Source organism: Enterobacter sp. SGAir0187 (assembly GCF_002952735.2).
In the GTDB taxonomy this organism is placed as follows: domain Bacteria; phylum Pseudomonadota; class Gammaproteobacteria; order Enterobacterales; family Enterobacteriaceae; genus Enterobacter; species Enterobacter quasiroggenkampii.
Genome location: NZ_CP025034.2, coordinates 512730 through 567366, shown reverse-complemented (window position 1 = coordinate 567366; position 54637 = coordinate 512730). Strand labels below are relative to the sequence as shown.

62 protein-coding genes and 2 tRNA genes (2 of these 64 only partly in view) are annotated in these 54637 nt (G+C 55.5%); 23 read left to right on the top strand and 41 right to left on the bottom strand.

Features of this window, described 5'->3' with window-relative positions:
• Window positions 1-257 carry the 3' portion of a L,D-transpeptidase LdtE gene (ldtE, locus tag CWR52_RS02705; RefSeq protein ID WP_104948771.1) on the top strand. The gene continues 757 nt to the left of window position 1, outside the view, so only the last 257 of its 1014 coding nucleotides appear in the window; its start codon lies off the left edge, out of view; the stop codon is at window positions 255-257.
• 60 nt (window positions 258-317) lie between these two features.
• On the opposite strand, the gene lpp is transcribed toward ldtE, so the two are convergent.
• The 5 genes from lpp to CWR52_RS02685 form a co-directional block, all read right to left on the bottom strand.
• The gene (lpp, locus tag CWR52_RS02700) at window positions 318-554 is read right to left on the bottom strand and encodes a murein lipoprotein Lpp (protein ID WP_001082307.1); all 237 of its coding nucleotides are present in this window, start codon (window positions 552-554) and stop codon (window positions 318-320) included.
• Window positions 555-863: 309 nt separating this feature from the next.
• Window positions 864-2276, bottom strand: coding sequence for a pyruvate kinase PykF (pykF, locus tag CWR52_RS02695; protein WP_045284943.1), 1413 nt, complete (start codon window positions 2274-2276; stop codon window positions 864-866).
• A gap of 7 nt (window positions 2277-2283) precedes the next feature.
• Window positions 2284-2478, bottom strand: coding sequence for a hypothetical protein (locus CWR52_RS23645; RefSeq protein WP_418721936.1), 195 nt, complete (start codon window positions 2476-2478; stop codon window positions 2284-2286).
• A 175-nt stretch (window positions 2479-2653) separates the two neighbouring features.
• On the bottom strand, window positions 2654-3799 hold the full coding sequence (locus tag CWR52_RS02690; RefSeq protein WP_104948770.1) for a trans-sulfuration enzyme family protein: 1146 nt from the start codon (window positions 3797-3799) through the stop codon (window positions 2654-2656).
• 11 nt (window positions 3800-3810) lie between these two features.
• Window positions 3811-5181 (bottom strand): pyridoxal-phosphate dependent enzyme, encoded by a 1371-nt coding sequence (locus CWR52_RS02685; protein WP_104948769.1) that lies wholly within the window; start codon window positions 5179-5181, stop codon window positions 3811-3813.
• Window positions 5182-5581: 400 nt separating this feature from the next.
• Between CWR52_RS02685 and CWR52_RS02680 the strand changes: the two genes are divergently transcribed.
• The 4 genes from CWR52_RS02680 (at window position 5582) to fumD (ending at window position 8425) form a co-directional block, all read left to right on the top strand.
• Window positions 5582-6604 (top strand): methionine ABC transporter ATP-binding protein, encoded by a 1023-nt coding sequence (locus tag CWR52_RS02680; protein WP_023618908.1) that lies wholly within the window; start codon window positions 5582-5584, stop codon window positions 6602-6604.
• The gene (locus CWR52_RS02675) at window positions 6597-7265 is read left to right on the top strand and encodes a methionine ABC transporter permease (protein WP_024909382.1); all 669 of its coding nucleotides are present in this window, start codon (window positions 6597-6599) and stop codon (window positions 7263-7265) included. The genes CWR52_RS02680 and CWR52_RS02675 overlap by 8 nt, the downstream gene beginning before the upstream one ends.
• A 27-nt stretch (window positions 7266-7292) precedes the next feature.
• The gene (locus tag CWR52_RS02670) at window positions 7293-8105 is read left to right on the top strand and encodes a MetQ/NlpA family ABC transporter substrate-binding protein (RefSeq protein ID WP_008500616.1); all 813 of its coding nucleotides are present in this window, start codon (window positions 7293-7295) and stop codon (window positions 8103-8105) included.
• Between the two features lie 110 nt (window positions 8106-8215).
• Window positions 8216-8425: a fumarate hydratase FumD gene (gene fumD, locus CWR52_RS02665; protein WP_023343959.1), complete on the top strand. Its 210-nt coding sequence runs from the start codon at window positions 8216-8218 to the stop codon at window positions 8423-8425.
• On the opposite strand, the gene CWR52_RS02660 is transcribed toward fumD, so the two are convergent.
• The 4 genes from CWR52_RS02660 to CWR52_RS02645 are packed head-to-tail and all read right to left on the bottom strand — an operon-like array spanning window position 8406 to window position 11500.
• Window positions 8406-9092, bottom strand: a complete 687-nt coding sequence (locus CWR52_RS02660; RefSeq protein WP_048030750.1) for an amino acid ABC transporter permease — start codon at window positions 9090-9092, stop codon at window positions 8406-8408. The two genes, fumD and CWR52_RS02660, sit on opposite strands and share 20 nt — an antisense overlap.
• Window positions 9076-9852: an amino acid ABC transporter permease gene (locus CWR52_RS02655; protein ID WP_104948768.1), complete on the bottom strand. Its 777-nt coding sequence runs from the start codon at window positions 9850-9852 to the stop codon at window positions 9076-9078. Before CWR52_RS02655 ends, CWR52_RS02660 begins: the two co-directional genes overlap by 17 nt.
• Window positions 9852-10667 (bottom strand): amino acid ABC transporter ATP-binding protein, encoded by an 816-nt coding sequence (locus CWR52_RS02650; RefSeq protein WP_104948767.1) that lies wholly within the window; start codon window positions 10665-10667, stop codon window positions 9852-9854. Before CWR52_RS02650 ends, CWR52_RS02655 begins: the two co-directional genes overlap by 1 nt.
• A gap of 2 nt (window positions 10668-10669) precedes the next feature.
• Entirely contained in the window at window positions 10670-11500 is an 831-nt protein-coding gene (locus tag CWR52_RS02645; RefSeq protein WP_080347292.1) for an ABC transporter substrate-binding protein, read from the bottom strand.
• Between the two features lie 246 nt (window positions 11501-11746).
• On the opposite strand from CWR52_RS02645, the gene CWR52_RS23230 reads away from it, so the two are divergent.
• Complete coding sequence (locus CWR52_RS23230; RefSeq protein WP_032666818.1) at window positions 11747-11914, top strand: hypothetical protein; 168 nt, start codon at window positions 11747-11749, stop codon at window positions 11912-11914.
• Between the two features lie 92 nt (window positions 11915-12006).
• Here CWR52_RS23230 and CWR52_RS02640 read toward each other — a convergent pair whose 3' ends face one another.
• Entirely contained in the window at window positions 12007-12147 is a 141-nt protein-coding gene (locus CWR52_RS02640; RefSeq protein WP_003857665.1) for a hypothetical protein, read from the bottom strand.
• A 125-nt stretch (window positions 12148-12272) separates the two neighbouring features.
• Between CWR52_RS02640 and CWR52_RS02635 the strand changes: the two genes are divergently transcribed.
• Together CWR52_RS02635 and CWR52_RS02630 are read left to right on the top strand one after the other, a co-directional pair.
• Window positions 12273-13055, top strand: coding sequence for an MBL fold metallo-hydrolase (locus CWR52_RS02635; protein WP_104948766.1), 783 nt, complete (start codon window positions 12273-12275; stop codon window positions 13053-13055).
• Between the two features lie 72 nt (window positions 13056-13127).
• A complete protein-coding gene (locus CWR52_RS02630) occupies window positions 13128-13763 on the top strand; it encodes a carbonic anhydrase (RefSeq protein WP_047075163.1) in 636 nt (211 codons plus the stop codon).
• 28 nt (window positions 13764-13791) lie between these two features.
• Here CWR52_RS02630 and CWR52_RS02625 read toward each other — a convergent pair whose 3' ends face one another.
• The 4 genes from CWR52_RS02625 to mdtK form a co-directional block, all read right to left on the bottom strand.
• Complete coding sequence (locus CWR52_RS02625) at window positions 13792-15387, bottom strand: FAD-NAD(P)-binding protein (RefSeq protein ID WP_104948765.1); 1596 nt, start codon at window positions 15385-15387, stop codon at window positions 13792-13794.
• A 119-nt stretch (window positions 15388-15506) separates the two neighbouring features.
• A tRNA-Val gene (locus CWR52_RS02620) sits at window positions 15507-15583 on the bottom strand.
• Window positions 15584-15587: 4 nt separating this feature from the next.
• A tRNA-Val gene (locus CWR52_RS02615) sits at window positions 15588-15664 on the bottom strand.
• 153 nt (window positions 15665-15817) lie between these two features.
• Window positions 15818-17191 carry an MdtK family multidrug efflux MATE transporter gene (gene mdtK / locus CWR52_RS02610; protein WP_104948764.1) on the bottom strand — a complete coding sequence of 458 codons (1374 nt, stop codon included), beginning with the start codon at window positions 17189-17191 and terminating at the stop codon, window positions 15818-15820.
• A gap of 225 nt (window positions 17192-17416) precedes the next feature.
• On the opposite strand from mdtK, the gene CWR52_RS02605 reads away from it, so the two are divergent.
• The gene (locus CWR52_RS02605) at window positions 17417-18058 is read left to right on the top strand and encodes a riboflavin synthase subunit alpha (protein ID WP_104948763.1); all 642 of its coding nucleotides are present in this window, start codon (window positions 17417-17419) and stop codon (window positions 18056-18058) included.
• Between the two features lie 31 nt (window positions 18059-18089).
• Here the strand turns inward: CWR52_RS02605 and cfa are convergent, their stop codons facing one another.
• Together cfa and punC are read right to left on the bottom strand one after the other, a co-directional pair.
• Complete coding sequence (gene cfa, locus CWR52_RS02600) at window positions 18090-19238, bottom strand: cyclopropane fatty acyl phospholipid synthase (protein WP_104948762.1); 1149 nt, start codon at window positions 19236-19238, stop codon at window positions 18090-18092.
• Window positions 19239-19536: 298 nt separating this feature from the next.
• Window positions 19537-20736 (bottom strand): purine nucleoside transporter PunC, encoded by a 1200-nt coding sequence (gene punC, locus CWR52_RS02595; RefSeq protein ID WP_104948761.1) that lies wholly within the window; start codon window positions 20734-20736, stop codon window positions 19537-19539.
• A 114-nt stretch (window positions 20737-20850) separates the two neighbouring features.
• On the opposite strand from punC, the gene punR reads away from it, so the two are divergent.
• Window positions 20851-21762, top strand: a complete 912-nt coding sequence (gene punR, locus CWR52_RS02590) for a DNA-binding transcriptional activator PunR (protein ID WP_023311350.1) — start codon at window positions 20851-20853, stop codon at window positions 21760-21762.
• A 17-nt stretch (window positions 21763-21779) separates the two neighbouring features.
• Here the strand turns inward: punR and purR are convergent, their stop codons facing one another.
• Window positions 21780-22805: an HTH-type transcriptional repressor PurR gene (purR, locus tag CWR52_RS02585; RefSeq protein WP_008500597.1), complete on the bottom strand. Its 1026-nt coding sequence runs from the start codon at window positions 22803-22805 to the stop codon at window positions 21780-21782.
• A gap of 297 nt (window positions 22806-23102) precedes the next feature.
• Here purR and CWR52_RS02580 point away from each other — a divergent pair, with 297 nt between their 5' ends.
• A complete protein-coding gene (locus tag CWR52_RS02580) occupies window positions 23103-23192 on the top strand; it encodes a YnhF family membrane protein (protein ID WP_008500596.1) in 90 nt (29 codons plus the stop codon).
• A 163-nt stretch (window positions 23193-23355) separates the two neighbouring features.
• Window positions 23356-24522, top strand: a complete 1167-nt coding sequence (locus tag CWR52_RS02575; protein WP_104948760.1) for an MFS transporter — start codon at window positions 23356-23358, stop codon at window positions 24520-24522.
• 38 nt (window positions 24523-24560) lie between these two features.
• Here the strand turns inward: CWR52_RS02575 and sodB are convergent, their stop codons facing one another.
• Both sodB and CWR52_RS02565 read right to left on the bottom strand, forming a co-directional pair.
• Window positions 24561-25142 (bottom strand): superoxide dismutase [Fe], encoded by a 582-nt coding sequence (gene sodB / locus CWR52_RS02570; protein ID WP_023618189.1) that lies wholly within the window; start codon window positions 25140-25142, stop codon window positions 24561-24563.
• A 122-nt stretch (window positions 25143-25264) separates the two neighbouring features.
• On the bottom strand, window positions 25265-26038 hold the full coding sequence (locus tag CWR52_RS02565; protein WP_023327204.1) for a C40 family peptidase: 774 nt from the start codon (window positions 26036-26038) through the stop codon (window positions 25265-25267).
• Window positions 26039-26376: 338 nt separating this feature from the next.
• On the opposite strand from CWR52_RS02565, the gene grxD reads away from it, so the two are divergent.
• Window positions 26377-26724, top strand: coding sequence for a monothiol glutaredoxin 4 (gene grxD, locus CWR52_RS02560; protein ID WP_003832760.1), 348 nt, complete (start codon window positions 26377-26379; stop codon window positions 26722-26724).
• A 75-nt stretch (window positions 26725-26799) separates the two neighbouring features.
• Here the strand turns inward: grxD and rnt are convergent, their stop codons facing one another.
• The 5 genes from rnt to eptA all read right to left on the bottom strand — a co-directional run bounded on the left by rnt (window position 26800) and on the right by eptA (window position 31481).
• The gene (gene rnt / locus CWR52_RS02555) at window positions 26800-27459 is read right to left on the bottom strand and encodes a ribonuclease T (RefSeq protein ID WP_023618191.1); all 660 of its coding nucleotides are present in this window, start codon (window positions 27457-27459) and stop codon (window positions 26800-26802) included.
• Window positions 27460-27554: 95 nt separating this feature from the next.
• Window positions 27555-27962, bottom strand: a complete 408-nt coding sequence (gloA, locus tag CWR52_RS02550) for a lactoylglutathione lyase (protein WP_104948759.1) — start codon at window positions 27960-27962, stop codon at window positions 27555-27557.
• A 100-nt stretch (window positions 27963-28062) separates the two neighbouring features.
• Complete coding sequence (locus CWR52_RS02545; RefSeq protein ID WP_039023853.1) at window positions 28063-29160, bottom strand: alkene reductase; 1098 nt, start codon at window positions 29158-29160, stop codon at window positions 28063-28065.
• A 54-nt stretch (window positions 29161-29214) separates the two neighbouring features.
• Window positions 29215-29814: a TetR/AcrR family transcriptional regulator gene (locus CWR52_RS02540; RefSeq protein ID WP_045910326.1), complete on the bottom strand. Its 600-nt coding sequence runs from the start codon at window positions 29812-29814 to the stop codon at window positions 29215-29217.
• 41 nt (window positions 29815-29855) lie between these two features.
• A complete protein-coding gene (eptA, locus tag CWR52_RS02535; protein WP_104948758.1) occupies window positions 29856-31481 on the bottom strand; it encodes a phosphoethanolamine transferase EptA in 1626 nt (541 codons plus the stop codon).
• Between the two features lie 149 nt (window positions 31482-31630).
• Between eptA and CWR52_RS02530 the strand changes: the two genes are divergently transcribed.
• The 3 genes from CWR52_RS02530 (at window position 31631) to sodC (ending at window position 33414) form a co-directional block, all read left to right on the top strand.
• Entirely contained in the window at window positions 31631-31870 is a 240-nt protein-coding gene (locus CWR52_RS02530) for a DUF1289 domain-containing protein (protein ID WP_104948757.1), read from the top strand.
• Window positions 31871-31918: 48 nt separating this feature from the next.
• Window positions 31919-32815, top strand: a complete 897-nt coding sequence (locus CWR52_RS02525; protein WP_104948756.1) for an aldo/keto reductase — start codon at window positions 31919-31921, stop codon at window positions 32813-32815.
• A gap of 80 nt (window positions 32816-32895) precedes the next feature.
• Window positions 32896-33414 (top strand): superoxide dismutase [Cu-Zn] SodC, encoded by a 519-nt coding sequence (gene sodC, locus CWR52_RS02520; RefSeq protein WP_032651026.1) that lies wholly within the window; start codon window positions 32896-32898, stop codon window positions 33412-33414.
• Here the strand turns inward: sodC and CWR52_RS02515 are convergent.
• From CWR52_RS02515 to CWR52_RS02505, 3 genes are read right to left on the bottom strand one after another with little or no spacing between them, the layout of a single operon-like run.
• The gene (locus CWR52_RS02515) at window positions 33393-35426 is read right to left on the bottom strand and encodes an FUSC family protein (protein WP_104948755.1); all 2034 of its coding nucleotides are present in this window, start codon (window positions 35424-35426) and stop codon (window positions 33393-33395) included. The genes sodC and CWR52_RS02515 overlap by 22 nt on opposite strands.
• On the bottom strand, window positions 35426-36286 hold the full coding sequence (locus tag CWR52_RS02510; RefSeq protein ID WP_104948754.1) for an HlyD family secretion protein: 861 nt from the start codon (window positions 36284-36286) through the stop codon (window positions 35426-35428). Before CWR52_RS02510 ends, CWR52_RS02515 begins: the two co-directional genes overlap by 1 nt.
• Window positions 36287-36288: 2 nt before the next feature.
• Window positions 36289-36525: a DUF1656 domain-containing protein gene (locus CWR52_RS02505; RefSeq protein ID WP_104948753.1), complete on the bottom strand. Its 237-nt coding sequence runs from the start codon at window positions 36523-36525 to the stop codon at window positions 36289-36291.
• Window positions 36526-36711: 186 nt separating this feature from the next.
• Here CWR52_RS02505 and slyA point away from each other — a divergent pair, with 186 nt between their 5' ends.
• Entirely contained in the window at window positions 36712-37152 is a 441-nt protein-coding gene (gene slyA / locus CWR52_RS02500; protein ID WP_021241135.1) for a transcriptional regulator SlyA, read from the top strand.
• A gap of 35 nt (window positions 37153-37187) precedes the next feature.
• On the opposite strand, the gene CWR52_RS02495 is transcribed toward slyA, so the two are convergent.
• The gene (locus CWR52_RS02495) at window positions 37188-38549 is read right to left on the bottom strand and encodes a sensor domain-containing diguanylate cyclase (RefSeq protein ID WP_104948752.1); all 1362 of its coding nucleotides are present in this window, start codon (window positions 38547-38549) and stop codon (window positions 37188-37190) included.
• A gap of 196 nt (window positions 38550-38745) precedes the next feature.
• Window positions 38746-39213 carry an outer membrane lipoprotein SlyB gene (gene slyB, locus CWR52_RS02490; protein ID WP_008500578.1) on the bottom strand — a complete coding sequence of 156 codons (468 nt, stop codon included), beginning with the start codon at window positions 39211-39213 and terminating at the stop codon, window positions 38746-38748.
• A gap of 255 nt (window positions 39214-39468) precedes the next feature.
• On the opposite strand from slyB, the gene anmK reads away from it, so the two are divergent.
• From anmK to pdxY, 5 genes are all read left to right on the top strand, one after another.
• Window positions 39469-40593 carry an anhydro-N-acetylmuramic acid kinase gene (gene anmK, locus CWR52_RS02485; RefSeq protein WP_104948751.1) on the top strand — a complete coding sequence of 375 codons (1125 nt, stop codon included), beginning with the start codon at window positions 39469-39471 and terminating at the stop codon, window positions 40591-40593.
• Between the two features lie 93 nt (window positions 40594-40686).
• Complete coding sequence (gene mliC / locus CWR52_RS02480; protein ID WP_025758348.1) at window positions 40687-41010, top strand: C-type lysozyme inhibitor; 324 nt, start codon at window positions 40687-40689, stop codon at window positions 41008-41010.
• Between the two features lie 57 nt (window positions 41011-41067).
• Entirely contained in the window at window positions 41068-41724 is a 657-nt protein-coding gene (pdxH, locus tag CWR52_RS02475) for a pyridoxamine 5'-phosphate oxidase (protein WP_008500575.1), read from the top strand.
• Between the two features lie 125 nt (window positions 41725-41849).
• The gene (tyrS, locus tag CWR52_RS02470) at window positions 41850-43124 is read left to right on the top strand and encodes a tyrosine--tRNA ligase (RefSeq protein ID WP_023335449.1); all 1275 of its coding nucleotides are present in this window, start codon (window positions 41850-41852) and stop codon (window positions 43122-43124) included.
• 66 nt (window positions 43125-43190) lie between these two features.
• The gene (gene pdxY / locus CWR52_RS02465; RefSeq protein ID WP_104948750.1) at window positions 43191-44051 is read left to right on the top strand and encodes a pyridoxal kinase PdxY; all 861 of its coding nucleotides are present in this window, start codon (window positions 43191-43193) and stop codon (window positions 44049-44051) included.
• Window positions 44052-44116: 65 nt separating this feature from the next.
• Here the strand turns inward: pdxY and gstA are convergent, their stop codons facing one another.
• The 12 genes from gstA to blr form a co-directional block, all read right to left on the bottom strand.
• Window positions 44117-44722, bottom strand: coding sequence for a glutathione transferase GstA (gstA, locus tag CWR52_RS02460; protein WP_025758353.1), 606 nt, complete (start codon window positions 44720-44722; stop codon window positions 44117-44119).
• 105 nt (window positions 44723-44827) lie between these two features.
• A complete protein-coding gene (gene dtpA / locus CWR52_RS02455; protein ID WP_104948749.1) occupies window positions 44828-46336 on the bottom strand; it encodes a dipeptide/tripeptide permease DtpA in 1509 nt (502 codons plus the stop codon).
• 590 nt (window positions 46337-46926) lie between these two features.
• A complete protein-coding gene (nth, locus tag CWR52_RS02450; RefSeq protein WP_104948748.1) occupies window positions 46927-47562 on the bottom strand; it encodes an endonuclease III in 636 nt (211 codons plus the stop codon).
• Window positions 47559-48245, bottom strand: coding sequence for an electron transport complex subunit E (locus tag CWR52_RS02445; protein ID WP_008500569.1), 687 nt, complete (start codon window positions 48243-48245; stop codon window positions 47559-47561). The genes nth and CWR52_RS02445 overlap by 4 nt, the downstream gene beginning before the upstream one ends.
• A gap of 2 nt (window positions 48246-48247) precedes the next feature.
• Complete coding sequence (gene rsxG / locus CWR52_RS02440; RefSeq protein WP_104948747.1) at window positions 48248-48868, bottom strand: electron transport complex subunit RsxG; 621 nt, start codon at window positions 48866-48868, stop codon at window positions 48248-48250.
• Window positions 48869-48878: 10 nt separating this feature from the next.
• Window positions 48879-49931, bottom strand: coding sequence for an electron transport complex subunit RsxD (rsxD, locus tag CWR52_RS02435; protein ID WP_104948746.1), 1053 nt, complete (start codon window positions 49929-49931; stop codon window positions 48879-48881).
• Window positions 49932-51953 carry an electron transport complex subunit RsxC gene (gene rsxC, locus CWR52_RS02430; protein ID WP_104948745.1) on the bottom strand — a complete coding sequence of 674 codons (2022 nt, stop codon included), beginning with the start codon at window positions 51951-51953 and terminating at the stop codon, window positions 49932-49934.
• Complete coding sequence (gene rsxB, locus CWR52_RS02425) at window positions 51946-52524, bottom strand: electron transport complex subunit RsxB (RefSeq protein ID WP_008500565.1); 579 nt, start codon at window positions 52522-52524, stop codon at window positions 51946-51948. Before rsxB ends, rsxC begins: the two co-directional genes overlap by 8 nt.
• Window positions 52524-53105, bottom strand: coding sequence for an electron transport complex subunit RsxA (gene rsxA, locus CWR52_RS02420; RefSeq protein WP_008500564.1), 582 nt, complete (start codon window positions 53103-53105; stop codon window positions 52524-52526). The genes rsxB and rsxA overlap by 1 nt, the downstream gene beginning before the upstream one ends.
• A gap of 76 nt (window positions 53106-53181) precedes the next feature.
• Window positions 53182-53622, bottom strand: coding sequence for a DUF2569 domain-containing protein (locus CWR52_RS02415; protein ID WP_045910336.1), 441 nt, complete (start codon window positions 53620-53622; stop codon window positions 53182-53184).
• A gap of 86 nt (window positions 53623-53708) precedes the next feature.
• Complete coding sequence (ydgT, locus tag CWR52_RS02410) at window positions 53709-53924, bottom strand: transcription modulator YdgT (protein ID WP_013096896.1); 216 nt, start codon at window positions 53922-53924, stop codon at window positions 53709-53711.
• 231 nt (window positions 53925-54155) lie between these two features.
• Window positions 54156-54281, bottom strand: a complete 126-nt coding sequence (gene blr, locus CWR52_RS02405; RefSeq protein WP_168112406.1) for a division septum protein Blr — start codon at window positions 54279-54281, stop codon at window positions 54156-54158.
• A gap of 243 nt (window positions 54282-54524) precedes the next feature.
• On the opposite strand from blr, the gene CWR52_RS02400 reads away from it, so the two are divergent.
• Window positions 54525-54637, top strand: partial view of an oxidoreductase gene (locus CWR52_RS02400; protein ID WP_104948744.1) — the 5' portion only. It continues 928 nt past the right edge of the window; 113 of the gene's 1041 nt are visible here — the first part of the coding sequence; its start codon is at window positions 54525-54527; its stop codon lies beyond the right edge, outside the window.

Below are 54637 nucleotides of genomic sequence, written 5' to 3'. Positions count from 1 at the left end.
ACCGTCCGCTGGCGCAGGTAGAAGGGGAAAATCCACAGGTCTCGCCCATTACCCATTCCGCCGAGTTTGCGACCTTTGTTTCCCAGGCGGGAAGCGATAAGGTGCTAATTGATAAAGCGCTGTCACGTCGCGCCGGGATCCCGGTTATCGTGTCGGCCGGTAGCGGCCCGTCAGCCAGCAATAGCGTGTTGTCGGTGCAGAACAGTCGGGTATCTGCTGCGGTAGCGGAAGATGAAGGGGAGACGGTGACGCAGTAGTGTTTTGACGCAGGCAAAAAAAATGGCGCACAATGTGCGCCATTTTATTAACAGGTACTATTACTTACGGTATTTAGTAGCCTGGTTGTCCAGACGCTGGTTAGCGCGAGCTGCGTCGTCTTTAGCAGCCTGAACGTCGGAACGCATTGCGTTCACGTCGTTGCTCAGCTGGTCAACTTTAGCGTTCAGAGTCTGAACGTCAGAAGACAGCTGATCGATTTTAGCGTTGCTGGAGCAACCAGCCAGCAGAGTAGAACCCAGGATTACCGCGCCCAGTACCAGTTTAGTACGATTCATTATTAATACCCTCTAGATTGAGTTAATCTCCATGTAGCGTTACAAGTATTACACAAAGTTTTTTGGGTTGAGAATATTTTTTTGATGGGAATACACCTATTTTTGATCGTTCGCTCAAAGAAGCATCGAATCAGCCGGTTTCGGGTAAAAATCTAAGGAAAAAAAGGCATTTATCATCGGATTCATCTTAGATAATTCGCAATTAAATAGAAAAACCCGATTTGCATTTTGAATGACTTTGGCTAATGCCAGGAATAAAAAAAGCGCCCGACGGGCGCTTTTTATCCAAATTAATTCGTTCGGGAATTATTACAGCACGTGAACAGATGCGGTATTGGTGGTGCCGCTTGGTACCAGCGCGCCAGAAACCATGACCACAACGTCACCTTTCTGTGCCAGACCGCTTTCCAGAGCCAGTGCTTTACCCTGAATGTAGAAATCGTCAGTAGAGGCGATCTCTTTAACCAGATGCGCAACGACGCCTTTGCTCAGCACCAACTGACGAGCGGTGGTTTCGTTGGTGGTCAGGGCCAGGATGGTCGCATCCGGGAAGTATTTACGCACGGCGCGCGCAGATTTACCGCCCTGAGTGGCAACCACGATCAGTGGGGCTTCCAGTTTCTCAGCGGTTTCTACTGCACCGCGGCATACTGCTTCGGTGATACGCAGCTTGCGGCTGTCGTTATTGAAGTCCAGACGGCTGGTCATCACGCGGTCAGTACGTTCACAGATGGTCGCCATGATGCCGACCGCTTCCAGCGGATATTTACCTTTCGCGGATTCGCCGGACAGCATAACCGCATCAGTACCGTCGAGGATGGCGTTTGCCACGTCGCCTGCTTCAGCGCGGGTTGGGCGTGGGTTTTTGATCATGGAGTCCAGCATCTGCGTTGCGGTGATAACCACTTTACGCGCGCGCACACACTTCTCGATCATCATCTTCTGCGCGAAGATCACTTCTTCGACCGGGATTTCTACGCCCAGGTCGCCACGTGCAACCATGATGCCGTCAGACGCTTCGAGGATTTCGTCGAAGTTGTTCAGGCCTTCCTGGTTTTCGATTTTGGAGATGATCTGGATCTTCTCGCCGCCGTGCGCTTTCAGGTGCTCACGGATTTCAACCACGTCGGAACGCTTACGGATGAAGGACGCTGCAACGAAGTCAACGCCTTGCTCGCAACCGAAAATCAGGTCTTGTTTGTCTTTCTCAGCCAGTGCTGGCAGCGCGATGGAAACGCCTGGCAGGTTAACGCCTTTGTTTTCGCCCAGGTCGCCGTTGTTCAGCACTTTACAGATAACTTTGTTGCCTTCGATAGCGGTGACTTCCATACCGATCAGACCATCGTCTACCAGCACGGTGTTACCGACGGACAGATCGCTGGTGAAGCCTTCGTAGGTCACTGCAACGATTTCGCTGTTGCCGACGACGGATTTGTCGGTGGTGAAGGTGAAGGTCTGGCCCGCTTTCAGAGAGACGTCGTTACCGCCTTCCAGCTTAATGGTACGGATTTCTGGACCTTTGGTATCCAGCAGGATGGCCGCTTTTTTACCGGTCTTGCTCATCACGTTGCGCAAGTTCTGAATACGCTGGCCGTGCTCTGCGTAGTCGCCGTGGGAGAAGTTCAGACGCATCACGTTCATGCCGGCGTCCAGCATTTTGCTCAGCATCTCTTCAGATTCGGTTTTCGGGCCGATAGTACAAACAATTTTCGTCTTTTTCATGACAGTCTTAGTCTTTAAGTTGGGAAGGATATGGAAATCTCGCTCCGGGGGCGCACCGCCGCGGAGTCAAACCTGTGTTGCAAAAGAGTATATGACACGCACTAAGGATAGGAGACATCAAATGAGCGTGCAGAAGAAAGTGTGCCTGAGTGACAGCCCAACGAAGGAGAGGAGAAGTTGTACGTTGTTTTTTGTATTCCAAGCGCTGAAACCATTCACCAGGGATTTGGCGCGCATTATACGCTGATTTTAAGATAAAAGGAAAATGGAAACGGTGTTTCAGAAATAATCAATGCTGTTTCACATAATATTGTTATCAAGGCGTTAAGCCATGATGACAACTTGTGGCGGCAGGTGAGTAACCTGCCGCCGTTTGCTTATTTTTGCAGCGCCTGGCTGAGGTCTGCAATCAGGTCTTTAGGATCTTCAATTCCCACCGACAGGCGGATCAGCTGCGGCACAATGCCGTTCGCCAGCCGTTGTTCCAGCGGAATCGAGGCGTGCGTCATGCTGTAAGGCTGGCTTACCAGACTCTCCACGCCGCCCAGACTTTCCGCAAGAGTGAACAACTTCAGGTTGCGAATCACCTCGGTGGCGCGTTGCGCATCGCCTTTTACCACGACGGAAATCATGCCACCGGGTAGCGCCATCTGCGTACGGGCAAGCGGGTACTGTGGATGTGATTCCAGGCCAGGATAGAATACCTTTTCGACCAGAGGATGCTGATCGAGCCATTGCGCAATCGCCAGCGCGTTGGTGCTGTGCTTTTCGACCCTCAGCGCGAGCGTGCGAATACCGCGCAGCGTCAGGAAGCTGCTGAACGGATCCAGGACGCCGCCCACCGCGTTTTGCAGATAGCCCAGCTTGTCCGCCAGTTCCTTGTTGTCCCCGACAATCGCCAGCCCGGCCACCACGTCAGAGTGGCCGTTAAGGTATTTGGTGGCAGAGTGCACCACGATATCGAAACCGGACTCCAGCGGACGGTGGATCACCGGCGACGCGAAGGTGTTATCCGCCACGCTGATGACGTTATGACGACGGGCGATTGCCGCGATGGCCGCCAGATCCGCCAGCTTCAGCAGCGGGTTGGTTGGCGTCTCGACCCATACCATGCGGGTGTCCGGGCGAATGGCGGCCTCGAGCCCGGCCAGGTCGTCCGGTTTAACCCAGCTGACCTGCAGGCCGGTGCTGCGCTTGCGCACATTTTCGATCAGACGGTATGTGCCGCCGTAAACATCATCAATGGCGACGATGTGGCTGTCTTTATCCAGCAGTTCGAGCACCGTGGAGATGGCCGCCAGACCGGAGGCAAAGGCGTAGCCGCGCGTGCCGCCTTCCAGTTCGGCAATCGCCGTTTCCAGCGCATGGCGGGTAGGGTTGCCGCTGCGGGAGTACTCATAGCCGGTATGCTCCCCGGGCGCGGGTTGCGCAAACGTCGAGGTGGCGTAAATCGGCGGCATGACGGCGCCGTGCTGGTCGTTAAATTCGCCGCTGTGTACGCTGAGGGTGGCCAGATTTTTCATCATTGATTCCTTTATTGCTGTAGACGGTTGCGCCAGGCGGTCAGAACGTCGCTGCGCGTAATCAGACCGAGAAAACGGTCGTTGTCATTAATGACGGCCACCAGGCCTCGGTCGAAGATGGCGTGCAGGGCGCTTTCCGGCGCGTGTTTATCAAGGAACTCGACCTGACGCGTCATGGCTGCCGTCACCGGCAGCGCGAAGCGATCGCCGTCGCCGCCGATATGCCGCAGGAGATCCCACTCGTCGATAATGCCCACCACCATGCCGTTCTCCAGCACCGGCAGCTGGGAGATGTCATACAGACGCATGCGCGCCAGAACGGTGGAGAGCGTGTCGTCCGGGGCAGCGGTGACGGTGGCGCCTTCGTCGTGGCGCAGGGCGATGTAGTCAGAGAGATCGCCGGCCTGCGGACGCGTGATGAGCCCCTGCTGTCGCATCCAGTCGTCGTTGAACATCTTCGAGAGATATTTATTGCCGCTGTCGCAGGCGAAGGTCACCACCCGCTTCGGCGTGGTTTGCGCCTGGCAATACTTCAGCGCGGCCGCCAGCAGCGTGCCGCTGGAGGAGCCCGCCAGAATGCCCTCCGTTTTCAGCAGCTCGCGCGCGGTGGTGAACGCTTCCTGGTCGGTGATGCGCCAGGCGCGATTCACCCCTTCAATGTGGGCCAGCGGAGGAATAAAGTCTTCGCCAATTCCCTCAACCAGCCAGGAGCCCGCGTCGTGGTAGCGTCCGGTTTCCACCTGGTCGGCGAGAACGGATCCAGCCGGGTCAGCCAGGACAAATTCCGTGTGCGGAGAGTGCTCGGCGAACCACGCCTGCAGGCCGCCCAGCGTGCCGCCTGAGCCGACGCCCACCACGATGGCGTCGATTTTGCCGTCAAGCTGCTCATACAGTTCCGGCGCCGTGGTGGTGCGGTGCGCCAGCGGGTTGGCTTCGTTGTTGAACTGGTCGATGTAAAACGCGCCAGGCAGTTCGTTCGCCAGACGCTGGGCGTAATCCTGGTAATAGGCAGGATGGCCCTTGTTGACGTCGGAGCGGGTCAGCACCACCTGGGCACCCAGCGCGCGCAGGTGGAAAATCTTCTCGCGGCTCATTTTGTCCGGCACCACCAGGATCAGCGAGTAGCCTTTCTGGGCGGCGATCAGGGCCAGGCCGAGACCGGTATTGCCCGCCGTGGCCTCGATAATCGTGCCGCCAGGCTGCAGCTTACCGGTACGTTCCGCTTCGTTAATCATCGACAGCGCAACGCGATCCTTAATTGACCCGCCCGGATTTTGGTTTTCCAGCTTCAGGAACAGCGAGCAGGGACCGGTATCAAGCTTATGCAGCTGGATCAGCGGGGTACGACCAATCAGTTCAGTGACGGAGTGATAAATCGTCATGATGTTTTCCTTTCTGGATGTCATGACGGGATGATAGGGCGGTGAAATTTTCTCAATAAAGAACCATTCACTGCCGTTTAGATCAGAAAGGAATATAAATGCCGTTTCTGGATGGCAGGACAGCAAGACGTAAAGTTGTCTGGATGTGAGGATGGCTATATCGGGATAAAATGCTGCAAAAATGACCGTTTTTTGCGGGCATCCGCCAGTAGATATGCATACGGTAGATAATCATTGCTGAAATTGGTCTAAATGCTTCCCATCCGGTAAATCCGCTGTTTATTGCCGAAAGTTATAACACATTCTTTTTTGTTCATTTAAAAGCTGATAACGCCTGTTTACACTCATTTGGACATCCATACTGCTAAACCGCCACGGGCGGCACGGATAACGAATAAGAATGATTGTACTGAGCAATATTTCGAAGGTTTTTGACAACGGAAAGGTGGCACTGACAGCCGTTGATAATGTCAATTTGACGATAGCACAGGGACAGATATACGGGATCATTGGTTACAGCGGCGCAGGTAAAAGTACGCTTATCCGCCTGCTGAATGGTCTGGAAAAACCGAGCAGCGGCAGCGTAACCATCAACGGGCAGAACATTTCTGCCGCAAAAGGTGAAGCACTGCGCCAGGCGCGTCTGAAGATCAGCATGGTGTTTCAGCACTTCAACCTGCTGTGGTCGCGCACGGTCAGCGAGAATATTGCGTTCTCGATGCAAATTGCTGGCGTACCGAAAGCCGAAATTAAGGCCCGCGTGGCCGAGCTTATTGAACTCGTTGGCCTGAAAGGTCGCGAGCATGCCTATCCGTCGCAGCTGAGCGGTGGGCAAAAGCAGCGCGTGGGCATTGCGCGTGCGCTGGCTAATCGCCCGGATGTGCTGCTCTGCGATGAAGCCACCTCCGCGCTTGACCCGCAGACCACCGATCAGATCCTCGATCTGCTGCTGGATATTAACCGTCGGTTCAGGCTGACCATCGTGCTGATCACGCACGAGATGCACGTGGTGCGCAAAATCTGCGACCGCGTGGCGGTGATGGAGAACGGTAAAGTGGTGGAAGAGGGCGACGTGTTGAGCGTCTTTACCCATCCGCAGCAGCCGATTACGCAGCAGTTTGTCCGTCAGGTGAGCCAGTACGCTGAAGAAGAAACCTTCAATACCGAACTGGCAAACGATCTGGAAGGTACGGTTATCAGGCTGACCTTTACCGGGCACAGCACGCACAAACCGATTGTGGGCGAACTGACGTTGCGCTACGGCCTGCCGTTTAACATCCTGCACGGAAAAATGACCCAAACCGCTCACGGCGTGTTTGGTCAACTCTGGGTGCACGTCGTGGCATCTGATGAACAACTGAACAATATCCTCGCCGACCTGCAGCACAGCGATATTGAAGGCGAGGTGATTAAACATGGCTGAGGATCTCTTTCCGCATCTCAAGTGGGATCAGCTCTGGGCGGCGACGCTGGAGACGTTGTACATGACCGCGCTTTCCGGCGTGGCGACCTTTGTATTAGGCATCGTGCTGGGTCTGGCGCTGTTTTTAACCGCGCGCGGCGGATTGTTCCACAACCGCACGGTGTATAGCGTCATTTCGATTGTGGTGAACGTGTTCCGCTCGATTCCGTTCATCATTTTGATTGTGCTGCTGATCCCGTTCACCAAGACCGTTGTCGGCACCATTCTTGGCGCCAACGCGGCGCTGCCAGCCCTGATTGTGGGTGCCGCACCGTTCTATGCACGCCTGGTGGAGATCGCCCTGCGTGAAGTGGATAAAGGCGTCATCGAAGCCACACGCTCGATGGGCGCACGACTGAGCACGTTAGTGTTTCGGGTTTTACTGCCGGAATCATCACCCGCACTGGTATCGGGTATTACGGTGACGCTGATTGCGCTGGTGAGCTACAGCGCCATGGCGGGGGTGATTGGCGCCGGTGGTTTGGGAAATCTGGCTTATCTGGAAGGATTCCAGCGCAACCATGGTGACGTCACGCTGGTGGCAACGGTGACCATTTTAATCATCGTTTTCATTATCCAGTTCTGCGGCGATGTCATTACTTCACTGTTAGACAAAAGATAATCTCTAATAACACACAGGAACCACATCATGAAAAAAACACTGACACTGATCGCCGCTGCAACCCTGAGTGCCCTGAGCTTCGCTTCCTGGGCCGACACCCTGACCGTGGGGGCATCCAACACGCCGCACGCCGAAATTCTGGAGCAGGCAAAGCCGATTCTGGCGAAGCAGGGTATCGACCTGGAGATTAAACCGTTCCAGGACTACATTCTGCCGAATACCGCGCTGGCGGGTCATGACATCGATGCGAACTATTTCCAGCACATCCCTTACCTGAACAGCGTGCTGAAAGATCATGCGGGCGATAAAGACTACGATTTTGTCAGTGCGGGCGCGATCCACATTGAGCCAATCGGCATCTACTCCAAAAAATACAAGTCGCTGAAAGACCTGCCGGAAGGGGGTAAGATCATCATGCGTGACGCGGTTTCTGAAGAGGGGCGTATTCTTTCCATCTTCGAGAAAGAGGGCGTGATCAAGCTGAAGCCGGGCATCGATAAAGTGACCGCGCGCATCAGCGACATCGTCGAGAACCCGAAAAAGCTGAAGTTCACGCCTAACGTGGAAGCGTCGCTGCTGCCGCAGATGTACAACAACAACGAAGGCGACGCGGTGGTGATTAACGCCAACTACGCGATTGACGCCGGTCTGGATCCGGTTCACGACCCGATTGCGGTTGAGAGCGGTGAAAACAACCCGTACGCCAACATCATTACCGTGCACCGCGGTGACGAGAAGAAGAAAGACATCGTCGCGCTGGTGAACGTGCTGCACTCGAAAGAGATTCAGGACTGGATCCGCACCAAGTACAAAGGCGCGGTCATTCCAGTAAACAACTAATTTACTGATTTTACAGATGAAGCCCGGCGAGTTCCTCGCCGGGCTTCTTTTTTGTATCCGGCTGGAGAATCATTTAAGCTCAACGTTTAACAGGCAATGGAGTGATGACGATGGGTAACGTGACCAAAGATGAAGCGCTGTATCAGGAGATGTGCCGGGTGGTCGGGAAGGTGGTGCTTGAGATGCGTGATTTAGGGCAGGAGCCAAAGCATATTGTCATTGCCGGGGTGCTGCGTACCGCGCTGGCGAACCAGCGCGTAAAACGCAGTGCATTGACAACCGAAGCAATGGAAACGGTGGTTAAAGCGCTGGCCGGGTAAGGCGCCAGCGTTTCGCAAGCTGCTCGAGCGAGCAGCAGAGCAGGTAGTAGACCACGCCCGTAAAGATAAAAATGGCCGCCGGGTAGATTTGCACCCGGTTGTTGACCTGTCCCGCCACCGTGGTCAGTTCCGGGACGTTCACGATAAACGCCAGCGACGTATCCTTCAGCAGGCTGATAAAAATCCCCACCAGCGACGGCAGAATATTCCTCAGTGCCTGCGGCAGCAGCACGCGCCACAGGGTTTGCTGCGTGCTAAATCCCTGTGACAGCGCGGCTTCGAACTGCCCGGTCGGCAGCGCGCTCAGCCCGGCCAGCACCGAGTGCATCACGGTGGCCGCTGTAAACCAGGCCAGCGCCAGCGTGACGGTCAGCGCCCCGGGCAGATCGCCCCCGGTCATGAGCGGCAGGAGATACCACATCCAGAAAATCACGAAGATGAGCGGGATCCCGCGAATCAGCTCTGCCCATAAAAAGAGGACTTTTCGCACGAGCCCGGTAAAGCGCCAGGCCAGGCACGCGAGCAGTATCCCTCCGGGCAGAGCGATAACCGCAGCGCCTGCTGCCATCATTAACGAAAGCAGTACGCCTCCCGGTTCACCGGCTGCCGCGCGTCCCCACAGCAGATAATCGAGGTTATCGGTGATGACATTAAGTCCGGCAATCATGTTTTTCACTCCCTGTGGTGGCGACGATCGGGCGTTTACGTTTCGCCTGCGGCCCAAGGCGGACCAGCACCATTCCCATGACCAGACCAGTGAGCAGATAGAGTGCAGTACCGAGGGTAAATGCCTCCAGCGCGTGTGCGTTAAAGCTTTCGATCTGCCTGACCTGGTAGGTGAGCTCGGCGAAGCCAATCCCGCTGGCGAGCGAGGAGAGCTTCATCAGGTTGAGATACTGGCCCACAACGGGCTGCCAGGCGTTAGCCAGCCCCTGCGGCAGCAGGATGTAGCGAAATACGCGCCATGCCGAGAATCCCTGGGCCAGCGCCGCCTCCCGTTGCCCGACTGGCACAGAACGCAACCCGGCTTCCACTTCTTCGATTAAAAACGCCGAGGTAAAAACGCCCAGCCCCCAAGCAGAGCATAAAAATTCGGGCGTAAACCACCAGACGTCGCCGGGCAGAATGGACCAGCTGTGATCGGCGTTGACCACGTCGCGAAACGCCTGCGGCAGGCCGTTCCAGGCGGCAAAATACCAGAACAGCAGCTGCACCAGCAGCGGGGTATTGCGAAACAGTGATACCCAGCCGCTGACGATCGCTTTCCCGACGCGTCCACCGGACAGGCGCAGGAGCATAAAGAGCAGTGCGAGCAGGCTGGCCAGCGCTATCCCTGCCAGCGTCACCCACAGGGTGGCGAGAAATCCGGAAAGTATCCACTGCAGAGGCTGTCCGGTCAGTACCCCCTGCCAGTCGAGCGCGGGCATTACAGATGCTCCTGATGCAGCGGATCCAGCACCTTTTGCAGGAAACGCTGCGCGCGCGGATGCGCTGGCTGGCTGAAAAACTGCGCTGGCGGCGCGGTTTCCAGAATTTGCCCGCCGTCGATAAAGACAATCCGGTCGGCGATTTCCCGGGCAAATTGCATCTCATGGGTCACTACGATCATCGTGATCCCGCTGTGGGCGAGGGCTTTCATCACGAACAGCACTTCACCAATCATCTCCGGATCCAGCGCGGAGGTGGGTTCATCGAACAGAATGATTTGCGGTGAAGAGGCGAGGGCGCGGGCTATCGCCACGCGCTGCTGCTGTCCGCCGGATAGCTCTGCCGGGAAATGGTTGGCTTTTTCCAGCATCCCGACTTTCTCCAGCAGGGCCAGCGCGCGCGCCTGGGCTGGCTCTGGCTTCCAGCCGTGAACGTGCTCCAGTGCCAGGGTAATGTTCTGGCTGGCGGTGAGATGGGCATAAAGATTGAACTGCTGGAATACAAACCCCACGCGGCTTCGCAGCTGGCGCAGCCCGCTACCGGAGAGCTTTCCGGTAGGCTTGTTGTCGACCAGGATCTCTCCGCCGCTCAGGGGTTCAAGCTGGTTGATAAGACGAATCAGGGTGGATTTACCGGAACCCGACGGGCCGAGGATAGCAACCACTTCACCGGACGTGATGGTGAGGTTAATGTCGTTCAAAACCTGATGGTCACCGTAGCGTTTGTCCACGTGGCGAAACTCGACGCTGGCCTGTTCCAGATGTGAAAAATCCGCGGCACCGGCCGCGGAGTGTGAAAATAAACCTGAGAGCATAATTACCTGGCTTCTATTTTAAAGCCGCGAGGCTGTGGAGCAGGGGTGCCAGGACCAAACCAGACATCATAGATTTTTGCCGCCTGACCGGTCTTCTCGAGATTAACCAGCTCGTCGTTGACGGCCTTCAGCAGTGCCGTTTCACCTTTCTTCACTCCCACGCCAATCTCTTCTTTACTGAGCAGGTCGGGCAGGATTTTGAAGTTGGCTTTGTCCGGCGCCTGCGCCAGCAGACCGGCCAGAATGGTGCTGTCCTGAGTGATGGCCTGTACGTTGCCGTTGCGCAGTGCGGTCAGCGCCAGGGGAATGTCGTCATAAGAGAGGACGCGGGACTGCGGGAAACGCTGGTGCAGCGCCTGCTCGCCTGTTGTGCCTTTGACTGCGCCAATGCGCGCCCGGCTATAGTCATCGAGCTTGTCCGGTGATTTCGCCGGAACCAGGAACTGCTGGCCAGTGACGAAGTAAGGCGTCGAGAAATCAATCACCTGCGCGCGTTCCGGGGTGATGGTGATATCTGCCACGATCAGGTCTGCTTTCCCGGACTGCAGCAGCGGAATGCGGTTGGCCGGATTGGTGGCAACCAGTTCAAGCTTCACGCCGAGCGATTTTGCCAGCGCTTTGGCGAAGTCAACGTCGTAACCCACGATCTCATGCGTTTTGGCATCAATCGAGCCAAACGGCGGGTTGGCATCAAACGTAGCCACTTTCACCACTCCTGCGGCCTTGATATCCGCCAGCTGATCGGCCTGCGCCTGCGCTGAAAACAGGCCCCAGGCTGCCACTACGCCCAAAGCCAGCGTCCGTTTTTTAAACCCTTTCATTTTTGCTGCCATAGTCATTCGCCATCCCGTTGTTTTTGTTTTACCCCGTTACGCTCCCATAAGGGAAAGCTATCGCCAAATAAGAAATCGTTCTTTGCTATGAGCAAAAAAGCATTAGTGAACAAGGTGTTAATGAAGAGTGATAAGGACGAGGGTGCTATTTGCAGATCCTGCACATCGACAGTGGATTTTGGTATTTCCCCTGCACGGGATTGGGGTGCTTAACTGAAGGCAGATACGGCGAGAGAGGGTAAGACGATGAAAAAATGGATCAGCACGTTACGGCGGTTTTTTGCGGCCCGGCCAGCGAATGCGGAGAACAGCGCGCAACGTGTTCTTGAGTCGATACTGCCTGTCGCCAGCCTGTATGGCGTAGACGTTGCCAACATTGACCCGGAGTGGTTCCATGATAAAACGCCACGCTGAACTGCGCCGCACGCGCGAAACGTACTGGAACGAAGTGTGCGTGACGTTTAACGAGTGAAATAAAAAAGCACCGGTTTCCCGGTGCTTTTTTATTAGATCTTGCAGGCGTCGCCGCAGTCGTCGTCGGCGACAATCGCCTGCGCTTTTTTATCCGCGTCGTCCAGACGTTCCGCATTACGCTCTTCTGCTTCATCCAGACCGTTAAACACTAAGTTATCGAGATCAATTTCCATGTTGCACCTGCTCTGTTCAGTTTTTGATACTGGCACAGTATAGGGCAAAAAAAGCCAGCAATGTACCTCGCAGCACATAAGGATAATCCCTGCCATACTCAGTGCTTTATCGCTGAGGAGAGCACATGATTACACTCTGTAAAACCTGTGGAACCGCCTACGATACGCAGCCGGACAGATGCCCAGTTTGTGAGGATGAGCGCCAGTATGTGCCCATCACGGGACAGGCGTGGACCGATCTCGATACCGTCAACGCGACGCACAGCAACAAATGGCAGCAGCTGGAGCCGCGATTATTCGGTATCAAAACGGTCCCGGCGTTTGCTATCAACCAGCGGGCGCTGCTTCTGCAAACGCCGCACGGCAATATCCTTTGGGATTGCATCGCCAACATTGACCCGGCAACCAAAACGCTTATTAACGCCCTCGGCGGCATCAGCGCGATTGCGATTTCACATCCGCACTATTACACCACGATGCAGGAGTGGGCTGCGGCGTTTGACGCGCCGGTGTACCTGCACGCCAGCGACAGAGAGTGGGTGATGCGCGACAGCCCGGCCATTCATTTCTGGGAAGGCGATGCGCTGGAGATTTTCCCGTCTGTCACTTTGCTGCGTCTGGGCGGGCATTTTGCCGGGGGAACGGTGCTGCACTGGCAGGAGGGGGACGGGGTGCTGCTGGTGGGCGATATTCTGCAGGTCACGCCGGGTAAAGACGCCGTCTCGTTTATGTGGAGCTACCCGAACTATCTTCCGCTGCCGGCCCGCGCCGTGGCGTCCGTCGTAAGTCATCTGGAAGGCAGAACGTTTGAACGTCTGTACGGCGCGTTCGAAGGGCAGAACATCCTCGCTAACGCGGACGAAATTGTGCAGCGGTCGGGCCAGAAATATATTGCTTGTCTGAAGTAAACCACGATGGGTAAACTTTACGAGTGTGATCTCGATCATGCCTAAACTAAAACAGATAAAAGAGACATTGCTATGCAACATATCATTGAAGGTTTTCTCAGCTTTCAAAAAGAGATTTTCCCGCAACGTAAAGAACTCTTCCGCAGTTTAGCGTCCAGCCAGAATCCCAAAGCGCTGTTCATCTCATGCTCCGACAGCCGTCTGGTCCCGGAACTGGTCACCCAGCAAGAGCCTGGACAACTCTTTGTCATTCGTAATGCTGGCAACATTGTGCCGCCGTTCGGACCGGAGCCAGGCGGTGTGTCCGCTACCATCGAATACGCCGTCGTGGCACTGGGCGTCACGGATATCGTGATTTGCGGTCACTCCAACTGCGGCGCGATGAAGGCGATTGCCGATAATGCGAACCTGGAGCCGATGCCTGCCGTGTCACACTGGCTGCGCTATTCCGACGCGGCAAAGGCCGTGGTAGAGAAGAAAAGCTGGGATAAGCCGATCGATAAGGTCAATGCGATGGTGCAGGAAAACGTCTTTGCGCAGCTGAGCAACATCAAGACCCATCCGTCCGTCGCGGTGGGCCTGCGTAATAACTCCATCCGACTGCACGGCTGGGTGTACGACATTGAAAGCGGCGAAATCCTCGCGCTGGATAAAGCGACGAAAAGCTTCGTCTCGCTGTCGGAAAACCCGGAAGTCTTCTTCGAGTAACCCGCAACAGCAGGGCACGGATGCCCTGTCAGTTTTCAAAATAGGGTAATCTCCGCCGCACGCGCGACGCGGGTTTTTCCGCCGCTTTCGCCATCGCCTCTGCAATCTCTGCACACTCCACCAGCCCCTGAACGAAGGGACGATCGTGCATCAGCCACGGTATCGCACCGAAGGCGATGCGCCCGCGAACGGTATCAGGCGCTTTTAAGGTGTAATCCTCCCCGATATCGGGTATCTCATCGCCGGTCGCTTCCAGCTGTTTTCGCAGCGTCGGGAAGGGCAGATCTTTCGTTTTGAGCGGCTTTTGTCCGCGTGCGTCAATAAATACGTCGAAACGATAGACGGTCTCTTGTGTGGTTATCACTGTTCGATCGCTGCCAACGTCGAGCGTGTAGTCGTCACCGAGCGCGGCCACGCTGATGATGCCGGCCTCGCGAAGCGCGAGAAGCCTGCGAATAGACTGCGGCGGGATGGCGGCATAGTTGTCGATAAATACCCGAGCCAGCCCCTGCTTAAAGCGTTTTCTGTCCTGCTCGCTAAGATGGGGAACGATCTCCTGAACGACCTCATGCAGCCGCAGCACGGTATAGCGCCAGGCCACGGTACGGCGTTCGCGTTTATTGCGTTCAACCTCGTTGAGATTCTCTTCCGCCCAGGTAAAGGGGCCGTGGCGTTGACGATCCTCAAACCAGGCCTCACGAACAGTGTCCGCATTCAGTGTATGCAGAGACATCTTCTCGCACCACGCCGGATCGGCAAGCTGAAGCTCTTTGACCATCAGAGCAAAAATGCGGTCAAGCAGGCCATCCGGTCCTTTGGCTATCTCGCTTTCCACCACGAATTCGGTCAATACCGACAGCGGCTCGTAAGGAATAGGGCAGTAAAAATCGGCTTCCGGCAGAATGCCCGTCCGGGACATCAGCGTGATGTTTAACCCTTCGCTGTCTTTGTCGAGGATGAATTTACCGTCACGAAACGCACCGTGCTGCATCACCACCGCCATAGCCGCGTCCAGGCCGCTCAACGAGGTGCCCATAATGCCCACGCGGCAAGGGGGAATTCGGGCGTCCATCAGACCGGACCACGGGCTTGGGAAGAACGTGCGCGTGGCTTCATCCTCCTCTGGCCAGACGTGGCCAGTAGCAATAACCGCCAGGTCGAATTGATCCGCTAAGGTGCGGTCGTTGACCGAAATCGTCACGCCGGTTGTCGAAGGGATGATGTCGGTGACCTTCGCGGATTCATGGACCTTAACCTCGAACCCCAGCTTTTTCGCCTCTTTTACGATTGAACGAAAGCTGTCGCGAAAGTACTCTCCCAACAGGAGCCTGGGCAGGAACTGTCGGTCATGCAGGCTAGCTTTATCCACCTTAAAGCGTGCCAGATGGGCGTCGCTCTGTTCCTTAAGCCAGTCGAGATAGGTCATAAAAATAGGCGGGATTTCATTGCTCGCAATGTTCGCCAGCATCAGCCGGGAATTATCGTCGTCGTTATAGGGCATGCCCACGCCGGCTTCATCGGCCTGTTCGAAAACGGAAACGGAGAGCGGCGTGCTGTTTTGGAGCAGGTGATAAAAGGTGTAAATCCCTGTGGGGCCGGAGCCGATAATCGCGATCTTCTTCATCAACACGTTTCCTGTGTTTTTTTCCATAGGAAAAGCGTAGCAGGAGAATAATGATGAAAATAAAGGATTAGGAAAATTCAGGCTATCAGAGGAGAATTTGCACCATTTCAGGACTGAAATGGTGCGTCCGAGTGGACTCGAACCACCGACCCCCACCATGTCAAGGTGGTGCTCTAACCAACTGAGCTACGGACGCAGAATGGTGCGTTCAATTGGACTCGAACCAACGACCCCCACCATGTCAAGGTGGTGCTCTAACCAACTGAGCTATGAACGCAACGTGTTGTCGGTGACAACGGGGACGAATATTAGCGGCACAGCACCGAGGTGGCAAGAGGGAAAATGCAATTTTCTCTCTGATTTCACGCGATTGCTGTATTACCGCGCAAAGTGAAGAGAAAGTAGCCGCCGGGTGGCGGCTACTGCGTATTTAACGTGCAGCGCGTTGCAAAATGATCGTGGATGGCTGGCGCTGCAGGAAGCGCATGCGCATCATCATCATAATCGCCGCCGACGTCAGGCCGATGATAAAGCCCATCCAGAACCCCGCCGGTCCCATACGGTCCACCACCAGGTCGGTCAGGGCCAGAATATACCCACACGGCAGACCCAGCACCCAGTAGGCGATGAAGGTGATAAAGAAAATGGAGCGCGTGTCTTTATAGCCGCGCAGCACGCCGCTGCCAATCACCTGAATGGAGTCCGAAATCTGGTAAATCGCGGCCAGCAGCATCAGGTGCGATGCCAGCGCGACGACTTCCGGATTGTCGTTATAGAGCAGGGCAATCTGCTCGCGCAGCGCCACGGTAAAAAGCGCCGTGCAAATGGCCATGCAGACGCCGACGCCCAGTCCGGTCCGCGCGGCGGTTTGCGCGTCGAGCGTCGAGCCTTGCCCCAGGCGGAAGCCCACGCGGATCGTCACTGCCGCGGCCAGCGACATCGGCAGGACGAACATCAGGGAGCTGAAGTTCAGCGCAATCTGGTGCCCGGCGACGTTCACAATGCCCAGCGGGGAGACCAGCAGGGCGACCACGGCAAACAGGGTCACCTCAAAGAACAGCGCAAGGGCAATCGGCAGCCCTAGCTGCACCAGACGCGTCATGATGCTCCAGTCCGGCGTGCTGAATCTGTTCTCGTTACGAATATCGCGCATGAAGCGGGCGCGCTTCACGAAGGTAAGCATTGAGAAGAACATGACCCAGTAAACGGCTGCCGTCGCTACGCCGCAGCCGACGCCGCCCAGCTCCGGCATCCCGAAATGACCGTAAATAAAGACATAGTTAACCGGGATGTTGACCAGCAGCCCGATAAACCCCATCACCATGCCGGGCTTGGTTTTCGCCAGGCCTTCACACTGGTTACGCGCCACCTGGAAAAAGAGGTAGCCCGGCGCGCCCCAGAGCAGCGCGCGCAGATAGCCCACGGCTTTGTCCGCCAGAGCCGGGTCAATATTATGCATAGCGCGAATGATATGGCCCGCATTCCAGAGCACCACCATGATCAGCACGGAGACAAACCCTGCCAGCCAGAAACCCTGGCGAACCTGATGGGCGATGCGCTCGCGACGGCCCGAGCCATTGAGCTGAGCGATAACAGGCGTGAGCGCGAGTAGCAGACCGTGACCGAACAGGATGGCCGGAAGCCAGATTGACGTGCCGATAGCCACGGCCGCCATGTCGGTGGCGCTGTAGCCACCTGCCATTACCGTATCCACAAATCCCATTGCGGTCTGGGCCACTTGCGCGACGATCACGGGTATCGCCAGTGCCAATAACTGGCGCGCTTCATTCATGTACTTCTGCACGTGAACACCTTTATTTTGTAGTTATTTGAGAGACTAAAAAAGCCGCCGAAACGGGCAGCAAGAAGAAAATGCAGAGGGGTGCCAGCTATTGTAGCGGGCTTTAGCTATTTATCTAGTGAAAAAATCGCCAGAAAATGCGCTTCGCTGGCAACCTGTTTTTCCAACTGTTATTGTGGAGGGATTAAACGGTGTCATCACCGTTCGGAAAAAACAGGAGTTGTAAGCATGTTTACTGGTATTGTGCAGGGCATTGCCAAAGTGGTGTCCATTGATGAAAAACCTAATTTCCGTACTCATGTTGTTGAGCTGCCGGAATATATGCTTGAGGGCATCGAAACCGGCGCCTCGATTGCCCATAACGGCTGCTGCCTGACCGTGACCGAAATTAACGGCAACCAGATTAGCTTTGATTTAATGAAAGAAACGCTGCGGATCACTAATCTGGGCGAGCTGGTGGTAGGCGATACCGTCAACGTTGAGCGCGCGGCGAAGTTCAGCGATGAGATTGGCGGCCATTTGATGTCGGGGCACATCATGACCACTGCCGAAGTGGCGAAAATCGTGACCTCGGAAAATAACCGTCAAATCTGGTTTAAAATGCAGGATCCGTCATTAATGAAATACATCCTCTATAAAGGATTTATTGGCATTGACGGGATTAGCCTGACCGTGGGAGAAGTGACGCCAACGCGTTTTTGCGTGCATTTAATTCCTGAAACGCTGCAGCGCACCACGCTGGGCGCCAAAAAACTGGGGCATCGCGTGAATATCGAAATCGATCCGCAAACCCAGGCGGTGGTGGATACGGTTGAACGCGTGCTGGCAGCAAAAGAAGCCGCAATAATAAAGACCGCAGAAGAAGAATAAAAAATAACCCCGGACAGCCGGGGTTATTTTTTTAGCGTGCGACACGCAGTCCGTGTTCAATCCCCCGGCTGAATACCACCTGCCAGAGCTGAATATCCCGTGCGCGAAACGCCCCCGCGCAGGCATTCAGATAATAGCTAAACATCCGTTTGAATCGTTCTGAATAGTTGTCCGCAATCTCGGGCCAGGCTTTCTGGAAACGTTCATGCCACGCCATTAAGGTGGTGTCGTAGTCCGCGCCAAAGTTATGCCAGTCTTCCATCACGAAATGGGATTCACTGGCGTTGGCGATCTGGCGAACGGACGGTAAACAGCCATTCGGAAAGATGTATTTATTGATCCACGGGTCAACGTTATTGTCGGTCCGCTTAGAGCCGATGGTATGCAGGAGGAAGAGCCCGTCCGGTTTCAGATTACGATCCACCACCTCAAAGTAGGTATTGTAGTTTTTTGGCCCCACGTGCTCGAACATGCCGACGGAAACGATCCGATCGAACTGCTCGTTCAGGTCACGGTAGTCCTGCAGACGGATATCCACATCGAGACCCTGGCAGCGCTCTCGCGCCATTTTTTGCTGTTCCGCTGAGATCGTCACGCCGACCACGCTGACGCCATAGTGCTTCGCCATAAAATACGCCAGCCCGCCCCAGCCGCAGCCGATATCCAGCACGCGCATGCCGGGCTGTAGCTGCAGCTTTTCACTGATCAGACGCAGCTTGGCCTGCTGTGCTTCCTCAAGCGTCGACGCCTCTTTCCAGTAGGCGCAGGAGTATTGCATGAAAGGGTCCAGCATGCGGCTGAACAGGTCATTGCCGAGATCGTAATGCTCTTTGCCGACGATCCATGCGCGTTTTTTACTTTGCAAGTTAAACAGTCGGGCAGAGGCGACACGCAGGGTGTCTTTCAGATTGCGGGGGAGTTGATTTTCCAGACCGGCACGCAACACGCTGGCAAAAAAGATATCCAGCCGTTCACATTCCCACCAGCCGTCCATATAGCTTTCTCCCAGGCCTAACGATCCCTCCCGCAACACGCGTTTAAAAAAGTCGGGATGTTTAACCTGGGGATCGGATGGCGAAGATCCGTTGATAGTGATGCCTGCTCGACCTAACAGTTCACTGACGATCCGGGACCAGTTGTCGTCCGGAACGCTGACTTCTTCTATACACGATGAACTCATAGCTTCTCCATCACCCTGATGTGATCAGAACCTTCAAACAGCGTAGACGCTTTTTTTGGTTTGTGAGAAATCTCACGGTAAATACCGCGAGGCTAGTATCCGACGTAGAACAGAGGAAGGGAGATAACCCTTGCCGAAATGCCTTCCATGGTAAAACGGGAGCACTCCGGCTCCCGTTAATACTTAATATTTATCGTATTTAATCGAACCAAATTTAGTATAGGCCTCAAAATTTGGTGATTCAATAGAAAATTGTTAGCAACCTAATCACTGAAATGTAACATGATTTCTGGCGCAATCAGGCATGCGAGGTTTCCACCTGCGCACCGCTATCCTGCTCACGCTGCGCGGACGCCTGCATGCGGTAACCCAATACTGCCAGCGCAACGGTGACCAGCATCACGCTGGTGGTGGTTAACAGCGGCGTGGCAATCAGCGCCGAGACCACCAGGCTTGCCAGGAAGCACAGACCCAGCTGCAGGGTATTTTGCAGCGCGGCGGCGCGGCCAGTCGCCTGCGGGAACGGACGTAACGCTTGTGCCACCACGATCGGGTAAATCGCCCCGTTCGCCACGGCCATTACGCAGAAGGGAATCAAAATTTCAGCCAGGCCCGCGCCCGGAATAAACCCGACGGCCCAGGTACCGATCACGCTCAGCGCATAGAGTACCAGCAGCCATGGCAGCATCTGCTGGCCTTCCCATTTTTGCAGCGCCGCGCGGCAGCCGTACCCGCCCACCAGGAACGCGATGGTCTGCGGAACATAGCTCAGACCGATGGCCGCCGGGCTGTAGCCCATATCGTGCAGAATAAACGGCGAGCCGGTGAGCCATGCGAAGAAGCTGGCCGAACAGGCGGCATAAATCAGGACATTCCCGCGATACGCCCTGGCGCTCAGCAGGGAGGTGAAGGTAATCGGCTTCGCCTCGGCATGCGCCTCTTTTTTATGCGCGGGTTTAAGGGCAAACGCCGGCAGCATCAGCACCAGCGTGATGGCAAACAGCGTGGCAAAAATGGCCTGCCAGTCAAAGTGCGCGAGGATCCAGCTGCCCAGCAGCGGAGCCAGGGCAGGGGAAAGACCCACCAGCGGCATAATAGTGGCGAAAATACGGTTTGTGCGGTTAGCCGGATAGTAGTCGGTGACCAGCGCCTGCCAGGTCACCGCCGCAGCACAGACGCCCACGGCCTGAATAAAGCGCAGCACCAGCAGCCAGGTAGCATCGCGCACCCACAGCATCCCCAGGCAGCCCACCGCAAAAATGGCCAGACCCAGCAGCAGTACCGGTTTACGGCCAAAGCGATCCGAGAGCGGACCCCACAGGAGCTGCGCGAAAGCAAAACCGGCAAGGAACAGGCTCAGGCTGGCGCTGATGGCCGCCGCAGGGGTTTGCAGGTCTTCCTGCATCGCGGCAAACGCGGGCAGGTACATGTCGGTGGCCAAAAAACCCAGCACGCTTAAGCCGCCGAGCCAGACTAAAAATCCTTTCCTGGGTTGCATTCTCTTATTCTCCTGAGGAGGCAGGTGTACGTTGGCGCAGAGTGTAGGGAGTGCAAAGCCGCTTGTGAAACGCTAATATTTGGCGGGTGCATTCAAATTTTTTGCAGGCAGAAAATGTGGTCAGATTATTCTCTTGAAGTGGTCGATGCTGTTGCACGTAACGGCAGCTTTAGCGGTGCAGCGCAGGAGCTGCACCGCGTCCCTTCGGCCATCAGCTACACGGTGCGTCAGCTGGAGGAGTGGCTGGCGGTTCCGCTGTTTGAGCGGCGCCATCGTGATGTGGAATTAACGCCCGCAGGGGCGTGGTTTTTGAAGGAAGGGCGTTCTGTTATCAAAAAAATGCAGATCACCCGCGAACAGTGTCAGCAGATCGCTAACGGCTGGCGGGGACATCTTTCCATCGCGGTGGATAACATCGTTAAGCCAGAACGTACCCGGCAGATGATCGTCGACTTCTATCGTCATTTTTCAGATGTCGAGCTGCGGGTCTCGCAGGAGGTGTTCAACGGCGTCTGGGATGCGCTGGCGGACGGCAGGGCAGAGATGGCAATCGGGGCCACGCAGGCGATCCCGGTCGGGGGACGTTACGCCTTTCGCGATATGGGCATGCTGAGCTGGAAGTGCGTGGTGGCAAGCGATCATCCCCTGGCGGCGATGGAGGGGCCGCTCAGCGACGATACGCTACGCAACTGGCCGTCGCTGGTGCTGGAGGATACGTCCCGTTCACTGCCCAAGCGTATCACCTGGCTTCTGGACAACCAGCGGCGAGTGGTGGCCCCTGACTGGGAATCGTCGGCAACGTGCCTCAGCGCCGGGCTGTGCGTCGCGATGGTGCCCGTTCATTTTGCGCGTCCGCGCATCGATACCGGAGAATGGGTTGAACTGACGCTGGAGAATCCGTTCCCGGACGCGGCCTGCTGCCTGACCTGGCAACAAAATGATGTCTCGCCCGCCATGGCCTGGCTGCTGGATTATCTGGGAGACAGTGAAACGCTGAACCGGGAATGGTTACGGGAGCCAGCGTAGCTGGCCCCTTCAAGGGATTAACGACGGTAGTCGCGGAACGGACCATCCGCAACGGAACGGCGTTCAATCAGGCGCGGGTGAACTTCAATGGACTGCGACTCTTCGCGTTTGTTGACGATTCTGTCCAACAACATATTGAAGGCCGTTTCGCCCAGCGAATCTTTTGGCTGGTGAATGGTTGTCAGCGCCGGGGTGAAGAAGCGCGCGTTACGCACGTTGTCATACCCGATCACGGAAATATCCTGCGGTACGCGCAGACCCAGCTCATCGGCGGCGCAGAGCGCACCCATGGCCATGATGTCACCCCCGCAGAAAACGGCGGTCGGGCGGTGCGGCTGGGAAACGATCTGCTGCATTGCGCGATAGCCTGATTCCGGCTCAAAGTCGCCCTGTACGATCCAGTTTTCCGGCACGGTGATCAGCGCTTCTTCCATCGCTTTCATAAAACCGGCCAGACGGCCCGCGCCGGTGTTACGCTCCAGCGGGCCCGGGATCACGCCAATCTCGCGGTGACCGCGTTCGATCAGATAACGGCCCGCCATGTAACCGCCTTCAAAGGCGTTGTCGATAACGGAGTCGGTGAAGTCCGCGCGCGCTTCACCCCAGTCCATGACCACCATGGGGATATGGCGATACTCTTCCAGCATCGACAGCACGGATTCCGGGTACTCGGAACACATCACCAGCAGGCCATCCACGCGCTTCTGCGCCATCATCGACAGGTAGGCGCGCTGTTTTTCTATGCTGTTCCATGCGTTGCCCAGAATCAGGGTATAGCCTTTCTGGAAGCAGTTCTTCTCTACCGCTTCAATGATCTCGGCAAAATAGGCCGCTTCACTGCTGGTGGCCAGCAATCCAATGGATTTGGTGTGATTAACCTTGAGGCTGCGCGCAACCGCACTTGGCGAATAGTGCAGCTCTTTGATCGCTGCCCAGACGGCGTTGCGCGTCTCTTCCGCCACAAAGCGGGTTTTGTTAATTACATGTGATACGGTTGTAGTGGAAACGTTTGCGCGTTTTGCTACGTCTTTAATTGTTGCCATTAAATGTCACTCCAGACCATATCCTAAACTCCTGAAAAACTTGAAGGTAAACGTTTGCCTTGTCTCACCCTTATCACGCAATCTTGAATCGCGGCACGCCGGGAAAACGACACGGGACGTCAGGAGGGGGTCAATGGCCGGTACGCTAATAAATTTAGCGTGGAATTTTGTCCTATCTTGATGAAAAGGGGAAGAGGTAAAGTGTTTATCAGCCTAAATCCAGGAAGATTTTTGACGTAAATTATGCAAAAATGAGCAGGCTCACTTTTCGTGGGGGGATTAAAAGGAGAAAAATTGATGAGTTCCGATCTGAAGTTTTCGCTGTTCACCACCGTTGTTGTGCTGGCTCTGATTGTCGCTGCGGGTCTGACGGCCGCGCTGCACTGATTTACGTGGAGGGAGAGCCTTCTCCCTCCCGCTCACCACGATTGTTACTCCCGTGGCAAAAATCTTTTGCCATTTTGTTAACTTCTCATTTTTTGTGATTGATGTCATGCTTTCCGCTTCTTTGTTCTGTGTCACCACATGACACGGCATCCGGAGTTGACGCATGAAAATCAATTTTCCCCTGCTGGCCCTGGCGATTGGCGCTTTTGGGATTGGCACCACTGAATTCTCCCCGATGGGGTTACTGCCCGTCATCGCCCGCGGCGTGGACGTCTCGATTCCTGCGGCAGGCATGTTAATCAGCGCCTACGCTATCGGCGTAATGGTCGGAGCGCCGCTGATGACGCTTCTCCTTTCGCACCGCGCGCGCCGCAATGCGCTGATTTTCCTGATGGCGATTTTCACCCTCGGCAACGTGCTTTCGGCCATTTCGCCGGACTACACCACGCTGATGCTGTCGCGTATTCTGACAAGCCTCAACCACGGCGCGTTCTTTGGGCTGGGGTCGGTCGTGGCGGCAAGCGTGGTGCCAAAACATAAGCAGGCGAGCGCCGTGGCCACCATGTTTATGGGGCTGACCATCGCTAACATCGGCGGTGTTCCTGCGGCAACCTGGCTGGGCGAGGTCATTGGCTGGAGGATGTCCTTCCTGGCAACGGCCGGGCTGGGCGTGGTCGCGATGATGGCGTTGTTCTTCTCCCTGCCAAAAGGCAGCGCGGGTGAACGTCCTGACGTGCGCAGAGAGCTGTCGGTGCTGGTGCGCCCGCAGGTGCTCTCTGCGCTGCTTACTACCGTGCTGGGGGCAGGGGCAATGTTTACCCTCTACACCTATATTTCACCTGTGCTGCATGACATCACCCACGCAACGCCTCTCTTTGTGACCGCGATGCTGGTGCTGATTGGCGTGGGCTTCTCGATTGGCAACTATCTCGGTGGGAAATTTGCTGACCGTTCGGTGAGCGGAACGCTGAAGGGCTTCTTAACCCTGCTGATTGTTATCATGATCGCCATTCCGTGGCTGGCGCGTAACGAGTTTGGCGCCGCGATCGCGATGGTCGTCTGGGGAGCCGCCACCTTTGCCGTGGTGCCGCCCCTGCAGATGCGCGTGATGCGCGTCGCGCATGAAGCGCCGGGCCTCTCATCCTCGGTCAATATTGGTGCCTTTAACCTGGGCAATGCGCTCGGTGCGGCGGCCGGTGGGGCCGTGATTTCTGGTGGGCTGGGGTACAGTTTTGTGCCGGTGATGGGGGCGATTATTGCCGCGCTCGGCCTGCTGCTGGTGATGATGTCGGGTCGTAAACAGCCAGAAGCAGCCTGCGCTGCGGAATAAACCAAAAACGCAGAAGGGCGAACCCTTCTGCGTGTCTCTTACGCGGCGAAGTTCTTCGCCACAAAGTCCCAGTTAACCAGTGCCCAGAAGTGCTCCAGGTAGTTAGGGCGCGCGTTACGGTAATCGATGTAGTAAGCGTGTTCCCATACGTCCACGGTCATCAGCGGCTTAGCGCTGGTGGTCAGCGGGGTGCCCGCGTTAGAGGTGGACACGATAGCCAGTTTGCCATCCGCCTCTTTGACCAGCCATGTCCAGCCTGAACCGAAGTTCTTGATGGCGGCATCGGTGAACTTCGCTTTGAATTCCGCGAAGCTGCCAAAGGCGGCGTTAATGGCGGTAGCCAGTTCACCGGCAGGTTCGCCACCGGCGTTTGGCGCCAGGCAGTGCCAGTAGAAGGTGTGGTTCCACACCTGAGCGGCGTTGTTGAATACACCACCCTCAGAACTACGGACGATCTCTTCCAGCGTTTTGCCTTCAAAATCGGTGCCCTTGATCAGGTTGTTCAGGTTGGTGACGTACGTCTGGTGATGCTTGCCGTAGTGATATTCCAGGGTTTCCGCAGAAATGTGCGGGGCCAGGGCGTCTTTTGCATACGGTAGTGCAGGTAATTCGAACGACATTGCTTCTCTCCTTATTGTATTTTGTGTTGTCAATAACCACACAGACAACAAGGACAGGATAGCAAATTGAAAGGGTATGCAAAAGAGGAACTTACCCTGCCACGGGGGTGGCAGGGCAGGGGTTAGCGAATGGTTTTTGGCGTCATCACGCGACGCGCGCCGACGTAATGGCGTACCCAGTAGTCTTCACTGAGAGAGGTGATCTGAATATCCTGGCCGCTACGCGGTGACTGGATGAATTTTCCGTTGCCGACATAGACGCCAACGTGATCAGCGGTCCCGCGGCCCTGCGTGCGGAAGAAGACCAGATCGCCGTTCTCCAGCTCTCCACGGTTGACCGGGGACGCGTCGCGCAGGTGGTACATTTCGTTGGCGGTGCGCGGAATGCGGAACTTGACCAGATCCTTATAGGCGTAATAGACGAGGCCGCTGCAGTCAAAACCGGTACGCGGCGAAGTCCCGCCCCAGTGATAAGGTTTGCCAATCTGCCCCATCAGCTTGTTCATTGCGGTTTTTTGCGCTTTCTGGACGCGTACTTTATGCACTTCCGCTATTTTGGTGACCTTCGTGCATTTCGCCTTATGGCCTTTACGCGCGATGCATTTTTCAGTCACGAGGTTAGCGGCGGTTTGCGAAGCTTTACTTTTGGCGGTGTGGGCAGTGCGGGAAGATGTGGTTTTCGTCTTGCTGGAAGCGGTTTTTTTTGTCTGTGTGTTTGTCTTTTTCTTGTCGTTCTTAGCGGTGGTTTTTTTCTTACGTTCTGTGGCTTTCACCAGATGGTTTTTTTGTACAGCAGAATGCCGCGCCTGCTGAGAGGCGTTTGCCACTGGCGTGAAAGTGAGTGAAGTAAACAGTAAAGCACAGAGCGTGATCGAGATTTTATTTATCCGCGCCACTGGGCAGTCCCCTGATAAATGCAGGTCATCAATAATACCCGCGTGTGATTTACAAAGCCCGTCGATTCTAATCCATAAAAAGCCAGAAAGTTAATAGCATTTTTCAATCTCCAATCCTGTTTCGTTAGCAAGTGCAAAAAAATTCATCGTTCTGTCGTACATTTGCCCATTCCCTAAGCAAAACCCTGGCCGCCGCAGGGGTAAACACCATTTGCAATGCAACTTTTCGTGACTCGGAGTAGAATGTCTATACGTGACAAAAATGTTATTTTCCGATGCCAGTCTGAACCGCTACAATGTCAGACGAATGCCGTAACAGAAGTTAAAGGAAGCAAGACATGAGCACCACTATTGAAAAAATCCAGCGCCAGATCGCTGAAAACCCGATTCTGCTGTATATGAAAGGTTCTCCAAAGCTGCCAAGCTGCGGCTTCTCCGCGCAAGCGGTTCAGGCGCTGTCTGCCTGTGGTGAGCGTTTTGCTTACGTTGATATCCTGCAGAACCCGGACATCCGCGCTGAGCTGCCGAAGTACGCGAACTGGCCGACGTTCCCACAGCTGTGGGTTGACGGCGAACTGGTTGGCGGCTGCGATATCCTGATTGAAATGTATCAGCGCGGCGAACTGCAGCAGCTGATCAAAGAAACCGCGGCGAAGTACAAAACGGAAGAGCCGGACGCAGAGTAATTTTCTGCGGAAATAAAAAAGCGACCTGCTATGTGGTCGCTTTTTTTTTGTCGGGTGGCGCTGCGCTTACCCGACCTACGATTGGCGCTCGGCCTCATCACCCATCGGCAGCGGCCAGCCGCCCAGACGCTTCCAGCGGTTGACGATCTCACAGAACAGCTCTGCGGTACGCTCCGTGTCATACAGCGCGGAGTGCGCCTGCGTGCCGTCGAACGGTATGCCAGCCGTAATACAGGCCTTTGATAACACCGTTTGTCCCAGCGCCAGGCCGCTCAGCGCGGCGGTGTCGAAGGTGACAAAAGGGTGGAAGGGATTGCGTTTGAGCGACGCGCGCTCCGCGGCAGCCATGGTAAAGCTGTGATCGAAGGTGGCGTTATGGGCCACCATAATGGCGCGGCTGCAGTTGCTCTCTTTCATGCCTTTACGCACCATTTTAAAAATGGCGTGCAGCGCGTCATATTCACTGACGGCACCGCGCAGCGGGTTATGCGGATCGATACCGTTAAACGCCAGCGCTTCCGGCTGTAAATTTGCCCCTTCGAAAGGTTCAACGTGGAAATGCAGCGTGGTGTCCGGTGTAAGCCAGCCCTGTTCATCCATCTTCAGCGTGATGGCGGCAATTTCGAGCAGCGCATCGGTTTTAGCGTTAAATCCGGCTGTTTCTACATCAATGACAACGGGATAAAAACCACGAAAACGGTCGCACAGACCGCTAAATTGAGCGTTATCGGACATCAGGGTCTCTTACATGGGGAAAAAGCAGAGCGCATTATGGCAAATTTTGCGGGGTGATGCAGTAAAACTACGGGCGCACGTTGCGCCCTGAGGGATCAGTTGCCCAGACCGCGACCGGCGTCTTTGGCTTCAATCAGCTCGATTTTGTAACCGTCCGGATCTTCCACAAACGCAATCACGGTGGTGCCGCCTTTTACCGGGCCCGCTTCGCGGGTGACGTTACCGCCATTTTTGCGAATGCGTTCGCACGCGTCGGCTGCGTTGTCTACTTCCAGCGCGATATGGCCGTAGGCCGTGCCCAGCTCATAGCTGTCAACGTCCCAGTTGTAGGTCAGCTCGATTACCGCTTCATCCGTTTCCGGGCCGTAACCCACGAACGCCAGCGAGTATTTGTATTCCGGGTTTTCGCTGGTGCGCAGCAGCTTCATGCCCAGGACGTTAGTGTAGAAATCGATTGAACGTTGCAGGTCGCCAACGCGCAGCATGGTGTGAAGTAGGCGCATAATTTCCTCATTAACCAATGGAATAAAAAAGCTTTTTGAACAGAAACGATGTTTTAGTATAGCGGCGAACTGTCGCCGCTATCAATGTACAATGGCGAGATTACAGTGAAGGGTAGTCGGTGTAGCCTTCCGCGCCGCCGCCGTAGAAGCTTTCCGGACGCTGCGGATTGAGCGCCGCTTTTTTCTGCAGACGAGCAACCAGATCCGGGTTGGCGATGTAGTCGCGGCCAAACGCGACGGCATCGATCAGCCCTTTATTAATCAGATCTTCGGCTTTTTCAGGCGTATAGGCACCTGCTCCGATGATCACCCCGTGGAAGCGCTCGCGCACTTTCTGGCGGAACGCTTCAGTGTAAGGCTTACCGCCGGCCCAGTCAGGCTCGGACATGTGCAGATAGGCAATACCGCGTTTGGCCAACTCTTCAATCAGATAGAGCGCATCCGCTTCCTCGTTCGGGCCGTTGTCGACGTTCTGGAAAGACCCGATTGGGGAGACGCGGATCCCGATACGGTCCGGGCTCCACTCCTTGCATACCGCATCCACCACTTCCAGCACCAGACGGGCGCGGTTTTCGACGCTGCCGCCGTACTGGTCGGTGCGGTGGTTAGACGACGGTGACAGGAACTGGTGCAGCAGATAGCCATGCGCGGAGTGCAGCTCAATCAGGTCAAAACCGGCTTCACGGGCGTTGGCCACGGCCTGACGGAAGTCGTTAACAATCCCCGGGATTTCGTCCAGCTCCAGCGCACGCGGCATAGAGGTATCCACGCGGATCGCATTGCCGTTTTCATCGCGAAGGGAAGTACGGGTATTGGCGCTCAGGGCCGACGCAGAGACCGGTGCCTGACCGCCAGGCTGGATGCTGCTGTGTGAGATACGACCGGTATGCCACAGCTGGACCGCAATACGACCCTCTTCAGCGTGAACGCCCGCGGTGATTTTCTGCCATGCCGCGATCTGTTCCGGGCTGTGAAGGCCCGGCGCACCGGCGTAACCTTTCGCCTGAGCAGAGATCTGGGTGGCTTCGGTGATGATCAGGCCAGAGCTTGCGCGTTGGCGATAGTATTCGCCCATCAGCGGGGTTGGGATGTCACCCGGCTCAATGCTGCGCAGACGGGTCAGCGGAGCCATGAACACGCGGTTTGGCGCCGTGACGGCACCCACTTTCAATGGGGTAAACAGTTTTTCAGCTGACATAAAGACTCCTGAGTAGACCAGTCGACTAGTAATAAGGTAAATAAAAAACGCCCGTTATACGCCAGGCGCAGTAATGCTGTTTTTCACATGTGCCAGCGCGCTTTCCAGCGGCACGGCACTGCGCGAAATTTTTGCCTGCAGGTTGGCCCCTAACCAGAGGGAATAGAGCACTTGAGACTGCATTAAGGGGTCGCCGGAAAAGGCCAGCGTTTTTTCGTCGCGGCCTTTTTCCAGCGCCTGGGCCAGCAGGGCGATCACGCCGCGGGCACCCTTATCCATCGCCGAGCGCATGTCTTCGGAAAGATCGCACACTTCGGCAGACAGCTTGACCGTCAGGCATCCGCTGATAATGCCCTGCTGACAGAACTGGTTCAGCGTTTCCTGATAGTAGTTCAGAACACGATCCCGATAGTTTCCTTCACCGGACGCAAAGTGGGTGGCCAGACGCTGGTGGTAGCCCGCGTAATGACGCTCCAGCATTGCCACGCCAAAGGCCTCTTTGGACCGGAAGTAGTGATAAAACGACCCCTTCGGTACCTCAGCGGTTTTTAATAACTCGCTCAACCCCATACCGGTAAACCCGCGATGCATGCACAGACGCTCGCCGGTTGCCAGGAGATGTTCGCGGGTATCGTGTTCAGTATTTCTGCTCATGGCCGCACTCTAATAGACCGTTCGGTCTAATGCAAGCGAGTTTATCGACGACATGCGTTCAGAATATCCAGCTGCTGTTGATAAACCGTTGATTTGACGTCCATCATACCCAATACGGTTGAAAATAAATTGTCCTGGGAGACCGCATTTTTTGCTGCATGGTCGCGTAAACACTGTTCATTGATGCCAAAGTTTTTCGCGTAGTCCGGTGACAGCCAGAACATAAACGGAATGTGCGTTTGCTGCTCCGGCGCCAGCATGTACGGCGTACCGTGCAGATAAATGCCGCTTTCACCCAGTGACTCACCGTGATCCGAGAGATAAATCAGCGCGGTGTTCATGCTCGCCTGGCGCGCTTTCAGGGCATCAATGGTTTTGCTGACCATGCTGTCGGTATACAGGATGGTGTTGTCATAGGTATTCATCAGCGCCTGATGGTCGCAATCCTGAATTTCATTGGTGTCGCAGGTTGGGGTGAATTTCCGGAAAGTGTCCGGGTAACGGCGATAGTACGCCGGACCGTGGCTCCCCATCAGGTGGATAACCAGCACCGTGTCCTGCTTCAGACCATCCAGCACGTTGTCCAGACGGTAGAAATTCACATCATCAATACAGGATTTGTCTTTGCAGAACTGATCCAGATTCCACTGCGTCATATCGGTATGCGGCACGCGATCGCAGGCACCTTTACAGCCGCCATCGTTGTCGCGCCACAGCAGGTTGATCCCCGCATGCTTGAGCACATCGAGCAGACCTTCCTGATGGTGAGCCAGGTCGGCATCGTATTTGCTACGCGTCATGCCCGAGAACATGCACGGAACGGAAACGGCGGTTTCAGTGCCGCATGAGGAGGCCTGCGGGAAGTTAATCACATCCTGCTTTTTCAGCTCCGGGTTCGTTTCACGATCGTAACCATTCAGGGAGTAGTTCGCCGCGCGGGAGGCTTCCCCAACGACCAGTACCAGAACGGTTTTCTTTTGTTGACCTGAAATCAACGGTCCTTTATGGGCATCTTCGCCAATCCGTACCAGCGTTTGATCGCCGGCAAACCAGCGCATTTTGCTGTACTTCACCACGGCGCTGACATAGTTGGCCGGGGTCACCATTTTGACGATGCTTTTGTTGTTGCGAAACAGTGAGGCGTAATCTTTATAAAACACGGCGGCAATCAGGATAATCACCAGCAGGGCGCCAAGCATCGCGGCAACGCGCGTCAGCAGGGCATACCACCATTTCCCGGTACGAATGCGGGTCAACGCCAGCACCACGGAAGGCACGAGGCCAGCAATAACAATCCACAGAATCATCTGCGGCGTCACCAGGGCTGTCGCTTCCTGAGAGTTGGTTTCGAACACGTTAACAATCATGTTCTGATCGATCACCGCGCCGTAGGTGTACATAAAGTAGGTTGCCGCGGCGCATCCGACCGTTAAGACGATCAGCAGCGGCTTACGGATATAGGGGATATTCAGCAGGCTAAAGACAATCACCCAGCCGCAAAACAGCACCAGCGGTACGGACGCGGCAAAGAGGATGTCGTGCAGGTGCGAAGGGGCAATAATGGCCCAGCTGCGCTGGATAAACAGCCCGTTGATTAGCGTAAAGAAGAGTGCACAGCCCAGAGTAAATTTAATGTCGTTACATTGTAACTTTTTGATTAACCACATCGATCGGTAAACCTGTCATTGTCATGATGGGCCGAGTATAAAGCGGGAAGATTAGTGAAACCTTAATGCCACAAATCTGTGGTACAGGCCTTGCACGTGGCGCGTTTAGCGTCTTCACTGTAGGTGAGAGTGGTTATCCGGAGGTGAGTGTGGCAGAGCAGCTGGAGTTTTTCCCCATCCAGAGCCCGTGCCGCGGGATTTGTCAGGTGGATGAACGCGGATATTGCCGCGGGTGCATGCGTACCCGCGACGAGCGTTTCAACTGGCAAAACTTCAGCGACACGCAAAAGCAGGAGGTGCTACGCCTTTGCCGACAGCGTCTTCTGCGCAAAATACGCGCAAACAAATCCAGTGAGACCGAAGAACCTCAGCAACCTTCACTTTTTTAACATGGTAATTGCGTATACTCATGACATCACGTCCTTGAGGAAAATGTTATGGTTCAGCGAATTACCCTTGCCCCCCAGGGGCCAGAATTCTCCCGTTTTGTGATGGGCTACTGGCGCCTGATGGACTGGAATATGTCCCCCCTCCAGCTGGCGAGCTTTATTGAAGAGCATATCGATCTGGGCGTCACCACGGTCGACCATGCGGACATCTACGGTGGTTATCAGTGTGAAGCCGCATTCGGCGAGGCGCTCAAGCTGGTTCCGGCACTCCGCGACCGCATGGAGATCGTCACGAAGTGCGGGATTGCCACCACGGCAAAACCGGAACACGCCCTTGGGCATTACATCACCGACTGCGCGCATATCATCAAGAGCGCTGAGCAGTCGCTGGTCAATCTGGCGACCGACCGTATCGACCTGCTGTTAATCCACCGTCCGGATCCGCTCATGGATGCCGATGAGGTGGCAGAAGCCTTCCTGAACCTGCACCAGAGCGGCAAAGTGCGTCACTTTGGCGTTTCCAACTTTACACCGGCGCAGTTTGCACTGCTTCAGTCTCGTCTGCCGTTTACCCTGGCCACCAACCAGGTGGAGATCTCCCCGGTACACCAGCCGCTGCTGCTGGACGGTACCCTCGACCAGCTGCAACAGCTGCGTATTCGCCCGATGGCCTGGTCGTGCCTGGGAGGCGGACGCTTGTTTAATGATGATGAATTCCAGCCGCTGCGTAACGAGCTGGACACTATCGCCCGCGAGCTGAACGCGGAGAGCATCGAACAGGTGGTTTACGCCTGGATCCTGCGTCTGCCGTCAAAACCGCTGCCCATTATTGGTTCCGGCAAAATAGAACGCGTGCGTTCTGCACTGGCCGCTGAAGAGCTGCAGATGACCCGCCAGCAGTGGTTCCGCATCCGCAAAGCCGCGCTGGGTTACGACGTGCCATAAACCGCCAGAAGGTGACTTTCCGGTGAAATCTTTGCCCCTGGTATACACTTAAGGGGCAAAAAATAACCAGCGGAGGTCATATGAAGCGTTTTGCTCTGGCAATGGTCACGCTGGTTGTTTGCGCAGGGGCGCAGGCAGCCAGCGACGAAGTGGAAATGAATCTCGTCACCTCTCAGGGTGTGGGTCAGTCCATCGGTACGGTGAAAATCACGGAAACCGACAAAGGGCTGGAGTTCGCTCCCAACCTCAAAGCACTCCCTCCCGGTGAGCATGGTTTCCATGTTCACGCCAAAGGCAGCTGTCAGCCCGCATTGAAAGAGGGTAAAGCGTCAGCGGCGGAAGCGGCAGGGGGGCACCTGGATCCCCAGCATACCGGCAAGCATGAGGGCCCGGATGGAATGGGACACCTGGGCGATCTGCCCGTGCTGGTGGTCAATAACGACGGTAAAGCCACCGATCCCGTTGTCGCGCCGCGTCTGAAAAAGCTGGATGAGGTAAAAGGTAAAGCGCTAATGATTCATGTCGGCGGCGACAATATGTCCGATCAACCTAAACCGCTTGGCGGCGGCGGGGCGCGTTATGCCTGCGGCGTGATCTGATCCCCAATGGTACCCGGCGGTGGTGCTTGCTCCAGCTGCGACAGCGAGCAGTGCAGCCGCCAGATTATCGAGGCCAAATCACGGGCGGCGAGGAGATGATGTCGTGCAAGCGTATCGCAGATCCGCTGCAGTTCATTCAGCGTGGTTGCCAGCGGGCGCTGCTGGACGCCGCGTTCGCTCATCACATCGCGCAGCAGAGAGATGCATACATCGCGAACCTGCGACAGCGGGTCGGAGCGTGTTTCCCACCCGCGAAGCTGCCAGACCACGTGCGAACAGTTCAACAGCACCACGCCCCAGCGCAGCAGCCAGCGCCGGGAAAGCGCGTCCTGGCTGTTATTGAGCTGGCTCACGTGGTGATACACCAGCGATTCATACTCGTTTTCACGAAGATGCGGTTTACGGCTGAGCTGGTCCACAAACCCCCGGCGTAACTCCCGGATATGTCTGCGGCTTTTGCGGGCATCGGAGCCGGGGCGCAACACCGCGAAAGCCAGCCACGCCAGCCCCACGCCAAGGATTTTCGCCAGGTTGTCATTAAGAAAATCGGCGTAATCATAAACCGGCGGATTGGTCACGGAGATAAACGAGCCCATAAAGACAATCAGCTGCCCCCAGAGGCCCGCCTGTTTTGGCATTTGCAGCTTGAGTAGCTGCATGGTGGTCAACAGCGGAAACAGAAACAGCAGGAACTGCCACAGATCGCTTATCTGCACCATCAGGCCAAACTTCACCACAAAACTGAACAACGACAGCAGCACCAGCGTGCGTAGCAGGAGCGTCAGCGAGTTGAACGGCGAGGCCGCGACGGAGTAAAGCACGCAGCTGATGGCAGCAAGCGTCAGGGCCGCCGTACCGGACTCCCACTGCGTGGTAATGCTCCACGCCCCCACCAGCATCAGCGCGCAGAAGGTGCGAAAACCGCTCCACAGCGCTTCCAGGTAGTCGGTATGGCGGGCGAGAGCCGGGCTCCCGGGAACGTTGAACTCCGTGACCGGCGTGGCATTCTCAACCGCGTTAATCCAGCGGCTGCTGCGCAGGTAGAGTCGGCAAAAGTAATTCAGACGTTGCCAGAAGGCGCGATGGCGATAGTCGTACTCATCAACCGGGGCGAGCGGGGCGATGATCTTCGCAACGGTGTAGATGTCCGCATCCGGGCGCGCAAGAGCCGAGAGCAGCGTTTCGATGACAGCACGGGTGTTTTCCGGCGGCGTCGGCCAGTTGAGCAGCATTCTGCGCAGGCTGGAGATGGCGCTGGTCATACGCAGCTGCTGGTGCAGTAAATAATTGAGCAGGGTGTTCTGACGACGAAAGCGGTAGTGGCTCCAGAAGGCCTGAATGCGCAGCAGATTCATGGTCAGGATCTGACCGATGACCTTTTCGTGTGCCAGACGGATTTCATCGTTAGTATCTGGCTGCCAGAGAAGGCTTGCATGCTCCAGTAAGCGGGCATGCATGGTCTTCAGGGCGGTGATAAGCGCTGTACCGTCAGAGGTACTGGGTAGGATCATCATCATAAACCCACCGCTAAGAATGCCGACAATCACTTCACAGACGCGCGCCTGGGCGATGTCCCATAGCTCGGTGGTGTCGAGAACATTCACCACGGGAAAGGCTATAATGGCGGCGGTATAACCCGCCAGCTGAAATGCGTAGGCAACGTTATTAGTAAAATGGGCGCAGGCCCAGGTACAGCACCCCAGCCACGCCGCCATGCTCAGCAGGAACATCCACGGATCGTTCAGCGTATGGCCGGCGATAATTAACGCCGCCGTCGCGCCCAGCAGGCTGCCGGCGATGCGCCCAAGGCTCTTACTGATCACCCCGCCGACCGTAGGAAAACTCACCACCGCGGCAGACGTCATCGCCCAGTAGGGCTGATCCAGGTTCAGGTAATAGGCGACGGTCAGCGCCAGACACATAGCGATGCCGTTACGCAGCGCGTAGCGCCACTGAGCGCGCGTCGCTTTGCTCCACGGCGTGTTTTGCCAGGAGAGTGCCGGCAGCTTCATCACCGGTTTCCGATGGAGACAGTACAGGTGGTGCCGGAGACCAGCGTGATGTCCTGCGGTAAATGGTCAAACTCCACGCGAACCGGCACGCGCTGAGCGAGACGCACCCAGGGCACGTTCGGCTTGATGTCCGGTACCAGGCCGGAATCCGTTTCGACGCTTTGATCGTAAATAGCGCGGCCAATGCTGGATACGTGACCCTGTAACTTCTGCGAGCCGCTGTAAAGCGTAATGGCGGCGGGCGATCCCTCCCGAATATGGCGAAGCTTGGTCTCTTCAAAATAGCCCACCACGTAGAAGGAGTGACTGTCGACGAGGGCAAAAACGGGTTGTCCCGTGGTGGCATAATTCCCCACGCGAGCGGAAAGGTTGGTTACCCACCCGTCAACTGGCGCGGTAATCACCGTTTGGGTCAGCTCCCACTGGGCCTGCTTCAGTGTGGCTTGGGCCACGTTGACGCTCGCCTGCATGGCCTTCACGTTGATGTTGGCGGTGTCTAAATCTTCCGCGGAGATGTAATTTTGCGATAAATGCCGGCGGCGGTTGGCCTCGTTATTCGCTTTCGCTAAGTCTGACTGGGCTTTTGCCAGCTGCGCCTCGGCGTTCAGAATCGCGATGTGGTATGGGGTATCGTCGATTCGGAAGAGTATCTCACCCTTTTTGACGTACTGGTTATCCTTAACGAGCAGCGTCGTGATGCTTCCCGACACCTGAGGGGTGATGCTGACCTGTTCAGCGCGAATTTTGCCGTCACGGGTCCAGGGGGACTGCATATAAAAATTCCACATCCACCAGCCTGCAACCAGCGCGAGGGCAAGAACAAAGAGGGTAGAAAAGTATTTCAGCGTTTTCAGAGGCATAGTCACCACACCATCAAGAAAGCAAGGCCCAGACATACGGAGAGGGCAAACAGGGAAAGATCCATCAGCATGGGATGCCAGATTTCGCCGGAGTACATCCAGTCGCGAAGCAGACGATGCGCGATGAGCCAGAGAACAAAGCCCACCAGCACGGCCTTAAACAGGGGAGGAAAGTAGACTGACGCACCGAAGATCAGATCCTGAAGGGGTAACCCCTCTGAGCGATGAAAAAACGTCACGGGCAGAAATCCTTTGCAGTGAACAGAATGCCGCGTTGGCTTGTCTTAGTATGATGAAGCATCACAATTCAGTGTAAGTCATACTTTTAAGTTCGATGAATGCAGTATTGCATTTGTTTTGGCAATACAAATGCTGCACACTATTCTAAAATCAGTATAATAACTTAGCAAGCTAATTATAAGGAGATGAAATTGGAATCGCCATTAGGTTCTGATCTGGCAAGGTTGGTACGCGTCTGGCGTGCTCTGATTGACCATCGCCTGAAACCTCTGGAATTAACACAGACGCATTGGGTCACGCTGCACAACATCCATCAGTTGCCGCCCGATCAGTCACAAATTCAGCTGGCAAAAGCGATAGGCATTGAGCAACCGTCGCTGGTGCGCACACTTGATCAGCTGGAAGAGAAGGGGTTGATCTCCCGACAAACCTGCGCCAGCGATCGTCGCGCAAAGCGGATTAAACTCACTGAGAAAGCGGCCCCTATCATCACCGAAATGGAAGCCGTCATTACCAAAACGCGCGGTGAAATCCTCTCAGGCGTTTCACCGGCGGAGCTGGAAATGCTCATCAGCCTCATTGCTCGCCTTGAGCAAAATATCCATGAGCTGCAGTCTCGCGACTGATAAACACGAAGGCCTTGCATCAGCAAGGCCTTTTTTTACTTAAAGACGATCACACGATTACGACCCGTCTCCTTCGCTTCATACATCGCCTTGTCGGCACTTTCCACGCACGCTTCGGCGGTTATCGTTGATGACGTTGCCGTAAACACCCCCATACTGATGGTGATGGGCTCCGGCAACTGACCGCCGCTGCTGGTTTTATCAAAGCTGCTCAGCTTCAGACGTATGCGCTCGGCCACCTGGTACGCGGAATCTGACGACGTGTTGGCCAGCATCAGCACAAACTCCTCGCCGCCGATACGGGCCGCGATGTCCTGCGGGCGCACGGAATCCATCAGCAGGTTGGCGACAAACTGCAGGACTTTATCGCCCTGAAGATGCCCGTAGGTGTCGTTAATGCGCTTGAAGCGATCGAGATCGCTGACAATGACGGAAACGGGGCGGTTGGGTCTGGCAATATCCAGCGCCTGGTTTAACGATTCATAAAAATAGCTGCGGTTATAAAGGCGCGTGAGCGGATCGCGAATCGAATTTTGATACGACTGCTGATACTTCAAATGGGAGTCACGATACAACCTGAAGACATCATAGAGCAGCACAAAAATAATAATCAGCGTCGCGACGGTTTCAAATAATCGGGCGCGATACCATGATATATCTTCTGCATGTCCGCCTACCAACAGCATAGAGAGCGTGACGACATAGCAGACACACAGAAAATTACCGCCTACCCAGAACAGATTACGCACGCGCGTAATAAGCATCAGCGTGGCTAGTGTCACGACCCAGAGGACAATTAATGAAATGTTAATGCTGTTGCTCCAGAGAACCATAAACTGCCGCGTTTCATTATCAACCAGATCGAGGGATAAAAACGGGGAATGGCTGGAATACATCCAGGCCAGAATCACCATACATGCGGTAAAAAGAAATGAACCGCTAACGATGATAATATGCGCCAACCGTGAAAGGGACAGATTGCGCGTGGGATAAAGTAATGCCGAAACCATCATCAGCACCGCCATTAAGAGGTGGCGGAACATATAGTAGATCATCGCATCGTTGTAGTTCACAACGTTGAATTGATAGAGATCCAGCCACGCCGGAAAGCTGGTCAATGTTCCGACCATCAGCAAGGCCGAACCGGCAAAGGCAAATGAGATGGCAATCAGATAGAGCCGCCGCTTATCACACCAGTATTTCATTGCCATAAAGCAGGCAATAAACAGGTGAAACACGAGTAAAAAAATGGTGAGTGTGGGGAACAAAAGAGGCGAAAAGGACGGAACCCAGTCAACCAGTTTTGAAAATAAAACCTGTAATATTCCGATGACAACAAAGCAACCGAAACAGAACGAGATATAACGACCTTTTACAGAACGACTATTCGCAAGCATATAAAGTTTTACAAATTAAAATAATTATGAAGAGATGATTGCGAAGAGTTTAATCAATTAGCACGGTAAATACTTTGCGCAGAAACAATATAAGGCGTGATTAATAATGGATGGGGTGAATGTATTTTGTAATTATATTTTTTAGAGTGAAATATATTGTAAATGGATGTGGCCCGAGGACCACATCCACTTTTAATTAACGTGGGGAAACGGTCACCTGGCTTCCGTTGCTCGCCAGCACAACGCGCTGGCCTGCAGAGAAGCGGGTGCTGCCCTGTTTCTGAACAACCATGATCGTGCTGCCGTCGTCTTTACGAATTTCCAGCTCTACGCCCTGAGTTTTGTTCATCGCACCCTGAACGCCCTGGCCGGCTACGCCACCCGCAACGGCACCTGCGGCTGTCGCCAGAGAGCGTCCCGTACCACCGCCGACGGTATTACCCAGGAAACCACCCAGAACGGCACCGCCGATTGCGCCCATCACGTTGTTTTCATCACCACCCTGAATCTGTACAGGGCGTGCGTTAACAACGGTACCGTAAGTCACGTTCTGAACCTGTTTCGCTTCAGAAGCGCTGTAAACGTCGCCAGAAAGTGAACTGTCATTCACACAGCCAGCCAGAGTTAAACCAATCAGCGAAACGCCCAGTACACGTAAAATCATTTGAATCTCCTGTTCACCAAAAACGCCCGATTGGGGGCATCCGTTATGGCTAAATTATATGGCATAAGGAGCCATAGTTCATATCTTTGCACTAACAATAGGAAAATTGTACTTGAATTTGACTTAACGAGACATAAACAGGATCCGCCCGCGCTACCCGTCTGACATTGTTAAAAAATATTATTGCCGGATGGCAAAGCGACGCCGTTTATGGTTGAGTGGATATCCTTAGCCCACGCAACGTAAGGAAAGCGCATGAAATCGGGTCGCTACATTGGTGTGATGTCAGGCACCAGTCTGGATGGGGTAGATGTCGTTCTGGCCGCCATTGATGAAAACATGGTGGCACAGCAGGCGAGCCTGACCTGGCCAATCCCCATTTCACTGAAAGAGGATATTCTCAGTATCTGTCAGGGGCAGCCGCTGACCCTCTCCCAGCTTGGGCAGCTGGATGTCCGCCTCGGGGCGCTATTTGCTGATGCGGTGCAGGCTTTGATGCAAAAAGAACATCTTCGCCCGCAGGATGTGGTGGCCATCGGGTGTCACGGACAAACGGTCTGGCATGAACCCATCGGAGAGGCTCCGCATACTCTGCAAATCGGCGATAACAACCAGATTGTGGCGAAGACCGGCGTCACGGTGGTCGGCGATTTCCGTCGTCGCGATATTGCCCTTGGCGGACAGGGCGCACCGCTGGTGCCCGCGTTTCATCAGGCGCTGCTGGCGCACCCTTCAGAACGGCGCATGGTGCTCAACATTGGTGGGATCGCCAATCTGTCGATGCTTATCCCGGGACAGCCGGTCCGCGGCTACGATACCGGCCCGGGCAATATGTTAATGGATGCCTGGATCTGGCGACAGTGCGGGCAACCGTATGATAAAAACGCGGAGTGGGCGAGTGAGGGTAAGGTGATTCTCCCGCTACTGCAGTCCATGCTGAGCGATCCTTATTTTGCCTTACCGGCACCGAAAAGCACGGGGCGTGAATACTTCAACTTTGGCTGGCTTGAGCGCCAGCTGGCGTCATTCCCGGCGCTCGCGCCGCAGGATGTTCAGGCGACGCTTGCCGAGCTCACGGCCGTGTCAATTTCTGAACAGGTGCTGCTTAGCGGCGGATGTGAACGCCTGCTGGTGTGCGGCGGGGGAAGCCGTAACCCGCTGGTGATGGCGCGTCTTGCCGGGCTGCTGCCGGGCACCGAAGTGTCGACGACCGATGAGGCCGGCATCAGCGGTGATGATATGGAGGCGCTGGCCTTCGCCTGGCTTGCCTGGCGCACCATTGCCGGGCTGCCGGGCAATTTACCGTCGGTAACCGGCGCGCGCGAGGCGAGCGTCCTTGGGGCGATTTTCCCGGCAAATCCGCGTCATAATCAGAGTTAACTGAAATTCAGCGCGGCGCGTCGTCGTTAAAATGGAACGAAACAGGGGGGCAGCCATGCCCTCCAGGACCAGGAAAGTCTTCGGAATACGCCCATGAAAAAACTTCTTCTTATTGCCGCCCCTTTGTTGCTGTCAGGATGCAGCGTCTATAACCAGCTCCTTGAGCGCATGCAGACCGATACGCTGGAGTATCGCTGCGACGAAAAACCGTTGACCGTAAAGCTGAACAATCCACGCCAGGAAGCCAGTTTTGTTTATGACAATAAACTGCTGACGCTGAAGCAGGGCATTTCAGCCTCGGGAGCGCGTTACACCGACGGTATCTATGTCTTCTGGTCGAAAGGCGACAGCGCCACGGTCTACAAACGTGACCGTATTGTGCTGAACAATTGCCAGCTCGAAAATCCGAAGCGTTGAGATTTTTACAGGGGCGGCGCACAATAGCGCCACCCACTCTCAATGTCAGCTAACGCCATGTCAGATAACGACGAACTGCAGCAAATTGCGCATCTGCGCCGTGAATACACCAAAGGCGGCCTGCGTCGCCAGGATCTTCCCGCTGAACCCCTCGTGCTTTTTGAACGCTGGCTGAAACAGGCCTGCGAAGCGAAACTTGCCGACCCAACGGCGATGGTTGTCGCAACGGTAGATGAAAACGGTCAACCGTATCAGCGTATCGTATTGCTCAAGCATTATGACGAGAAAGGGCTGGTGTTCTATACCAACCTTGGCAGCCGCAAAGCGCACCATCTGGAAAACAATCCGCGTATCAGCCTGCTGTTCCCGTGGCACATGCTGGAACGTCAGGTCATGGTGACCGGCAAAGCGGAACGTCTCTCGACGCTGGAAGTGGTGAAGTATTTCCACAGTCGTCCGCGTGACAGCCAGATTGGCGCCTGGGTATCAAAACAGTCCAGCCGCATTTCCGCCCGCGGCGTGCTGGAAAGTAAATTCCTGGAGCTGAAGCAGAAGTTCCAGCAGGGGGAAATTCCGCTGCCGAGCTTCTGGGGTGGTTTCCGCATCCCGATTGAGCAAATCGAATTCTGGCAGGGGGGCGAACATCGCCTGCACGACCGCTTTTTATACCAGCGCGAGAATGGCGGCTGGAAAATCGACAGACTGGCGCCGTAATCCCCGAAATTTGTTGATTTAAGCGCTAGCGCACACCGCGCTTGCGCTTTATTCTATGGTCCTTTCGCATCAGGCGAAAAGTCGTGTACCGGCAAAGGTGCAGTCGTTTATACATGGAGAATTTGATGGCAAGCAGTAACTTGATTAAACAATTGCAAGAGCGGGGCCTCGTGGCCCAGGTGACGGACGAGGAAGCGTTAGCAGAGCGACTGGCGCAAGGCCCGATCGCGCTCTATTGCGGCTTCGATCCCACCGCTGACAGCTTGCATTTGGGGCATCTTGTTCCATTGTTATGCCTGAAACGCTTCCAGATGGCGGGCCATAAGCCTGTTGCCCTGGTGGGCGGCGCGACCGGTCTGATTGGTGACCCAAGCTTCAAAGCCGCTGAGCGTAAACTGAACACCGAAGATACCGTGCAGGAGTGGGTCGATAAGATCCGCAAACAGGTTGCACCGTTCCTCGACTTCAACTGTGGCGATAACGCCGCGATTGCCGCGAACAACTACGACTGGTTTGGCAGCATGAATGTGCTGACCTTCCTGCGTGACATCGGCAAGCACTTCTCTGTTAACCAGATGATTAACAAAGAGGCCGTGAAGCAGCGTCTGAACCGTGATGACCAGGGTATCTCCTTTACCGAGTTCTCCTACAACCTGCTGCAGGGGTATGACTTTGCCTGCCTGAACAAACTGCACGGTGTTTCCCTGCAGATTGGCGGTTCTGACCAGTGGGGTAACATCACCTCAGGTATCGACCTGACCCGTCGCCTGCACCAGAATCAGGTCTTTGGTCTGACCGTTCCGCTGATCACCAAAGCAGACGGCACCAAATTTGGCAAGACGGAAGGCGGCGCGGTATGGCTCGATCCGAAGAAAACCAGCCCGTACAAATTCTACCAGTTCTGGATCAACACGGCGGACGCCGATGTTTACCGCTTCCTGAAGTTCTTCACCTTTATGGACATTGAAGAGATCAACGCGCTGGAAGAAGAAGACAAGAACAGCGGGAAAGCGCCGCGCGCGCAGTACGTGCTGGCGGATGAAGTGACCAAACTGGTTCACGGTGAAGAAGGTCTGGCCGCGGCAAAACGCATTACCGCTAGCCTGTTCAACGGTACCCTGAGCGATCTGAGCGAAGCGGACTTCGAACAGCTGGCGCAGGACGGCGTGCCAATGGTTGAGATGGAAAAAGGGGCTGACCTGATGCAGGCGCTGGTGGACTCTGAACTCCAGCCTTCCCGCGGTCAGGCGCGTAAAACCATCGCGTCCAACGCCATCACCATCAACGGTGAAAAGCAGGCCGACCCGGAATACACCTTTGTTGACGGCGACCGTCTGTATGGCCGCTACACCCTGCTGCGTCGCGGTAAGAAAAACTACTGCCTTGTCTGCTGGAAATAAGTCACAGTCTTCAGGGGCGTGGGAAACCACGCCCCTTTTGTTTTTTAAGGGTTGGGTAAGCATAAAATGAAGAACATCCTCGCCATTCAGTCCCACGTTGTTTTTGGACATGCTGGCAACAGCGCAGCGGAATTCCCGATGCGCCGCCTCGGCGCCAACGTCTGGCCCCTCAATACCGTTCAGTTTTCCAACCACACGCAGTACGGCAAATGGACTGGCTGCGTAATGCCGCCTTCACACCTCACCGAGGTGGTGCAGGGCATTGCCGATATCGGCCAGCTCAAGCGCTGTGACGCCGTACTGAGCGGGTATCTTGGTTCCGCGGAGCAGGGGGAGCATATCCTCGGCATCGTACGCCAGGTGAAGGCCGCTAACCCGTCGGCAAAATATTTCTGCGACCCCGTCATGGGCCATCCGGAGAAAGGCTGCATCGTGGCGCCGGGTGTTGCGGAGTTCCACGTCCGCCACGCGCTGCCCGCCAGCGATATCATTGCGCCAAACCTGGTTGAACTGGAAATTCTCTGCGAGCATCCGGTTAACAGCGTAGAAGAGGCCGTAAGCGCGTCTCGCGAGCTGATCGGGCAGGGGCCTGAGGTTGTGCTGGTAAAACACCTCGCGCGCGCAGGGCTAAGTCAGGATCGCTTTGAGATGCTGCTGGTGACGAAAGAGGATGCCTGGCACATCAGCCGTCCGCTGGTGGATTTTGGCCTGCGCCAGCCGGTGGGCGTGGGGGATGTGACCAGCGGCCTGCTGCTGGTGAAATTGCTGCAAGGGGCAACGCTGCGCGATGCGCTGGAGCATGTTACTGCGGCAGTGTACGAAATTATGACGGCGACGAAAGAGATGCAGGAATATGAGCTGCAGGTGGTCGCAGCACAGGATCGAATCGCGAAGCCGGAGCACTATTTCAGCGCAACCCAGCTTTAAACGATGCCGGGTGGCGCTGCGCTTACCCGGCCAGGCCCGTGCAAGCGAAGCGCCACCGGGCGATATTAGCTAAGCCCTTCCGCTTTCAGCGCCGCAGCCACCGCAGGACGCTCTGCCACGCGCTTCATATACGATGCAATGTGGTCTAACCCTTCCAGATTCAGCTTAACCGCGCGCGCCCAGCGCAGCACGGTGAACAGGTATGCATCGGCAATCGTGAAACGCGACCCGCCAATCCACTGCTCGTCTTTCAGCGATTCGTTAACGTACTGCAGCTTTTTCTCCAGCAGGGCGCGCAGGGTAGGCTTAAACTCTTCCGGCGTATCCGGGCGGAACAGGGGGGTAAAGCCTTTGTGCAGCTCGGTGGCAATGTAATTAAGCCACTCCAGCGTTTTATAGCGCGAAATGGTGCTGACCGGGGCCAGCAGCTGGCGATCGGGTACGCTATCGGCCAGGAACTGCATAATCGCCACGCCTTCGGTCAGCAGAGTACCGTCATCCAGCAGGAGCGCCGGAACTTGTCCTTTCGGGTTAATGGCAAGAAAATCATCGCCGTTTTCCAGACGTTTTTTCATCAGATCAACGCCATCCAGCGTGAAATCTTTGCCGCTCTCGCGCAGGGTGATATGGGAAGCAAGAGAGCACGCGCCCGGTTTGTAGAACAGTTTCATCGGTAACTCCTTTTCGCTGAGGTTTCAGCTATGTTAGTGCGCAAACGGATAAAAAAAAAGCCGCTAATCAATTAGCGGCTTCTGGTCAGTCGTTTCTCACGGATTTCACGCAGTAGCGGTTTTGGTCGCCTTAGCGGTCTTGTCGTCGTCCTGAGTCATGCGATTCAGTTTCGGTGCGGTCAGCAGCATCAGAGCGGCAATAACGGCAGTCGCGATACCAATCTGCATGAACACGGTACCGTAGACGTTCAGGGAAACCAGTGGGTCAGTGACGTTTTCCGGCACGGCCATCAGGTTCGCAATCTTACCGGCGATAATTGCTGCACCGGCAGTGGTCAGGAACCAGCTACCCATAATGAAGCCCATCAGACGCTGCGGAACCAGCTGTGCAACCATCGCCAGACCCAGACCAGAGATCATCAGTTCGCCGATAGACTGCAGCGCGTAGCTCAGGATCAGCCAGTTAACGGATACGATACCGGCGTCGGTAGCAAATTTGGTACCCAGCGGCAGCACCAGGAACGCGCCGGAGCACAGCACCATACCGATAGCGAACTTGTGCGGCATTGGCAGACGGTCGCCCATCTTGTTATAGATCGCGGCCAGAATCGGGCTACCAATCATGATCCAGAACGGGTTCAGCGCCTGATACTGCTCCGGTTCGAACGCAATACCCATGATGGAGTGCTCAACGTTACGAATAGCGAAGAAGTTCAGAGAGGTTGGCATCTGGCTGTACAGTACGAAGAAGATAATCGCTTCCAGCATCAGAATGAACGCCACGATCATCTTACGACGGGCAGCCCCCTGCATGGCGAAGGCTTCTTTCGCAAAGATGACCACGATACCCAGCGCGACCACGCCCAGAACGGCACGTGCGATGCCCTGGTTGTGCAGCAGCCAGGTGGCGATCGCCGCCAGGGCAACAACGCCCACAATGGTCGCCAGCAGTTTGCCCATGTGTACTGGTTCAAAGTCAGGTTTTGAACCGTAGTCTTTAACCCAGCGTTTGCAGAAGGCAAAGTTGACCACGGTGATCAACATACCCACCACGGAGAGAGAAAACGCCACGCTCCAGCCGAATTTTGCGGCCAGCCACGGGGTGGCAAGCATAGAGAAGAACGAACCGATGTTCACAGACATGTAATACATGGTGAATGCACCGTCCAGACGCGGGTCATCTTTGCTGTAGCAGGTAGAGAGCAAGGAGGACGGGTTCGCTTTGAACAGACCGTTACCGACGGCAATCGTCGCCATACCCATATACACGACAGCGGCATCATGCCCTGACCATGCAACCAGAGCATAGCCAATCGCCAGGACAATGGCGCCCAGCATGATGACACGTTTAGTCCCGAGAACTTTATCACCCAGCCAGCCGCCGATAGCGACCAGACCGTAGACGAGGGCACTGAAGGAGGAGAACAGCGTGATGGAATCGGCTTCGGACATACCCAGCTGTTTCACCAGGTAAACCGCCATGATCCCTTGCAGGCCGTAATAACCAAAACGCTCCCATAACTCGATAGAGAAGATGAGATAGAACGCTTTAGGTTGTTTAAAAGCGTTCAGACTCACGCTTTCATCTGTTGGTTTATTGTTTGCAGTCGACACATATACCTCTTTTTTTACATCCCATATTAACGGGGGTGTTCATAGCGTGATGGCCGTAGTCCATACGCCTTATAGTTATATTGGGAGGAGAAACGGCGGGTAATGTTCACTATCCTGCACCATCTGGCAATACGTTTGTAATAATCTGTTACATATATCTGCGGTGGTATAATCGTCGGTTCATACAAATGTTATTCAGCGTTAAATTTTATACGATGTGTAAAGGTAGTTTTCTCGACTGGCAGAGACCCGTCAGGCCCTGTGCCTGGCGATATGTTCTGCTATTTGCCGTCTCTGGCAGTGATATAGCCCAAATTCTGAAAAATAGCTGGTCTTATCGTCGGTAAAAAAAGAAGAGTGTCTTGTCAGACAAAGGCTTTAGCTCGATTTTGACAACAAAAAAACAACATGAAGTTATCAGGGTGATCGCGATCACAGATGTATAGAAATTTTCGGCTATGAAAAAAGTATTAACCTGTTTGAGCGTTAAAGCACCGAACAAGTGACAGCCTGGGGGAGACGAAAGGCGAACAAATAACGGCCAAAAGAAGCGTGCACCATCACCCTTCTTTTGGTGTGGGTTATGTGGTTCAGGGATACACTTTTTCTTTGTATTCGCAGAGATCTTCAATAATGCAGGAGCCGCAGCGAGGCTTACGGGCAATACACGTGTAACGGCCGTGCAGAATCAACCAGTGATGGCAATCCACCTTAAATTCTGCCGGAACCACTTTGAGCAGCTTCTCTTCGACCTGCTCGACATTTTTCCCCGGCGCAAAGTTGGTCCGGTTAGACACGCGAAATATATGCGTATCGACGGCGATAGTAGGCCAGCCAAACGCGGTATTGAGCACCACGTTCGCGGTTTTACGCCCCACGCCCGGTAAGGCTTCCAGCGCAGCGCGGTCTTCCGGCACTTCGCCGCCGTGCTGTTCCAGCAGGATCCGGCAGGTCTTAATGACGTTCTCGGCTTTGCTGTTAAACAGGCCGATGGTTTTGATATAGAACTTAACGCCTTCCACGCCCAGCTCCAGCATGGCTTTCGGCGTATTGGCGACCGGATAGAGCAGGGCAGTGGCTTTATTGACGCTCACATCGGTCGCCTGTGCAGAGAGCAACACGGCGATCAGCAGCTCAAACGGGGAGGTAAAATTCAGCTCCGTCGTCGGGTGCGGGTTCTCGTCCCGCAGACGGGTCAGGATCGCAATGCGCTTTTCTTTATTCATGAGGCCTTCTCGGGTGTCCCTTCCAGAACGCTGCGCTCAGCCGCGCGGCGCTTACGTTTCTCATCAATCAGGTATTTTATCGCCAGCATCATGCCAAGGCCAATAAACGCACCGGGCGGCAGCATCGCCAGCAGGAATGGCGTATCGGTGTGGAACACTTCAATGCGCAGCGCTTTGGCCCAGCCGCCCAGCAGGGCATCTGCGCCGTCAAACAGCGTACCGTTGCCGAGGATTTCACGCAGGGATCCCAGCACGAACATGGCACACGTGGCGCCCATGCCAATGGAAAATCCATCCAGCGCCGACATGGCTGGACTGTTTTTCACCGCGAAGGCTTCCGCACGCCCGACCACGATACAGTTGGTGACGATAAGGGGAATGAAGATCCCGAGCGACTGGTACAGACCGAACGCGTAGGCGTTAATCAGCATCTGAACAATACTGACCACCGACGCAATGATCATGACGTAAATCGGAATACGAATTTCCGACGGCGTCCAGCGGCGCAGGGCAGAGATGGAGAGGTTGGTCAGGGTCAATACCAGCGTGGTTGCCAGACCCAGACCGAGCGCGTTGGTGGCGGTGGATGTCACCGCCAGCAGTGGGCACATGCCCAGAAGCTGAACCAGCGCGGAGTTGTTTTTCCACAACCCCTGGACAATGACCTCTTTAACCTGGCTCATGATTACTCCTCACAGGCCGGAAGATTGTTGATTTGCGCGGGCAGCGTTTCAGCATACAGCCCGGCTCGTTTTACGGCATTCACCACCGCACGTGGGGTGATGGTCGCACCAGTAAACTGGTCAAACTCGCCGCCATCTTTCTTCACCGCAAACGCGGTGTCATCCTCACCATGGATCACTTTACCGGCAAAGTGCAAAATCCAGTCGCTCAGACGGGTTTCAATTTTATCGCCAAGACCCGGCGTTTCATGGTGTTCCGTCACGCGGGTGCCCAGTATGGTGCCGGAGAAATCGCTGCCCACGAGGAGCTGAATGGCACCGGAATAGCCGTCAGGCGCCGTCGCTTCCATCACCGCGCCGACCGGTGTATCCCCTTTGCGGGCAATAAAGAGGCGGTGTGGGCCTTTCCCAAGCTGCGGCGCGTCTACCACAAAGCAGCTTTTTTGCAGGTCGTTATCGTAGAAGTCGGACGGGATTACCTGATCGAACAGCGCCTTTTGCTGCTTCGAGGCCTGCTCTTCGATGGTCGTTTTGGTCAGCGCATTGACCAGCGCCGTCAGCCCTGTCAGGACCGCGGCGAAGACAGCCAGCGTGACGCCGTGTTTTTGCATCGTTTTTAACATGGCGAAACCCTTAGCGATGACCATACACGCGTGGACGCGTGTAATAGTCGATGAGCGGAACGGTAATGTTGGCGAGCAGGACGGCAAAAGCCACGCCGTCCGGGTAGCCGCCAAAGCTGCGAATGAGCCAGACCAGCAGGCCTGCCAGCGCGCCGAAGATCAGGCGTCCGCGGTTAGTCGTTGAGGCCGTCACCGGATCCGTCAGGATAAAGAAGGCACCCAGCATGGTCGCGCCGGAGAGCAGATGCATCTGCGGGCTGGCCAGTGATTCAGGAGAGAATACCCAGCCCAGCGTGGCGCAGACCGCCAGCGTCACGAGGAAGCTGACCGGAATATGCCAGCGGATGGCTTTCTGCTGCAGCAGGAACAGGCCGCCCAGCAGATACGCCAGGTTGACCCACTGCCAGCCTGCACCCGCCAGCACGCCGCTGTAGATCGCCGATTTCATGATCTGCTCAACGCTGTGCCCGGCATGCAGGGCCGTTTTAAAGGTATCAAGCGGCGTTGCCTGGCTGATACCGTCCACGCCCATACGCAGCGCGTTCATATCGGCACCCAGCGCCGTATGGCCGTTAAAGATCACGTGCAGAGCATCCATGAAGCCCGGAACCGTGGCCGCAATCTCGTGCGGTGGCAGCCAACTGGTCATCTGTACCGGGAAGGAGATCAGCAGCACCACGTAGCCAATCATCGCCGGGTTAAACGGGTTATGGCCCAGGCCACCATACAGCTGTTTGGCAATGATCACGGCAAACACGGTGCCGAGGATCACCATCCACCACGGGGCAAACGGCGGAATACTGATGGCCAGCAGCAGGCCGGTCAGCAACGCGGAGTTATCGGCAAGAATTCGTGAGACCGCAGCCTTGCGCAGCTTAAGCACAAGCGCTTCCGCCGCCAGGGCGCTGGCGCAGCCCAGGATTATCTGAAACAGGGTTCCCCAGCCGAAAAACCAGCACTGAACGGCAATGCCCGGCAGCGCCGCCAGGCAGACCAGCATCATAATGCGCGATGTCTGGCGCTGATTATGGGTGTAAGGGGAGCTTGCGATTCTGAAAACCATTTAATCCTCGTTAACTGCTTGCTGTGCGGCTTTCTTTGCCTGAACGCGCGCAATGGCGGCGGCGACGGCGGCTTTGCGCGGGTCATCGTTGGCGGCCTGCGGTTGTTCATCCTGCTGCGCCGCTTTGCGCGCTTTAGCGCGGGCAATCGCCGCTTCGACGGCGGCTTTACGCGGGTCGACCGGCGCGTCGGGTTCTGCGGTTTGCGTCTGCTGTGCCGCCTTGCGCGCTTTGGCACGGGCAATCGCCGCCTCAACGGCCGCTTTGCGAGGGTCGACCGCTTCCTGCTCGACCACCACATTCTGTTCACCGGCTTTGCGTGCTTTAGCGCGGGCTATTGCCGCCTCAACGGCGGCTTTGCGTGGGTCAACCTCAGCATCCGTCTGGGTCGTTTGCGCTTTTTCTGCCTGACGGGCGCGGGCCTGAGCTTTACGCGCTTCACGCGCAGCAATCGCTTCGCTGTTGTCTGGCTTCTCGCCGGCCGGGATCACCACAGGCTGCGCTGCAGTAGCTTTTTTCTCGCGAACGCGGGCCAGTGCGGCGTTAATCGCATCCTGATCTTTCTCGCCAGGCTGAACGGCGGCCTGCTTATGGCGCTCCTGACGGGCAATTTTTTCGCGTTCCAGTCGTGCCTGGCGCGCTTCAAAGCGCGCTTTGGCTTCCGCCGCGCGTTTTTCTTCCATGGAGATGGCATAAATTTCAGCCTTCTCCTGGCGGAAATACTGCACCAGAGGAATGTTGCTGGGGCAGACCCAGGCGCAGGCACCGCATTCAATGCAGTCGGCCAGGTTATGGGCTTTTGCCTTGTCGTGCAGTTGGCCTTTGCTGTACCAGTACAGCTGCTGCGGCAGCAGATCCGCCGGGCAGGCGTCGGCGCAGGCGCTGCAGCGGATGCAGCCTTTCTCTTCCTGCTCTTCGCCCATCTCGGTCGGAGAAGGCGCGAGCAGACAGTTGGTGATTTTCACTACCGGAACGTCCAGCCACGGCAGGGTAAAGCCCATCAGCGGGCCGCCCATGATCACCATCTGGTCGCTTGACGGGCAAAACTCAGCCTGTTCCAGCAGATGACGCACCGGCGTACCCAGACGCGCCCAGACGTTGCCCGGACGAGAGACCGCTTCCCCGGTCAGCGTTACCACACGCTCGGTCAGCGGCTCGCCGTCGATCACCGAGCGCTTCACGGCGTACGCGGTGCCGACGTTCTGCATCAGCACGCCGATATCCGAAGAGCGTCCGCCATGCGGGACCTGCTTGCCGGTGAGAATTTGCGTCAGCTGTTTTGCGCCGCCGGAAGGGTACTTGGTCGGGATAACGCGCAGGCTAATATCGTGACTGCCCGCCAGCACGGCGCGCAGCATTGAGATAGCCTGCGGTTTATTGTCTTCGATACCGATCAGCACTTCCCGCGGCTGCAGAATGTGCGCGAGGATGCGGATGCCTTCCACCACCTGGGCGGCGCAGTCCTGCATCAGACGATCGTCGGCGGTGATGTACGGTTCGCATTCGGCGGCGTTGATAATCAACGTCTGAATATTATCGCCACCGCCGCGCAGTTTGACGCCGGTCGGGAAGCCTGCGCCGCCGAGGCCGGCAACGCCGAACTGATGAATGCGCTCAATGAGCGCTTCGCGGCTATGGGAGCGGTAGTCGCTCCAGCCGTCACGGTCGATCCAGCGGTCTTCGCCGTCGGCTTCAATCATCACGCTCAGCTCTGAGAGCGCTGATGGATGGGGCACCGTATGGGGCGCGATGGCGACCACCTTACCGGAGGTGGGGGCGTGCACCGGCAGCATACGTCCGCGACCAAAGGTCAGCGGCTGACCGCGAAGGACGGTATCGCCTTCTTTCACGCACAGCTCACCCTCCGCGCCAATGTGCTGCTTGAGCGGCATAACGAAACGGGTCGCCAGCGGAATTTGACGCAGCGGCGTGCCGTTAGACTGGGTTTTCATCTCTGGTGGGTGAATACCCCCGTCAAAGTCCCAAATCTTCTCTTTTCTGAAAGCAGAAAATAACTTAAGCATGTTGTTCCACAGGAATATTGCGAACCGGAATGGTTTGAAGATCCCACTTCCAGCTTTCGGTAGTCGTTTCAACCGGGCGCAGCTCGATACATTGCGTCGGGCAGGGTGCTACGCAGAGGTTACAGCCGGTGCACAGGTCCGCCACCACGGTGTGCATGGCGCGCGTTGCGCCAACAATGGCGTCGACCGGGCAGGCCTGAATACATTTGGTGCAGCCGATGCAGTTCGCTTCGTCGATCACGGCCAGCGCGCGGACCGGCTCCTGTACATCCGCATCGCCGTCAACAGGCTGCGGATCAACGTTAAGCAGGGCGGCAATTTTCAGCATGACTGCTTCGCCGCCGGGGGCGCAGCGGTTAATTTTTTCGCCCTGGATGCCAACCGCTTCAGCGTAAGGGCGGCAGCCCGGGTAGCCACATTGCCCGCACTGGCTTTGCGGCAGAAGCTCATCAATTTTCTCAACAACGGGATCGTCCTCTACCGCGAAACGGCGGGAGGCGTAACCCAGGATAAGGCCAAACACCAACCCCAGGACGCTGATAGAGGCGATGGCAATCCAGATAGCATTCATTACAACTTCACCAGACCACTAAAGCCCATAAAGGCCAGAGACATTAAACCTGCGGTCACCAGCGCAATCGCGTTACCGCGGAAGGGCGCAGGGATATCCGCTGCGGCCAGGCGCTCGCGAATAGAGGCAAACAGCACCATGACCAGCGAGAAACCGACGGCCGCAGAAAAGCCATACAGCGCCGACTGCATAAAATTATGGCCAAGGTTGATGTTTAGCAGCGCCACGCCGAGAACGGCGCAGTTGGTGGTGATCAGCGGCAGGAAGATACCCAGCAGGCGATAGAGCGCCGGGCTGGTTTTGCGCACCACCATTTCGGTAAATTGCACCACCACCGCGATAACCAGAATAAAGGCCAGCGTACGGAGATAGGTTAACCCCAACGGGATGAGGATCCAAGTATCAATCCACCAGGCGCAGATGGACGCCAGCGTCATGACGAAGGTCGTCGCCAGCCCCATGCCCATTGCCGTTTCCAGCTTTTTGGAAACGCCCATAAACGGACACAGGCCAAGGAACTTCACCAGAACGAAGTTGTTAACCAGCACGGTGCCGACAAAGAGCAGTAAGTAATCGGTCATTATTTAGCCTGAAATAAAAAAGCCGCCTATTATCGGACAAACACACGCAGGCGACAACAGGTTATCTGTAGGGTTATTACGGGTTCACGAAAGTGTTTTTCACCCGTGTCGAACGCTTGAAGTAGGGCACCAGCAGCGCCGCGGCCAGCAACGGGAAAAGCAGCTGACGAACGGCCAGCGCGTCTGAAACGGGCGAAAAAGCAAATGCCTTCACCGCCAGCAGGACCGAAACCAACAGCCAGATAATGTAGTGCTTAGGCACATTCTTACGGCGCTTAAAGAAGGCGATGGTCAGCCACAGCGTGTAGTACCACATCCCGATCGCGAAAACGAACGACACAAACCACAAAGCAATATTAAGCACGCTTTGCGACATCAGGGTCTGGATGGCGTGGGGGGTAATCAGTGCGGTGGTATAAAGCAGCAGCGCAAGTGATGCGCTTAATAAGGCAACCAGCAGCCATGCCAGTGGGGCGATTAACCAGCCTCCAATGCGTTCTCCAGGCGTTGCGGTCATGAACTCTCCCATAATCTGCGCGAAATGTTGTACAGCCAGTTGGCAGGGCGGAGAGTATATAACATTTCGCGCGGATGGCTACTTTCTTATAAAACGTAACGCCATACGGACTTAGGCACTTCGCCGACGTTGAACAAACGACCACCGGAGACCAGCTCCGCACGGCGATGGTCAGCGGCGCGATACATATTAATGATGTCCTGATTATCCGACAGGGTGTAGTTCAGATGGTCAAACAGTTTTTCCAGGCTCTCAAGCGAATTGATCTTGCGAAATTTTAATAAATAGTCCTGAACTGTCATATTAATAAGTTTCCATATAAAAGTGAGTAATACCAGTTAAGGTAATTCGTTCGAATAATAAACGGATTAATAAAGACGTAAACAGCCCACTCAGGTAACGCGACGAAATTAGGAGTTTTCTTTGCTGAAATTCAGGCATCAGACGATGCCTGGAAGAGAAGGTTAACCGTGTTCACCAGGGCTGGCAATAAGTAACTGACATATTATGTCACTCTTTATTGCAGTAACCGGTTACTTAGGTTGAGCGACGGTGACAGGCTCCGGCGGCTGGTAGTTATCGATATGGCTGGCAACGCCCAGCAAAATGACCGAAACCCCAAGGACAATCCATCCCGCTAATTCAATGATTCGATTAATAATTGACGTCATGATACGTAATTGTACTTTATCCATAAAGACAGGGCGCAAATGTTACAGCGACGTTTCCATGACGGCAAGGGCTTTGGGAACGGTTCCCTTAAACAAAATCAGTAGGTTAATACTATGTAACAAAAACAATCCGTATAACCTGCTATTTTACGTCATAGGGCACATTATTAATCCGTGGTAATGCCAGGCTAGCCAGTGTGAAATAAGAACGTCATAACAGAGGATGGCACTATGAGTGATAATATCCGCGTTGGGCTTATCGGTTACGGGTACGCAAGCAAAACGTTTCATGCGCCTCTGATAGCCGGGACGCCGGGCATGGCGCTGGCGGTGGTATCCAGCAG

Bases quoted from the DNA above. Each gene is read 5' to 3' on its own strand.
- lpp (WP_001082307.1), bottom strand. From the start codon at position 554: ATGAATCGTACTAAACTGGTACTGGGCGCGGTAATCCTGGGTTCTACT.
- pykF (WP_045284943.1), bottom strand. From the start codon at position 2,276: ATGAAAAAGACGAAAATTGTTTGTACTATCGGCCCGAAAACCGAATCT.
- CWR52_RS02690 (WP_104948770.1), bottom strand. From the start codon at position 3,799: ATGAAAAATCTGGCCACCCTCAGCGTACACAGCGGCGAATTTAACGAC.
- CWR52_RS02685 (WP_104948769.1), bottom strand. From the start codon at position 5,181: ATGACGATTTATCACTCCGTCACTGAACTGATTGGTCGTACCCCGCTG.
- CWR52_RS02680 (WP_023618908.1), top strand. From the start codon at position 5,582: ATGATTGTACTGAGCAATATTTCGAAGGTTTTTGACAACGGAAAGGTG.
- CWR52_RS02675 (WP_024909382.1), top strand. From the start codon at position 6,597: ATGGCTGAGGATCTCTTTCCGCATCTCAAGTGGGATCAGCTCTGGGCG.
- CWR52_RS02670 (WP_008500616.1), top strand. From the start codon at position 7,293: ATGAAAAAAACACTGACACTGATCGCCGCTGCAACCCTGAGTGCCCTG.
- fumD (WP_023343959.1), top strand. From the start codon at position 8,216: ATGGGTAACGTGACCAAAGATGAAGCGCTGTATCAGGAGATGTGCCGG.
- CWR52_RS02660 (WP_048030750.1), bottom strand. From the start codon at position 9,092: ATGATTGCCGGACTTAATGTCATCACCGATAACCTCGATTATCTGCTG.
- CWR52_RS02655 (WP_104948768.1), bottom strand. From the start codon at position 9,852: ATGCCCGCGCTCGACTGGCAGGGGGTACTGACCGGACAGCCTCTGCAG.
- CWR52_RS02650 (WP_104948767.1), bottom strand. From the start codon at position 10,667: ATGCTCTCAGGTTTATTTTCACACTCCGCGGCCGGTGCCGCGGATTTT.
- CWR52_RS02645 (WP_080347292.1), bottom strand. From the start codon at position 11,500: ATGGCAGCAAAAATGAAAGGGTTTAAAAAACGGACGCTGGCTTTGGGC.
- CWR52_RS23230 (WP_032666818.1), top strand. From the start codon at position 11,747: ATGAAAAAATGGATCAGCACGTTACGGCGGTTTTTTGCGGCCCGGCCA.
- CWR52_RS02640 (WP_003857665.1), bottom strand. From the start codon at position 12,147: ATGGAAATTGATCTCGATAACTTAGTGTTTAACGGTCTGGATGAAGCA.
- CWR52_RS02635 (WP_104948766.1), top strand. From the start codon at position 12,273: ATGATTACACTCTGTAAAACCTGTGGAACCGCCTACGATACGCAGCCG.
- CWR52_RS02630 (WP_047075163.1), top strand. From the start codon at position 13,128: ATGCAACATATCATTGAAGGTTTTCTCAGCTTTCAAAAAGAGATTTTC.
- CWR52_RS02625 (WP_104948765.1), bottom strand. From the start codon at position 15,387: ATGAAGAAGATCGCGATTATCGGCTCCGGCCCCACAGGGATTTACACC.
- CWR52_RS02605 (WP_104948763.1), top strand. From the start codon at position 17,417: ATGTTTACTGGTATTGTGCAGGGCATTGCCAAAGTGGTGTCCATTGAT.
- cfa (WP_104948762.1), bottom strand. From the start codon at position 19,238: ATGAGTTCATCGTGTATAGAAGAAGTCAGCGTTCCGGACGACAACTGG.
- punC (WP_104948761.1), bottom strand. From the start codon at position 20,736: ATGCAACCCAGGAAAGGATTTTTAGTCTGGCTCGGCGGCTTAAGCGTG.
- punR (WP_023311350.1), top strand. From the start codon at position 20,851: ATGTGGTCAGATTATTCTCTTGAAGTGGTCGATGCTGTTGCACGTAAC.
- purR (WP_008500597.1), bottom strand. From the start codon at position 22,805: ATGGCAACAATTAAAGACGTAGCAAAACGCGCAAACGTTTCCACTACA.
- CWR52_RS02580 (WP_008500596.1), top strand. From the start codon at position 23,103: ATGAGTTCCGATCTGAAGTTTTCGCTGTTCACCACCGTTGTTGTGCTG.
- CWR52_RS02575 (WP_104948760.1), top strand. From the start codon at position 23,356: ATGAAAATCAATTTTCCCCTGCTGGCCCTGGCGATTGGCGCTTTTGGG.
- sodB (WP_023618189.1), bottom strand. From the start codon at position 25,142: ATGTCGTTCGAATTACCTGCACTACCGTATGCAAAAGACGCCCTGGCC.
- grxD (WP_003832760.1), top strand. From the start codon at position 26,377: ATGAGCACCACTATTGAAAAAATCCAGCGCCAGATCGCTGAAAACCCG.
- rnt (WP_023618191.1), bottom strand. From the start codon at position 27,459: ATGTCCGATAACGCTCAATTTAGCGGTCTGTGCGACCGTTTTCGTGGT.
- gloA (WP_104948759.1), bottom strand. From the start codon at position 27,962: ATGCGCCTACTTCACACCATGCTGCGCGTTGGCGACCTGCAACGTTCA.
- CWR52_RS02545 (WP_039023853.1), bottom strand. From the start codon at position 29,160: ATGTCAGCTGAAAAACTGTTTACCCCATTGAAAGTGGGTGCCGTCACG.
- CWR52_RS02540 (WP_045910326.1), bottom strand. From the start codon at position 29,814: ATGAGCAGAAATACTGAACACGATACCCGCGAACATCTCCTGGCAACC.
- eptA (WP_104948758.1), bottom strand. From the start codon at position 31,481: ATGTGGTTAATCAAAAAGTTACAATGTAACGACATTAAATTTACTCTG.
- CWR52_RS02525 (WP_104948756.1), top strand. From the start codon at position 31,919: ATGGTTCAGCGAATTACCCTTGCCCCCCAGGGGCCAGAATTCTCCCGT.
- sodC (WP_032651026.1), top strand. From the start codon at position 32,896: ATGAAGCGTTTTGCTCTGGCAATGGTCACGCTGGTTGTTTGCGCAGGG.
- CWR52_RS02515 (WP_104948755.1), bottom strand. From the start codon at position 35,426: ATGAAGCTGCCGGCACTCTCCTGGCAAAACACGCCGTGGAGCAAAGCG.
- CWR52_RS02510 (WP_104948754.1), bottom strand. From the start codon at position 36,286: ATGCCTCTGAAAACGCTGAAATACTTTTCTACCCTCTTTGTTCTTGCC.
- slyA (WP_021241135.1), top strand. From the start codon at position 36,712: ATGAAATTGGAATCGCCATTAGGTTCTGATCTGGCAAGGTTGGTACGC.
- CWR52_RS02495 (WP_104948752.1), bottom strand. From the start codon at position 38,549: ATGCTTGCGAATAGTCGTTCTGTAAAAGGTCGTTATATCTCGTTCTGT.
- slyB (WP_008500578.1), bottom strand. From the start codon at position 39,213: ATGATTTTACGTGTACTGGGCGTTTCGCTGATTGGTTTAACTCTGGCT.
- anmK (WP_104948751.1), top strand. From the start codon at position 39,469: ATGAAATCGGGTCGCTACATTGGTGTGATGTCAGGCACCAGTCTGGAT.
- mliC (WP_025758348.1), top strand. From the start codon at position 40,687: ATGAAAAAACTTCTTCTTATTGCCGCCCCTTTGTTGCTGTCAGGATGC.
- pdxH (WP_008500575.1), top strand. From the start codon at position 41,068: ATGTCAGATAACGACGAACTGCAGCAAATTGCGCATCTGCGCCGTGAA.
- tyrS (WP_023335449.1), top strand. From the start codon at position 41,850: ATGGCAAGCAGTAACTTGATTAAACAATTGCAAGAGCGGGGCCTCGTG.
- pdxY (WP_104948750.1), top strand. From the start codon at position 43,191: ATGAAGAACATCCTCGCCATTCAGTCCCACGTTGTTTTTGGACATGCT.
- gstA (WP_025758353.1), bottom strand. From the start codon at position 44,722: ATGAAACTGTTCTACAAACCGGGCGCGTGCTCTCTTGCTTCCCATATC.
- nth (WP_104948748.1), bottom strand. From the start codon at position 47,562: ATGAATAAAGAAAAGCGCATTGCGATCCTGACCCGTCTGCGGGACGAG.
- CWR52_RS02445 (WP_008500569.1), bottom strand. From the start codon at position 48,245: ATGAGCCAGGTTAAAGAGGTCATTGTCCAGGGGTTGTGGAAAAACAAC.
- rsxG (WP_104948747.1), bottom strand. From the start codon at position 48,868: ATGTTAAAAACGATGCAAAAACACGGCGTCACGCTGGCTGTCTTCGCC.
- rsxD (WP_104948746.1), bottom strand. From the start codon at position 49,931: ATGGTTTTCAGAATCGCAAGCTCCCCTTACACCCATAATCAGCGCCAG.
- rsxC (WP_104948745.1), bottom strand. From the start codon at position 51,953: ATGCTTAAGTTATTTTCTGCTTTCAGAAAAGAGAAGATTTGGGACTTT.
- rsxB (WP_008500565.1), bottom strand. From the start codon at position 52,524: ATGAATGCTATCTGGATTGCCATCGCCTCTATCAGCGTCCTGGGGTTG.
- rsxA (WP_008500564.1), bottom strand. From the start codon at position 53,105: ATGACCGATTACTTACTGCTCTTTGTCGGCACCGTGCTGGTTAACAAC.
- CWR52_RS02415 (WP_045910336.1), bottom strand. From the start codon at position 53,622: ATGACCGCAACGCCTGGAGAACGCATTGGAGGCTGGTTAATCGCCCCA.
- ydgT (WP_013096896.1), bottom strand. From the start codon at position 53,924: ATGACAGTTCAGGACTATTTATTAAAATTTCGCAAGATCAATTCGCTT.